The 57,671-nt window shown below is 61.9% G+C and carries 47 protein-coding genes and 1 tRNA gene (2 of these 48 running past the window's edge); 23 read left to right on the top strand and 25 right to left on the bottom strand.

Features of this window, described 5'->3' with window-relative positions:
- The 5 genes from tig to VJ464_21440 form a co-directional block, all read right to left on the bottom strand.
- A protein-coding gene (tig, locus tag VJ464_21460) for a trigger factor (GenBank protein ID HKQ07708.1) crosses the window boundary here: on the bottom strand, window positions 1-110 show its 5' portion. Its footprint begins 1,462 nt before the window's first position; only the first 110 of its 1,572 coding nucleotides appear in the window; it begins with the start codon at window positions 108-110; its stop codon lies beyond the left edge, outside the window.
- Between the two features lie 83 nt (window positions 111-193).
- Window positions 194-275 (bottom strand) — tRNA-Leu (locus VJ464_21455).
- 179 nt (window positions 276-454) lie between these two features.
- On the bottom strand, window positions 455-679 hold the full coding sequence (locus VJ464_21450; protein ID HKQ07707.1) for a hypothetical protein: 225 nt from the start codon (window positions 677-679) through the stop codon (window positions 455-457).
- A 96-nt stretch (window positions 680-775) separates the two neighbouring features.
- Window positions 776-1,855: a hypothetical protein gene (locus VJ464_21445; GenBank protein HKQ07706.1), complete on the bottom strand. Its 1,080-nt coding sequence runs from the start codon at window positions 1,853-1,855 to the stop codon at window positions 776-778.
- Between the two features lie 94 nt (window positions 1,856-1,949).
- Window positions 1,950-2,102 carry a hypothetical protein gene (locus VJ464_21440; GenBank protein HKQ07705.1) on the bottom strand — a complete coding sequence of 51 codons (153 nt, stop codon included), beginning with the start codon at window positions 2,100-2,102 and terminating at the stop codon, window positions 1,950-1,952.
- Between the two features lie 173 nt (window positions 2,103-2,275).
- Between VJ464_21440 and VJ464_21435 the strand changes: the two genes are divergently transcribed.
- From VJ464_21435 to VJ464_21420, 4 genes are all read left to right on the top strand, one after another.
- Entirely contained in the window at window positions 2,276-4,219 is a 1,944-nt protein-coding gene (locus VJ464_21435) for a tetratricopeptide repeat protein (protein HKQ07704.1), read from the top strand.
- Between the two features lie 196 nt (window positions 4,220-4,415).
- The gene (locus VJ464_21430) at window positions 4,416-4,742 is read left to right on the top strand and encodes an NADH-quinone oxidoreductase subunit A (GenBank protein HKQ07703.1); all 327 of its coding nucleotides are present in this window, start codon (window positions 4,416-4,418) and stop codon (window positions 4,740-4,742) included.
- Between the two features lie 102 nt (window positions 4,743-4,844).
- Entirely contained in the window at window positions 4,845-5,384 is a 540-nt protein-coding gene (gene nuoB, locus VJ464_21425; protein ID HKQ07702.1) for an NADH-quinone oxidoreductase subunit NuoB, read from the top strand.
- 84 nt (window positions 5,385-5,468) lie between these two features.
- Window positions 5,469-6,560 carry an SAM-dependent methyltransferase gene (locus VJ464_21420; GenBank protein ID HKQ07701.1) on the top strand — a complete coding sequence of 364 codons (1,092 nt, stop codon included), beginning with the start codon at window positions 5,469-5,471 and terminating at the stop codon, window positions 6,558-6,560.
- 3 nt (window positions 6,561-6,563) lie between these two features.
- Here VJ464_21420 and malQ read toward each other — a convergent pair whose 3' ends face one another.
- A complete protein-coding gene (gene malQ, locus VJ464_21415) occupies window positions 6,564-8,144 on the bottom strand; it encodes a 4-alpha-glucanotransferase (protein HKQ07700.1) in 1,581 nt (526 codons plus the stop codon).
- Between the two features lie 182 nt (window positions 8,145-8,326).
- Window positions 8,327-10,339 (bottom strand): hypothetical protein, encoded by a 2,013-nt coding sequence (locus tag VJ464_21410; protein ID HKQ07699.1) that lies wholly within the window; start codon window positions 10,337-10,339, stop codon window positions 8,327-8,329.
- A 620-nt stretch (window positions 10,340-10,959) separates the two neighbouring features.
- Here VJ464_21410 and modB point away from each other — a divergent pair.
- The gene (modB, locus tag VJ464_21405; GenBank protein ID HKQ07698.1) at window positions 10,960-11,616 is read left to right on the top strand and encodes a molybdate ABC transporter permease subunit; all 657 of its coding nucleotides are present in this window, start codon (window positions 10,960-10,962) and stop codon (window positions 11,614-11,616) included.
- Window positions 11,613-12,764, top strand: coding sequence for a molybdenum ABC transporter ATP-binding protein (gene modC, locus VJ464_21400; protein ID HKQ07697.1), 1,152 nt, complete (start codon window positions 11,613-11,615; stop codon window positions 12,762-12,764). The genes modB and modC overlap by 4 nt, the downstream gene beginning before the upstream one ends.
- On the opposite strand, the gene hpt is transcribed toward modC, so the two are convergent.
- Entirely contained in the window at window positions 12,761-13,300 is a 540-nt protein-coding gene (gene hpt / locus VJ464_21395) for a hypoxanthine phosphoribosyltransferase (GenBank protein HKQ07696.1), read from the bottom strand. The genes modC and hpt overlap by 4 nt on opposite strands.
- 407 nt (window positions 13,301-13,707) lie before the next feature.
- The gene (locus VJ464_21390) at window positions 13,708-14,286 is read right to left on the bottom strand and encodes a hypothetical protein (GenBank protein ID HKQ07695.1); all 579 of its coding nucleotides are present in this window, start codon (window positions 14,284-14,286) and stop codon (window positions 13,708-13,710) included.
- Between the two features lie 328 nt (window positions 14,287-14,614).
- Between VJ464_21390 and rnz the strand changes: the two genes are divergently transcribed.
- From rnz to VJ464_21375, 3 genes are all read left to right on the top strand, one after another.
- The gene (gene rnz / locus VJ464_21385; protein ID HKQ07694.1) at window positions 14,615-15,526 is read left to right on the top strand and encodes a ribonuclease Z; all 912 of its coding nucleotides are present in this window, start codon (window positions 14,615-14,617) and stop codon (window positions 15,524-15,526) included.
- 26 nt (window positions 15,527-15,552) lie between these two features.
- On the top strand, window positions 15,553-15,999 hold the full coding sequence (locus VJ464_21380) for a holo-ACP synthase (protein HKQ07693.1): 447 nt from the start codon (window positions 15,553-15,555) through the stop codon (window positions 15,997-15,999).
- 185 nt (window positions 16,000-16,184) lie between these two features.
- Window positions 16,185-17,063 carry a B12-binding domain-containing protein gene (locus tag VJ464_21375; protein HKQ07692.1) on the top strand — a complete coding sequence of 293 codons (879 nt, stop codon included), beginning with the start codon at window positions 16,185-16,187 and terminating at the stop codon, window positions 17,061-17,063.
- 56 nt (window positions 17,064-17,119) lie between these two features.
- Here the strand turns inward: VJ464_21375 and VJ464_21370 are convergent, their stop codons facing one another.
- The 3 genes from VJ464_21370 to VJ464_21360 form a co-directional block, all read right to left on the bottom strand.
- Window positions 17,120-17,710 (bottom strand): LamG domain-containing protein, encoded by a 591-nt coding sequence (locus tag VJ464_21370; GenBank protein ID HKQ07691.1) that lies wholly within the window; start codon window positions 17,708-17,710, stop codon window positions 17,120-17,122.
- Window positions 17,658-18,185 carry a hypothetical protein gene (locus tag VJ464_21365; protein HKQ07690.1) on the bottom strand — a complete coding sequence of 176 codons (528 nt, stop codon included), beginning with the start codon at window positions 18,183-18,185 and terminating at the stop codon, window positions 17,658-17,660. Before VJ464_21365 ends, VJ464_21370 begins: the two co-directional genes overlap by 53 nt.
- A gap of 181 nt (window positions 18,186-18,366) precedes the next feature.
- On the bottom strand, window positions 18,367-19,881 hold the full coding sequence (locus VJ464_21360; GenBank protein ID HKQ07689.1) for an RNA polymerase sigma factor RpoD/SigA: 1,515 nt from the start codon (window positions 19,879-19,881) through the stop codon (window positions 18,367-18,369).
- A gap of 232 nt (window positions 19,882-20,113) precedes the next feature.
- Between VJ464_21360 and VJ464_21355 the strand changes: the two genes are divergently transcribed.
- Window positions 20,114-21,520: an AarF/ABC1/UbiB kinase family protein gene (locus VJ464_21355; GenBank protein ID HKQ07688.1), complete on the top strand. Its 1,407-nt coding sequence runs from the start codon at window positions 20,114-20,116 to the stop codon at window positions 21,518-21,520.
- Window positions 21,521-21,530: 10 nt separating this feature from the next.
- Here VJ464_21355 and VJ464_21350 read toward each other — a convergent pair whose 3' ends face one another.
- The 5 genes from VJ464_21350 to VJ464_21330 all read right to left on the bottom strand — a co-directional run bounded on the left by VJ464_21350 (window position 21,531) and on the right by VJ464_21330 (window position 26,722).
- Window positions 21,531-22,832, bottom strand: a complete 1,302-nt coding sequence (locus VJ464_21350; GenBank protein HKQ07687.1) for an adenylosuccinate synthase — start codon at window positions 22,830-22,832, stop codon at window positions 21,531-21,533.
- A gap of 188 nt (window positions 22,833-23,020) precedes the next feature.
- Entirely contained in the window at window positions 23,021-23,338 is a 318-nt protein-coding gene (gene trxA, locus VJ464_21345) for a thioredoxin (GenBank protein ID HKQ07686.1), read from the bottom strand.
- A gap of 97 nt (window positions 23,339-23,435) precedes the next feature.
- Window positions 23,436-24,884 (bottom strand): glycogen synthase GlgA, encoded by a 1,449-nt coding sequence (gene glgA, locus VJ464_21340; protein HKQ07685.1) that lies wholly within the window; start codon window positions 24,882-24,884, stop codon window positions 23,436-23,438.
- Window positions 24,885-25,288: 404 nt separating this feature from the next.
- Entirely contained in the window at window positions 25,289-26,122 is an 834-nt protein-coding gene (locus VJ464_21335) for an isoprenyl transferase (GenBank protein ID HKQ07684.1), read from the bottom strand.
- Window positions 26,123-26,191: 69 nt separating this feature from the next.
- The gene (locus VJ464_21330; GenBank protein ID HKQ07683.1) at window positions 26,192-26,722 is read right to left on the bottom strand and encodes a DUF4352 domain-containing protein; all 531 of its coding nucleotides are present in this window, start codon (window positions 26,720-26,722) and stop codon (window positions 26,192-26,194) included.
- 206 nt (window positions 26,723-26,928) lie between these two features.
- Here VJ464_21330 and VJ464_21325 point away from each other — a divergent pair, with 206 nt between their 5' ends.
- Complete coding sequence (locus VJ464_21325) at window positions 26,929-29,760, top strand: winged helix-turn-helix domain-containing protein (protein HKQ07682.1); 2,832 nt, start codon at window positions 26,929-26,931, stop codon at window positions 29,758-29,760.
- Window positions 29,761-29,763: 3 nt separating this feature from the next.
- Here the strand turns inward: VJ464_21325 and VJ464_21320 are convergent, their stop codons facing one another.
- The gene (locus VJ464_21320) at window positions 29,764-31,110 is read right to left on the bottom strand and encodes a hypothetical protein (GenBank protein ID HKQ07681.1); all 1,347 of its coding nucleotides are present in this window, start codon (window positions 31,108-31,110) and stop codon (window positions 29,764-29,766) included.
- 346 nt (window positions 31,111-31,456) lie between these two features.
- On the opposite strand from VJ464_21320, the gene VJ464_21315 reads away from it, so the two are divergent.
- Together VJ464_21315 and VJ464_21310 are read left to right on the top strand one after the other, a co-directional pair.
- Window positions 31,457-35,092, top strand: coding sequence for a carboxypeptidase regulatory-like domain-containing protein (locus VJ464_21315; GenBank protein HKQ07680.1), 3,636 nt, complete (start codon window positions 31,457-31,459; stop codon window positions 35,090-35,092).
- A 162-nt stretch (window positions 35,093-35,254) separates the two neighbouring features.
- Window positions 35,255-36,277, top strand: a complete 1,023-nt coding sequence (locus VJ464_21310; protein ID HKQ07679.1) for a tetratricopeptide repeat protein — start codon at window positions 35,255-35,257, stop codon at window positions 36,275-36,277.
- A gap of 9 nt (window positions 36,278-36,286) precedes the next feature.
- Here VJ464_21310 and VJ464_21305 read toward each other — a convergent pair whose 3' ends face one another.
- Window positions 36,287-38,497, bottom strand: a complete 2,211-nt coding sequence (locus VJ464_21305; GenBank protein ID HKQ07678.1) for a VWA domain-containing protein — start codon at window positions 38,495-38,497, stop codon at window positions 36,287-36,289.
- A 370-nt stretch (window positions 38,498-38,867) separates the two neighbouring features.
- Here VJ464_21305 and VJ464_21300 point away from each other — a divergent pair, with 370 nt between their 5' ends.
- From VJ464_21300 to VJ464_21285, 4 genes are all read left to right on the top strand, one after another.
- Window positions 38,868-40,109, top strand: a complete 1,242-nt coding sequence (locus VJ464_21300) for a tetratricopeptide repeat protein (protein HKQ07677.1) — start codon at window positions 38,868-38,870, stop codon at window positions 40,107-40,109.
- Window positions 40,110-40,115: 6 nt separating this feature from the next.
- Window positions 40,116-41,345 carry a tetratricopeptide repeat protein gene (locus VJ464_21295; GenBank protein HKQ07676.1) on the top strand — a complete coding sequence of 410 codons (1,230 nt, stop codon included), beginning with the start codon at window positions 40,116-40,118 and terminating at the stop codon, window positions 41,343-41,345.
- 72 nt (window positions 41,346-41,417) lie between these two features.
- On the top strand, window positions 41,418-42,590 hold the full coding sequence (locus VJ464_21290; GenBank protein HKQ07675.1) for a multiheme c-type cytochrome: 1,173 nt from the start codon (window positions 41,418-41,420) through the stop codon (window positions 42,588-42,590).
- A 44-nt stretch (window positions 42,591-42,634) separates the two neighbouring features.
- Complete coding sequence (locus VJ464_21285; GenBank protein HKQ07674.1) at window positions 42,635-44,308, top strand: CRTAC1 family protein; 1,674 nt, start codon at window positions 42,635-42,637, stop codon at window positions 44,306-44,308.
- On the opposite strand, the gene VJ464_21280 is transcribed toward VJ464_21285, so the two are convergent.
- Together VJ464_21280 and VJ464_21275 are read right to left on the bottom strand one after the other, a co-directional pair.
- Complete coding sequence (locus VJ464_21280; GenBank protein HKQ07673.1) at window positions 44,305-45,078, bottom strand: response regulator transcription factor; 774 nt, start codon at window positions 45,076-45,078, stop codon at window positions 44,305-44,307. The genes VJ464_21285 and VJ464_21280 overlap by 4 nt on opposite strands.
- Before the next feature lie 9 nt (window positions 45,079-45,087).
- Complete coding sequence (locus tag VJ464_21275; GenBank protein ID HKQ07672.1) at window positions 45,088-47,121, bottom strand: HAMP domain-containing sensor histidine kinase; 2,034 nt, start codon at window positions 47,119-47,121, stop codon at window positions 45,088-45,090.
- Between the two features lie 229 nt (window positions 47,122-47,350).
- On the opposite strand from VJ464_21275, the gene VJ464_21270 reads away from it, so the two are divergent.
- Together VJ464_21270 and VJ464_21265 are read left to right on the top strand one after the other, a co-directional pair.
- On the top strand, window positions 47,351-48,082 hold the full coding sequence (locus tag VJ464_21270; GenBank protein HKQ07671.1) for a hypothetical protein: 732 nt from the start codon (window positions 47,351-47,353) through the stop codon (window positions 48,080-48,082).
- Between the two features lie 264 nt (window positions 48,083-48,346).
- The gene (locus VJ464_21265) at window positions 48,347-49,567 is read left to right on the top strand and encodes a di-heme oxidoredictase family protein (GenBank protein ID HKQ07670.1); all 1,221 of its coding nucleotides are present in this window, start codon (window positions 48,347-48,349) and stop codon (window positions 49,565-49,567) included.
- 86 nt (window positions 49,568-49,653) lie between these two features.
- On the opposite strand, the gene VJ464_21260 is transcribed toward VJ464_21265, so the two are convergent.
- From VJ464_21260 to VJ464_21250, 3 genes are all read right to left on the bottom strand, one after another.
- Complete coding sequence (locus VJ464_21260) at window positions 49,654-50,421, bottom strand: ThuA domain-containing protein (protein HKQ07669.1); 768 nt, start codon at window positions 50,419-50,421, stop codon at window positions 49,654-49,656.
- Window positions 50,422-50,564: 143 nt separating this feature from the next.
- On the bottom strand, window positions 50,565-51,170 hold the full coding sequence (locus tag VJ464_21255) for a gluconate 2-dehydrogenase subunit 3 family protein (GenBank protein ID HKQ07668.1): 606 nt from the start codon (window positions 51,168-51,170) through the stop codon (window positions 50,565-50,567).
- A 144-nt stretch (window positions 51,171-51,314) separates the two neighbouring features.
- The gene (locus tag VJ464_21250; protein HKQ07667.1) at window positions 51,315-51,896 is read right to left on the bottom strand and encodes a hypothetical protein; all 582 of its coding nucleotides are present in this window, start codon (window positions 51,894-51,896) and stop codon (window positions 51,315-51,317) included.
- Between the two features lie 149 nt (window positions 51,897-52,045).
- On the opposite strand from VJ464_21250, the gene VJ464_21245 reads away from it, so the two are divergent.
- Window positions 52,046-53,161 carry a Gfo/Idh/MocA family oxidoreductase gene (locus VJ464_21245; GenBank protein ID HKQ07666.1) on the top strand — a complete coding sequence of 372 codons (1,116 nt, stop codon included), beginning with the start codon at window positions 52,046-52,048 and terminating at the stop codon, window positions 53,159-53,161.
- Window positions 53,162-53,185: 24 nt separating this feature from the next.
- Entirely contained in the window at window positions 53,186-54,115 is a 930-nt protein-coding gene (locus VJ464_21240) for a sugar phosphate isomerase/epimerase family protein (protein HKQ07665.1), read from the top strand.
- A 139-nt stretch (window positions 54,116-54,254) separates the two neighbouring features.
- On the opposite strand, the gene VJ464_21235 is transcribed toward VJ464_21240, so the two are convergent.
- Window positions 54,255-55,496: a TIM barrel protein gene (locus VJ464_21235; GenBank protein HKQ07664.1), complete on the bottom strand. Its 1,242-nt coding sequence runs from the start codon at window positions 55,494-55,496 to the stop codon at window positions 54,255-54,257.
- Between the two features lie 173 nt (window positions 55,497-55,669).
- On the opposite strand from VJ464_21235, the gene VJ464_21230 reads away from it, so the two are divergent.
- Window positions 55,670-56,968, top strand: coding sequence for an aminotransferase class V-fold PLP-dependent enzyme (locus tag VJ464_21230; GenBank protein HKQ07663.1), 1,299 nt, complete (start codon window positions 55,670-55,672; stop codon window positions 56,966-56,968).
- A 306-nt stretch (window positions 56,969-57,274) separates the two neighbouring features.
- Window positions 57,275-57,671, top strand: partial view of an ABC transporter permease gene (locus VJ464_21225; GenBank protein ID HKQ07662.1) — the start only. 2,042 nt of this gene lie beyond the right edge of the window; the window shows 397 of its 2,439 coding nt (coding positions 1-397); the start codon lies at window positions 57,275-57,277; the stop codon falls past the right edge of the window.

Raw genomic sequence — 57,671 nt, 5'->3', positions numbered from 1 at the left:
CGGGCGAGGTTGCCGGCGACCTTATCGGTTTCGGCGCGCACGACCTCGCCGGGGATTTCGAGATGCAGTTGCTTTTTGCAATTCTCCTGATCGGTAACAGTGACGTTCATATTGATTATCGGTTGTCGGTAGCCCGCCGTCGGAAATTAGTCATCGATGAGTGGTCTGCGCTGATGACTGACGACCGGCCTGATGCGAAAGGGGGGACTCGAACCCCCACACCTTTCGGTACCAGATCCTAAGTCTGGCGCGTCTGCCAGTTCCGCCACTTTCGCATAATCTATAGCCGTGCATCTGGCTTCTAAGATAATGAGCTTAAAAGATTGGGGTGCGCTTGTCTAGCGGTGCCGGGAACATCGCTCATCGTCGCACGCGAGGCCGCGAGCGGCAATTCAGCGGCGGCGCTGAACGGCGCTTCACGGCCTCGCGTGCGACGATGAGCGACCGTCGACAGCTATTGTGGGCAGGTGTCCTGGTAGTATGTATCACCCGCCTTGATGACGGCCTGGATGCAGCGTTGCAGGGCGAGGTTCGTCACCTGGCCCTCAAGCGTCGTCAACGCCTGCTTGGCCTGCGGCCACACGGCGCAGAATGCTTGACTCGGTTGCGGCTCCTTCTTGAGGGCCGCCTTGATGTCGGCTTTGGTCTGAGGAAGATCATGGGCGTTCTTGATTGACATGACGATTCTCCTTTTCTTTCTGAGGTAATGAGGGGCGGACGAAATTGAGCGATTGCGTCCGCAGGACAACGAGGAGCCGAGGAAGGCGGCGCTGGATTACGGGCAGGCGGGCAGCGCCGTGGCTTTCAAGCTGCCGGCGTTATTGACCGTGATGCGAAAACAAGTCGCGCCGTCGGTCGCCCGCAGGATCACGCCGCTATTCTGGCTCTTGACGTAGACATCGCCGATTTCGACCTGGAGCTTCGCCTTCGGCGCGCTGGTGCCGATGCCAACATTGGCGTTATTGCCCAAGACCACGGAATTGCTCTGTGTGACTTTGGCACGGGCTCCGAGGGCCGTCGCGTTGGTGATCCCTGCGGCCCCGTCCGTGCGGTAGCCGAGCAAGGTGTTTTCGCTGTCGCTGGTATAGGTGTTGCCCGTCTCGAAGCCGATAAACACGTTGCCGCTGCCGGAGACATTGACGTTTCCAGCCCTTGTCCCCAGGAATACATTCTCCTTACCGCTGGTGTTGCCGTAACCGGCCATCCAGCCGAAGAACGCATTCTTATCTCCGCCCTGATTGTTGTTGCCGGCTAAGCTTCCGAAGAAAGAGTTATTGCCCGCCACGTTCGCATAGCCAGCCGCCCGTCCGAAGAAGGCGTTGTCTGAGCCCGCTTGATTGTTATTGCCGCCGGCCCCGTATCCGAAAAACGAATTACCGTAGCCCGTCGTGTTCACGCCGCCAGCGAACGACCCGAAGAAGGCGTTATGCGCGCCGGTCGTATTCTGTACGCCAGCCGCTGCCCCGAAGAAGGCGTTGTCGCCGCCGGTTGTGTTAGCCGTGCCGGCCCTGTAGCCGAAGAAGGCATTCCGTATACCGGTTGTCGTGGTTTGTCCGGCGCTGTCTCCGAAAAAGGCGTTGTAAATGCTGCTGGTTGTCAGCGAGGCACCGGCGTTGGCTCCATAGCAGGTGTTGGACGTAGGGTTGCTCGGGTCTGCGCACCCGCCGCCGGGTTGTGCCGCCGTGGCCGCCGCCAGGCTTGGCGAGCTGCCGGAGGCGACCGCCGCGCGCGCCCGCGGCTGTCTGACCTTGAGAGCCGCAGAGAAGGTTTGCGCTTGCGCCGCATACAGCAAACCTGCCACAAGGACGGCTGCCAAGGCGATTGTGATTGTGCGTGAGAACTGTTTGACTGTCATAAGAATCTCCTTTCTGAGAGTTAACCGCACGGGGACGTTTTCCGTGCGCGGTTGAAGGTTGGCGCCGGAGTCGAGGGCTAATTGACTGCCGGACTCATCTGGGCGGTCGCGGCGGCTTTTCAACAGGCGGGACCGCGATTTCCTGGCCGCAGGTTGCGCAGCGCCCTTTGACGACGGTGTCGCGGCGAGTGACCTTGATCACCTGATGCGTGTGGGTTTTGATCTCGATCCGTCTTTTGATCGCCACCTTGCCTCCGGGCCGCCGCGCGTTTCCTCGCGGAGTTTGCGAATTGCTTAAATCAAGCGCCGGTGCTAGACTCTGCACCCGCGCCCCTCAATGCGTAGCGCAGTATCAGTCAGCGGCGTGGTAAAAGTCCTAAAGCCGAGGATAAAAAATTCCAAAAAAATATAAAGGCGGCGATGATTCCTTCGGCCCGGCAGCTTTACGAATTCGGCCCTTTCCGCCTCGACGCGGCCAGAGGGGTCTTGCGGCGTGGCGAGCAGGTGGTGCCGCTGACGCCGCGGCTGCTGGAGCTGCTGCTGGCGTTTGTCGAAAGCGGCGAGCGGGTGGTCGAAAAAGACGAGTTGATGAGCCGGCTGTGGCCTGACAGCATCGTTGAAGAAGCCAACCTCACGGTGAACGTCTCGGCCTTGCGCCGGGCGCTCGGCCAGCGCGGCAACGAGAACCGCTATATCGTCACCGTTCCTGGGCGCGGCTATCGCTTTGTCGGCGAGGCGAAGCTCGTCACCCTGCAAGAAACAGGGATGCTGCTGGAGCATCACACGCACACGAAAATCGTCATCGAGGAAGAGGACGCCAGTGAGCCGGCGGTGGCGCCCGCCCGTCGCCAAGCGCGCCGCCTGCCGCGTCCGGGCCGTAAGCAACTGGCCGCCATCGCCCTCTTGCTGGCGCTCGGCAGCGTGGTCGGCTACCTCTGGCTTTCCGGGCGGCTGCAAAAATCTGCCGCCGGCGGGCGCTTCAAAAGCGTTGCCGTGCTGCCGTTCAAACTACTCGGCGAGGGCGAGGGCAATGAATACCTCGGCGTCGGCATGGCCGACGCTTTGATCACCCGGCTGAGCGCCATCCGGCAGATCAGCGTGCGCCCGACCAGCGCCATGCTCCGCTACGCCCGACTGGAGAAAGAGGCGGTCACGGTCGGACAAGAATTACAAGTCGATTCGGTGCTGGAAGGGAGCATCCGCAAGTCCGGCGAGCGCGTCCGGGTTACGGTGCAACTGGTCAGCGTCGCCGATGGCGGGCCCGTCTGGGCAGATAAGTTTGACGAGCCTGTCAGCGACGTGTTCACGGTCGAAGACCGGGTGTCTGAGAAGGTCGCCGGGGCGCTCGAGCTGCGGCTGACGGGCGCCGAGAGCCGGCGACTCAGCCGGCGATATACCGATAATACCGAAGCCTACCAGCAATACTTGAAGGGCCGATTCTTTTTAAGCAGCGGCCTCGTGGAGAATATTTATAACGCCATCGCGTGTTTCAACAATGCCATCGCCGCCGACCCCGCCTATGCCCTGGCCTATGCCGGCCTGGCCGACTCGTATACCTATCTCGGCCTGGTCAGGATTTCCGCCCTGTCACCGCATGAAGCGTTCCCGAAAGCGCGCGCCGCTGCCAGCCGGGCGCTGGCCATTGACGAAGAGCTTGCCGAAGCCCACCTGTCGCTGGCGCTGGTGAGATTCCGCTATGACTGGGACTGGGCGGCGGCTGAACAGGAATTCCAGCGAGCCCTCGAACTGAACCCCACTTACGCGGTGACGCATTTCTGGTATGCCGAGTTTTTGCGCTTGATGGTAAGACCGGATGAGGTCGCCAGGGAGATCGCACTGGCCTACGAATATGACCCGCTGTCGCCGGGCATTAATCTGGCAAAATCCATACCCGCCCACATGGCCGGGCAATACGAGCAGGAAGCCGAGATCATCAAGAAAGTGATCGAGAGGAATCCGAACTATCCGCATTCTTACTATGCATTGGGCACTTGTTACACCTTGCAAGGCAGGTACGAAGAGGCTATCGCCGTCTTTGAAAAAGGCGCCGGCCTGGTGGGCCGCAACCCGGATTTATTAGGCAGCCTCGGCTACATCTATGCGAAGATGGGGCGCCGGGACGAGGCGCAACGGGTGCTTGAAGAATTGCGCGCCCTGTCCGAGCGCCAATACGTTCCGCCGGGAATGCTGGCGATGGTGTATTTAGGATTCGGCCAGTATGAAAAGGCCCTGGACTGGCTGGAGAAATCCGTTGACGAGCATGCCACCGGCGTGGTCTACATCAGGAGCGACAGCCGCTTTGCGCCGCTGCGCGCCTATCCGAAATTTGCGGCACTGTTGCGGCGCGTCGGTCTTGCCGATTGAGCGCGGCGGGCCACTGCTTGACACTGCCACGCGGCAAATCTAAGATGAGCTTGCTGCTGCTCTAACTTCAAACTCCCGCAGGTGAGCAATGACCAACGTCGTGGCGATGTTGCTTCAGTCGCAAGGTGCAGCCGCCGGCTCGGCTCCCAGGACCGCCAGCGCGCCGCCCATCTACGGTTACATCCCGCTGATCATCATGTTCTTGATTGCCGTGCTGTTGCCCTTCGCGCTGCTCGGGGCTTCGCGGCTGGTGCAGCGGCGCGTCTATGGCCGCGACAAGCTGCTGCCGTACGAATGCGGCGTTGATCCCATCGGCGACGCCCGCGAGCGCTTCTCTGTGCGTTTCTACATCGTCGCGATGCTGTTTCTGGTCTTCGACGTCGAGACCATCTTTCTCTTTCCCTGGGCGATCATCTACGACAAGCTGGCGCTCTTCGGGCTGGCCGAGATGCTGATCTTCATCGGCATCCTGGTCGTCGGTTATTACTACGCATGGCGCAAGGGAGCGCTCGAATGGGCCTAGCGATTGCGGATTGCGGATTGCGGATTCCCGAATTCGATTCTGAAGATGATCCCCAGTTCCAGATTCCGCAATCCGCAATCCGCAATCCGCAATTGAGGCTTTATGGTTAAACAACGAGAAGAAGTCATTGAATCGTCGAGCGGCATCATCACGACGACCGTCGATTTCGTGTTCAACTGGGCGCGCAAGTCGGCGCTCTGGCCGATGACCTTCGGGCTGGCCTGCTGCGCCATCGAGATGATGGCGACCGGCGCGTCACGCTTTGACATGGATCGTTTCGGGGCCGGCGTCTTTCGCCCCAGTCCGCGGCAGTCGGATTTGATGATCGTCGCCGGCACCCCGACCTTGAAGATGGCGCCGGTCATCAAGCGCGTCTGGGATCAGATGCCCGAGCCGAAGTGGTGCATTGCCATGGGCGCGTGCGCCTCGACCGGCGGCCCGTTTCCGACCTATTCGACGTTGCAAGGGATTGACCGCATCGTGCCGGTTGATGTTTACATACCGGGCTGCCCGCCGCGCCCCGAAGCCTTGCTCTATGGCCTGATGCGCTTGCAAGACAAGATCATGCAGGAGCACCCGACGCGCTTCGTCTTCGGCCGTGGCAACGTCACACAGGCCGAGGTCGAAGGCGCGAACGCTTAGCACCGGCGAAGCGTCGAATAATCTAGAAGCGCAGCGGCGACCGCCGGCTGCGCTTTTGTTTTTGCCGGAGAAGATCGGACGTCTATGCCGACGCCGCTTGAGCGCAAGCTGATCGAACGCCTACGCCGCGATGGCCCATTATCCTTCCGCGACTTCATGCAGGCGGCGCTTTACGACGCGGAGCTTGGCTATTACAACACCACGCGCTTGAAGATCGGCGCGGCGGGCGATTACACCACCTCAAGCAATGTTCACCCGGCGTTCGGCGCTGTGCTCGCCCGCGCCTTTGCCGAGCTGTGGCGCAGCCGCTTTGCCGGTGAGCCGCTCTTAATTGTCGAGATCGGCGCCGGCACGGGACAGCTGGCAGCGGACTTGCTCGCGGCGCTCAGCGATGAATCTGCAACGCTGTTTGATGAGGCGCGCTATGTCGTTGTTGAACAGAGTCCGGTGATGCGAGCGCGACAGCGCGAGCGGCTGGCAGGCTTCGCCGGGCGCGTCGAGTGGCGCACGCTTGCGGAGATTGAGCGCGAACCCGTAACCGCGATCTTTTTTGCCAACGAGTTGATCGATGCGCTGCCAGTGCATCGCCTGCGCTGGAAATCAACAGGCGTTGAAGAACAGTTCGCTCGCGTCGAAGGCGAGCGGCTGGCGCTTGCGTGGTCGTCGCCTTCAAGGCCGGAGCTAACGCGCTACCTTGAGCGATTCGGCGTGACGCTTAAAGAAGATCAGATCGTTGAAGTCAATCTCGATGCGCTGGCGTGGCTCGCACAGGTATCGCGTGCCATGCGCCAGGGCTATCTCGTGACGATTGATTACGGCGACGTGGCGGCGCACCTCTACGCGCCTGACCGCGCCAGCGGCACGCTGCGGGCATTCTATCGCCATCAACTCATCGATTCGCCGCTCGCGCGCATCGGCGAGCAGGATTTGACGGCGAGCGTCAACTTCACGGCGCTCATCGAGCATGGACGCGATTGCGGGCTAGAGACCGTAAGCTACGAACGACAGGCGGCATTTCTGCTGCGGCATGGATTGATCGAGCGCCTCGCGGCCCTATGCCGCGCAGACGAAACGCTTGAGGACGTGAAGGCGCGGCTGGCGATCAAAAACCTCTTCGTGCCCGGCGGCGCGAGCGACAACTTTCGCGTGCTCATTCAAGAGAAAGTTGCCGGTTGATGCTTAATCGGTCGTCGTGTGTTTCGGCTGGTTGCGACCGCGCACATAGATTTCCGTCAGGCGGCGCAAGCGCTTGCCGATCTTGCCGGTCAGCGCCCCCGGTTTCATGCGCCAGCGCCAGTTGCCCGAAGTGCTGGCCGGCAGATTCATGCGCGCTTCCGAGCCAAGTCCCAATAAGTCCTGCACAGGGGTGATCGCCATCACCGCCACCGACGCCTGCGCCGCGCGCACAAAGTCCCAGTTGATCTCGCGCCCATCGGTGTCGAGGTATTCCATGCAGAACTTCTTTTCGCGGGCGATCTGCGCCGCCGTGCGCGTCGAGCCGCGGCCCGCCCGGCTGTTGAACCAGCCGACCGCCGTGTCGTTGTCATGCGTGCCGGTGTAGACCACCGTTCTCGGCACGTAGTTATGCGGCAGGTCGGTGTTGGTGATGTTGCGAAAGCCGAATTGCAGAATGCGCATCCCCGGAAAGCCGAAGTCATCGCGCAACGCCTGCACGTCGGGGGTGATGACGCCGAGGTCTTCGGCGATGATGGGCATCTCGCCGAACGCCTCGCGAAGTTGCGTGAACAGCTCGTGGCCTGGCACTTCGACCCAGTGGCCGCGCTCGGCGGTCTGGTCGCCTGCGGGCACTTCCCACGCCGCCGCGAAGCCGCGAAAGTGATCGATGCGCGCAATGTCGACCGTGCTCAGAGTGGCGCGCAGGCGGTCTTTCCACCAGCGGTAGCCGGTGGCGCGGTGGCGCTCCCAGTTATAGATCGGGTTGCCCCAGAGCTGGCCTGTCTTGCTGAAATAATCCGGCGGCACGCCCGCTACGACTTGCGGCGAGCCGTCCGGGTTGAGCTTGAACAGCTCACGATTCGCCCAGACGTCCGCCGAATCATAAGCGACAAAGATGGGGATGTCGCCGATGATCTGAATGCCGTGTTGATTACAGTAACCCTTGAGCGCCGACCACTGGCGGTGGAAAAGAAATTGATAAAACTTTTGCGCTTCGACCTGCTCGCCTAGCGCCTGGCGCGCGGCGGTCATTGCCGTCGGGTTGCGCCGCGCCAGCTGCGGCTCCCAGGTGTTCCAGGCCGCGCCGCCGTGCGCCTCTTTCAGGGCGCGGAACAGCGCATAGTCATCCAGCCAGTTGGCGGCTTCGGCGGCAAACGCCGCAAAGCCGGCGCGCAACGATTTTCGTTTGCCGCGGCGAAAGCTCTCGAAGGCGCGCCGGAGCAGCGCCGATTTGTAATCGATCACCCGCCCGAAGTCTACGGCTTCGACAGGGAAGCGCGGGCGTCGCTTGATGTCGTCTTCGGTCAGCAAGCCGTCTTCGACCAGCCGCTCGGGGCTGATGAGCAGCGGGTTGCTGGCGAACGACGAGAAACATTGATAGGGCGAATCGCCAAAGCCGGTCGGCCCGAGCGGCAGGACTTGCCAGAGACTTTGATCGCTGGCGATGAGAAAGTCCGCGAAGCCATAGGCTTCTTCGCCCAGGTCGCCGATGCCGAAACGCCCGGCGAGCGATGTCGGATGCAAGAGCACGCCACTCGATCTTGAAAAGCTCACCGTAACCTCCGCTGTGATGACAGGCGCGATTATACATAGGATGGGGCCGGGTGTCAGGGCCGCTAAAGGTCAGGGTGGCGGGTCAGAGAAGTAAGGCGTGATCAATAGCAAGGCCCGGCTGCGCGAACACAACCGGGCCTTACCTGGCTCAGCAGCGGCTCATTGCGGAAAGCCTGCCTGCTCGATCAACGGCTCGTACCGTGCCGCCGAAGCTATTGCTTACCGCCGGCGATTTTAAGCAAGCCGCCGCCCTTGCTCGCCTGGGCATTGGTGTTGCCAATGACGTAGAGATGGCCGTCATTTTGTGAATAGATCTTCCCGTCGGCGCCGAGCGAGGCCGGCGTGTAGGCCGCGCCAATCGCCAGTTGTTGAAAGATCTTCTTCTTCAGCGTGCCATCCGGGTTAAGGGTAAACATATTGCCGTCTTCGCTGTTGGCGTAGACGACTCCGTGAGAATCAATGGCCGGGGCATTCACACACCATTCAAAGCCGCGCGGGTGATCGCTGACGCAAGTGACCGAGCCGTTCGGCTGGCGCGTGCAACTCAGCGTGTTGGTGTTTTGGAATGCCCACTCCAGCGTCAGGTTCGGGCTCAGCGACGAGACAAAATACGCCTCGGGGTAGCCATCGGAGTTCTGCGCGTTGCGATCTTCCGGGCAGAATTGCTCGACACCGCAGTACGAGCCACCGCCATAGTGATTGTCTTTGGTAATCACTGAGTAGGTGCCATCGTGAGCGTAGATTCCCGGCGTGATATCCCAGCCGAAACGGAAGGCATTCAGGAAATTCCCGGCGGCGTCGAAATGCATCATATGCCCCTGCGCGTAATTGTAGAGTGTGTACGCGCCATAGTAGACGCTGCCATCAGGGGCGACGACCGGCGAGGAAGTCGAGTCGTCGAGTACGCGCCCCGGCCCCGATTCGTTGGTGCCGGGATCAACGCCGAGGTGCGCGCCGACTCGGCAACCGCCCGGCGCGCCGTTGGGCGGCAATTGACCACCCAGCGACACCGGCACGCCGCAGCCATCATTGAGATGGTCTCGCAACGACGCGGACCATTTCAGCGTGAGATCGGGGTTGACCGCCACCAGGTACCCATACCGCGTCGCGAAATGGGTGCGACTGATGGTGTAGATGGTGCCGTCCGAGGCCACCGCGGGGGCCACGTTGATACCCGGTCGCTGTGAGCCGCAGTTAATCGTCGTCGGCACCGCATCCGGGCTCGGTGGCCAGGGAAGCTGGCTGTTGGCGAACTGCACTTTGCATTGATCGGTCGCCGCCGGGGCACCTGGAGTCAGCGCGCTGAAGGCGACCTTCGAGATCGTGCCGTTGGCCGCAATCTTGACGAGCCAAGCTCCCACCACGTCCTTGCCCCAGGGGTTATTGTTGGCCAGCTTAATGGCGTTGTAGTACACGTTACCGGCGCTGTCGGCAGTCAGTGGCCCGGCAACGTAGGTGTTTGCATCGACATTATTGCCGAACGGATTGTAGCGGGCAACGACCGAGCCATTGGCGCGATTCAGCTTGTAAACCGTGCCGCCAAAGCCAGGGTCATAGAAGAAATTGCCGGCCAACACGCCGTGATAGACCGGCTCCCAGAACGGGCCGCCAAAAGGCACAGGCTTCCAATCACTCTGGAAATTCCACACCTGGACGAGGTGGCCGTTCTGCCAGTTGAGCCGCCTTTGATTCCAGGTCTGCGTCTCCCAGGTGGTCAGGTCTGTGTAGGTCCCCGACTTGAATTCCATGAACACGTCGTTGCCGTCAACCAGCGGCGTCTGGTAGTGAACGAAGAGGTCGGCTTCGCCGAAGACGTTCTCGCCCGACGCCTTCTCCTGTTCAACGAAGGGATCATAAACGATGTCGGCAAGCACCTGATTCGGGCTTTGCCCAACGACGTTGATGCTGCCGCTGTGGCTGGCGTCGTGGCCCCACTGCGGCCAGCTCACGCCGCCGCCGGGGGCGTCCATTATGTGGATCTGCTCCGGCTCTAAGGCGGTTGTCAACGTGCCGCCAGTGATGGCCTTCGCTCTGGCCTTCGCCGACTTGCCGGGGGCCACCGCGAAGAATAAGCGGTTTTGGGTGGGAAGCGATCTTGCCGGGCGTGGCACGAATTCTCGCTCATACTGCCCGCGGACGGATTTCGATTGACTCTGTGCCTGGACGGCGGCGCAGGCCAGCGCCATCAGCAACGGGATGGCAATGAATCTCCATGCTTTGAACATGAGTTGATCTCCTTTAGCTTTGGCGCTCTGGCGAGCGCCTGTCGAGGGTGGCTTTATTTCTACCCGCCACTCCATTACATCCTGAGGTCAGGACAGCGAATCGAATGCAGAGGCCACCGCACCCACCTTGCGATGAAAGACGGATGCGCGTCATAAGACCGCAGCTAACCCAAGAACGTGATTAAATCGCTGTGCGCTCAGGGGAGAAATCGTGAGGCACAGATCGGGCCGAATAGAAGAATCCCTTGGTATTTTTGCGAGCCTGGCGCAAGGGAGGATTGCCTGGCATAGCCCTATCCCCGTCAATCTTCCGGTGCGGCCATGCTTGCGAGGCGGATGCGGCGATCAAATTCAACGCAATCGATGTGAAACGGAGCCGGCGAGAATAGCGATCACCGCGGGCCGCATCATAGCACGCAGTGATCTAGCTTGCAAAGAAATTGTAATTTCAAATCAATTCAAAGCGCAATTACCTACAAGACGCATTCATCTGCCGCAACCCTTTTTGCGCCGCGTCGTCGCGTATCCCCTTCGCCGCGTCTCCTTTCTCCCTCGCCGCGTCGCCGCGTCGCCGTGTCGCCGCGTCGCTTCTGTGTTATCTTCATCACCCGATGGCTGCGATGGACTGGTTTCCGCTGACGCTTTCGCTGCGTGTCGCGCTGCTGGCGACGGCGATGGTCATTGTCGTCGGTGTGGCGCTCGGCTGGCTGCTGGCGCGGCGGCGCTTCTTCGGGCGCGAGTTGCTCGACGCCGTAGTGACGCTGCCGCTGGTGCTGCCGCCGACCGTGCTTGGCTACTACTTGCTGGTGCTGCTCGGACGCGCCAGTTTCATAGGCCGGACGATTGAATCATTAACCGGCGCGCCGCTGGTCTTCACCTGGCGCGGCGCGGTCGTCGCCGCCGCCGTCGGCGCATTGCCGCTCGTCGTCAAGACCACGCGCGCCGCAATCGCCGCCGTTGACCGCGAGCTCGAAGACGCCGCCCGCACGCTCGGACAGTCCGAGTGGCGCGTCTTCTGGCGCGTCACTTTGCCGCTGGCCTCGCGCGGTGTGCTGGCGGCGGCAATGCTGGCCTTTGCGCGCTCGCTCGGCGATTTCGGCGCGACGCTGATGGTTGCTGGCAACATTCCGGGCCGCACACAGACCGCCGCGATTGCCATCTACGACGCCACACAGGCAGGCCGCGACGATTACGCGCTGACGCTCGTGCTGATTCTTTCAGCCACCGCCCTGGTGATCGTTTACGCCACCAACAAGCTGGCGACCAGCGATAAATGATGCTGTCGGTCAACATCAAAAAAAGACTGAGTCACGGCGGCAACACGAAGGCCTTTGGGCGCGCGCCGGCGTCTGAGCCGGGCGCCGGCGCGGCGGGCGAGTTTCTGCTTGATGTCGCATTCACGGCCCATCCCGGCGTGACGATTCTGTTTGGCGCGTCGGGTTCGGGCAAGACGACGACGCTGAAATCAATCGCCGGCATCCTGCGCCCAGACGCCGGGCGCATACTGATCGGCGAGCAGGTGCTATTTGCTTCCGAGCGCGCCATTGATCTGCCGATCCGCCGACGGGGCGTCGGCTATGTCTTCCAGAATCTGGCGCTCTTTCCGCACCTGTCGGCGCGCGCCAATGTCGAATTCGGCATGACCCATATCGCAAAGGGCGAGCGCCGCGAGCGGGCGATGGCCCTGCTCCGCGCTTTTCATGTCGCGCATACTGCCGAGCGCCAGCCGCGCCAGATTTCCGGCGGCGAAGCGCAACGCATTGCCTTTGCCCGAGCGCTGGCCTCAGGCCCGCGCCTGCTGCTGCTCGACGAGCCGCTGTCGGCCATTGACGAAGCGACCAAGCTGGCCATCATCAGCGACCTCAAGGCGCTCAACCGCGAGCTGCGCCTGCCGATAATCTATGTCACACACAGCCGCGAAGAGGCGATGACGCTCGGCGAGCGGGTACTGGTCTTCGAGCGCGGGCGCATTGTCGCCGAAGGCGAGCCGCTCGAAGTCTTCAACGCGCCGGTCAGGGCGAGCGTCGCGCGGCTGACCGGCGTGGAGAATATCTTTCCGGGCCGCATCGTTGCTCACGACCAGGGCGGCGGCACCATGACTGTCGAGATCACTGATACAGACGGTGCCTGCCAGGTCGAAGTGCCGTTCGGGCGCGAACCGGTTGGCGCGGAAGTGAAGGTCGCTGTGCCCTCGGGCGACATCCTGCTGGCGCTCGACGAGCCACAGGGCACGTCGGCGCGCAACCGCTTGCGCGGGCACATCACGACGATTGAAGACAAAGGCGCGCGCACCGTCGCCAGCATTACGAGCGGCGTCGTGTGGCGTGCCAGCCTGACGCGCCAGGCGGTTAACGAGCTCGACCTGCGCCCCGGCAAGCAAGTCTGGCTCGCCTTCAAGACGCATTCTTGTTATCTGCTGGATTAATCATCAAAGCGCAGCGTCGCAATGTAGGGCAGGTTGCGGTAGCGCTGCTGATAATCGAGGCCGTACCCGACAACAAACAGGTCGGGAATCTCAAAGCCGCGGTGGGCAATCGGCAGGTCAATGATGCGGCGCGCCGAGCGATTCAGCAGGGCGCAGAGCGCCAGGCTTGCCGGGTTACGGCGCTTGAGGTTTTCGAGCAGGTAATTGGCTGTCAGCCCCGTATCAATGATGTCTTCGACCATCAGGACATGGCGACCGGCGATGCTCTCCTCAAGGTCTTTGGTGATGCGCACGACGCCTGACTGGCCGGCGTAAGACGAGATCGCCATGAAGTCAATTGTCGCTGGAATCGTGATGGCGCGCAGCAAATCGGCGGCAAAGACGAAAGCGCCTCTGAGAATGGCCACCAGCATCAGCTCGCCATCGGTATAAGCGAGGGAAATCTCCTGGCCAAGCTCTGAAACTCGCTCCTGGAGCCGATTCTGTGGGATCAGCGGTTTTTCCGAGAGGGTTTCACTGGTGGGAAAATTTTTCATGGAAAATTTCTTTCATGAGCGCATTTTTTAGTTGACACGAAAAAAATCTGTGCTACTATGAGCGAGCTTGGTTGGCAACAACCAGGTCCGATCCCGAGAGGTTTTGATTGAAGTCTTCAGGTTCGCTGGATCGTTGCAGTCCCGCAAGGGGCGGCAGCGGGAAAGTGAAACTTCGGTGTGATGGCTGAGACTCGCAAGAGTCTCGCTCGCCAAGAGTCTTCGGACTTTTGGCATTGGGAGTCCGCAAGGACATCCCGCATAACGCTGAGGGCTTGGAGACGGATTTCAGGATCACTCGGGATCGCTATTTTTTTGCCTGAAACCTGGCTCACCTGCACGTCCGATCCTCCTTCATCTTCCGGCTGGGTTTTCGGAAGCGAACCCGCCCGGGCACTGCCACGCGGCCGCTACTTCTGTTCGTCGCTCTCCTGCCAGGCGCTGCTGCCGGCGAATTTCTCGATCAGCTTGCGATAGTCCGCCGCATAAAGCACCTTGAGATGGACCTCCGGGTAGAGCTCGCGCAGGCGGCGGATTTTGCGATTCTTGCGGGTGACGAGCGGCTGGCGCAGGGTCGTTAATTCAATATAGACGTTGTGCTGCGGCAGGTAAAAATCGGGCGTGAAAAAGCTCGTCGCTGCGCCCGCCGCGTCCCACTCGATGGCGAAGCTGCGCGGCTCGTATTGCCACTCGATGTTATAGAAGCTCAGGATGCGCGCGAACTCGGCTTCCGATTCATTGGCGAAGCGCGCCGGCTTTGACGGTTGGGTGTCGGCCTGGCCGGCGGGCGTGGCGGGCGACCAGTCGTCGCTCGACGAGCCGATTAGCGCAACCACCTGCTGCGCGACCTCTTGATCGACGGATGAGGATTCTTTAACGACGAGGACGTGCTGGCCGTCACGCTCGGCGATTTGAATGGTGACCTCAGGGCTCGCCGTCTCGCTTTGGCGAGGCGTGCGCGAGCGCCGCTTCGAGTAGTTGGCCGTCATAAACTACCTATCAGGCTCAAACCGATTCCCGATCCTGCTCGTCGAAAGCGCAACCACTGGAGGGGGACAGCCGCGCTTCATTTTGCGAGACCCGGTTGTGCTGCCGGGAGGAGAATGATTCGCGAAGCCGCCGCCCGTTCGACCGGCTGCCGCCGGGCCGCGCTCCTCGCCTTACCGCTACTTCAAAGCACAAGACCCCTGCTTTGCGCGTCCATTGACTTCGCAAAAACAGGGGTTAACACGCCACAGTGTACCCTATCGAGCGCCGGATGACAACAATGAGCCACGCCTTCGCCGCGGCTCCGTCGGTATGCTATTGTAAAATCGCATGAAGGTCATCCCGCTGGGAACCAGTTCAGGCAAACCGACCTTGCGGCGCAACGTCAGCGCCACGGCCGTCGTGCGCGACGGCGAATGGCTGCTATTTGATTGCGGCGAGGGCACGCAGACGCAAATCAGTCGCGCCAAGCTCAACCCGAGCAAGCTCACCGCCATCTTTATCACGCATCTGCATGGCGACCACTTCAATGGGCTGTCGGGCCTGCTTTCGACAATGGGCCTCGACCGTCGCGTGCGCGAGCTGACGCTCGTAGGGCCGCCAGGCATTCGCGAATACCTGGAGACGCTGGCGCGCTTGAAGATTCTTTATGTCAATTACCCGCTCGACGTGCGCGAGTTTGCGGCGCTCAAGGCGGTGACGACGGTCTATGAAACGGACGATTATTTTGTCGCCGCCCGCCCGCTCGATCACCGCATCTTCACGCTCGGTTATCGCCTCGAAGAGCGGCCGCGGCCCGGGCGCTTCGACCTGGAGCGGGCGCGCGCCCTCGGCATCCCCGAAGGGCCAATGTATCGGCGATTACAACTGGGCGAAGATGTGCAGCTCGATGACGGGCGGCTGATCCGCTCGCACGAAGTGGTTGGCCCGCCGCGGCCGGGCAAGGCGGTGGCTTACTGCACCGACACGCGCCCATTCGCCGGCACGGTAGAGCTGGCGCGCGGCGTTGACCTGATTATTCACGAAGCCACCTACACCGACGATATGGCTTACGAGGCACGTGATTATGGCCATTCGACCGCCGCGCAGGCGGCGCAGATTGCCGGCGAAGCCAACGCTCAACGCTTGTTGATCACTCACTTCAGTACGCGCTACGCCGACGTCGGGCCATTGTACGACGAAGCCCGCGCCGCGTTTCCCGAAACGCTGCTGGCCCAAGACCTGATGGAAATCGAAGTGTAATCTATGCCACAAAGGATTTTGCGGGCTTGATTGCAAGACGTCGCGCCAACCTGCTCAAGATGATCATCGCCATCGGCATTGATATGGTAGAGATTGCGCGGCTCGCGGAAGTCTTCGCGCGACGCGGCGAGCGTTTCCGCGACCGCGTCTTTACGGCGTCCGAGATTGCTTACTGCGAGAGCCGCGCCGGTCGGATGGAGAGTTATGCGGCGCGCTTTGCCGCCAAGGAAGCGGCGATGAAGGCGCTCGGCACCGGCTGGGGCGAGGGGGTCGGCTGGCGCGACATCGAAGTGCTGCGTTTGCCAACGGGTCTCCCCTCGCTACAGTTTCATGGCCGGGCGCTCGAACGCCTGACCGCACTCGGCGCCGACCGCGCCCACCTCTCGCTCACCCATTCACGCGACCTCGCGCTGGCGCACGTCGTCTTAGAAGGCAAAAAGAAAAAGCGACGCGGCGACGCGGCGACACGGTGACGCGGCGAGAGAGCGACGCGGCGACACGGTGACACGGTGAAGGAACGACATCAAGCCTTGTTGCCAAGTTCCCCTTCTCCGCGTCGCCGCGTCGCCGCGTCGCTTGCCTTCCTCGCCGTGTACTCGCGTTGGCTTTTGCCTTTCCAGGCTCATCTCGTTATTCTTAAATTCTGCCAGAAGAAGACATGAAGCAGTCGTATTCAACCAAAGAACTAGCCGAGATGTGGGATGTCAGCGAGTCAACCGTCAAGCGGTGGGCGGACGCCGGTGCGCTGCCTTGTCGCAAAACGGTCGGCGGTCATCGCAAATTCGAGCTGGATGACATCGTCGAATTTCAAAGCCGCTGTGGGCTGGCAAAGCTGCCGGCGCACCTCGCGAATGGTCGCAGTGAATCGCCCTGCGAGTTCAAGCACCTGCTCGAAACCGCGGACTACGGGGCGCTCGCCGAGCGCTTCCGGCAGGCGGCGCTGGCCGGACAATTCGATTTCGTCACCCACCTGTTTAATAAGGCGCAAGAGTATGGCATGTCGCTGGCAACCATCGGCGAGAAGCTGATTCGCCCGGCCATGCGCGAAGTCGGCGAGTTGTGGCGCACAGGCAAGATCGGCGTGCTTGATGAGCATCTGGCAATGGTGGCGACGTGTGCGGCGCTCTCGGCGCTGCGCGAGAACGCCGAAAAGAAAGGCGAGACAGAGCGCCTGGCCATCGTCGGCTGTGCCGAAGGCGAGCTTCATCAATTGGCGGCGATGATGGTGCGTGACCTGTTAGAAAGCCAGGACTGGCAGGTCATCTATTTCGGCTCGCCGACGCCGCTCTTTTCCTTTGCCGAAGCGGTTGATCGCTTCAAGCCACAACTGGTCTGCATATCGATTACGATGGCCGATCATATCGAGCGAGCGCGGCGCGATTACGAAGACCTGCGGCGGGCCGCCGAGCGGCAGCAGACGACAATCGTTCTCGGCGGCGCGGCGCTCACCGACACGGCAGTGCGTGCGCGCTTCCCCGAATCGCATTACGTCAACTCCCTCGACGACCTGCTCGATCTCATCAAACAAGAAAGCTAGTGGTCGAAGACCGTCGCCCGCATCATCGCTCGACCCCATCGTCACGACCCGGCTTTTCATGGCTGCCGCGCCGTCCCGGGGCGGTGGGGCGGGGGCACAGGTATGATGTTGAAGCATTTCCCCGACGGCCCCGCGTCGAAGATGCGCTTGACATCGCCCGCCTCTAACACACCATTGAAGATTTCGATCTCGTCAAGCAGGTACTCGCCTAGAGTAGCAAACAGGCGGCTGCCGCCGAGCTGCAACGTCGACATGGAACTGATGTCGACGTTGCTCGGCAGGGGAGAGAAGGTTGCTACCGCTGCCCCGTCGACGTAGAAAGTTCCTACGCCGCCGGTTCGATTCACCGTGACGGCGACATGGTGCCAGCTCAAGCCCGTATTGACGATGTTGACCTGCGCCGTGGTCGCGTACGGGGTCCCGTTACCCATCACGAATGTCAGGTGGCCGTTCTGGATGTAGAAGGCGTAGCCAACCTTCGTGACCGTTGTGACCATGTCCAGCTTGTCAACAATGCCGATGACGGAATTCGGCTGGGCGCTCGCGACCCACGCGTCGATGGAGAAATTGCTGGTGCCGAATCTGAGCGCCGGATCATCGGCGACGCTCACGAAGAAATTCGCCGGGAAGAACAGCGCGCCGCCCACCTTGCCCGGCAGAGCGTTCGCCGGAAAGACGGAGCCGCCGGGTTGCGGCGTGCCGTGGCATGTCGACCACAATAGTAGTGAAGCCGGAGACCGTCGTAACGCTCACCGTCGGCGACGCGCACCCCAGTGGCGCAACGCTCACCGTCGGGCTGCCGGACAGGGTAACGCCGACCGGCAGCGCATCGGTCAGGTGAATATCGAACGCGTCGGTCGTGCCGGTATTCTTGAGCGTCACGGTGCAGTAATTATGCCCCGCGGTGTCAAATCCCGAGATGCTCTTGCTCACGACAAGCCGTGGCTCGACGACGACGGCACTGACCGAGAACTTGTTGTCTTGATCGAACGGCTTGCCACCGACGATGAACCAGAACCTATTGGTCAGTGCGGAAGGCTTGTCCAGCGCGTCCGTGCCGTAGCGAAAGCCGCCGCGCGCGGAAATCCTCAGCGGGACGTTGTCGTCGGCAAACGCGCTCACGCTCGCCGTGACTTCGATGACGACTTCAGGCTGCGCCGGGGCAAAGCTCCCGAAAGGCAGCGCGATGGTGACGAGCTGATTCGATTGTATCTAGCAATACGTTTTTCGGAAGGGGGGATGACGGGACACGGGGCCTCACAAATGCCTGGAGCCTTTTCGTGTCCCGTCACCGGGGTCGTCTTCAAGCGATAGCCAGGAACTCGCGCAGCATGTCGCCGGCCTCCATCTCGCGGAGCTTGGCGAACGCCCCGGCTTCGATCTGGCGAACGCGCTCGCGGGTGACCGCCAGGTCGTTGCCGATCTCTTCCAGGGTGCGCGGCTCGCTGTCGGAGTCCAACCCATAATGCATGCGCAGTATCTTCGCCTCGCGCGGCGTCAGTTGCGCCAGCGCCCGCTGAATCGCCGTGCGCCGCGACCAGCTCAACGCCGCTGTGAAGGGGTTGCCGGCGTCGCCCGTGTCAATGAAATTGACCGCCGTTTCGCCATTGTCGTTCGCCGGCGCGTCGAGCGTCACGGTCTGCTGCGCAAAGCCCATCGCCTCGCTGATGCGCTCGGCGTCTACGTCCAGGCGCTCGGCGATCAATTCGCTGGTCGCCGCACCGGCAATCTCGCCGCTGATCGAGCGCGACGCCCGCGCCACCTTGTTAATCAAGGTCAGCTCTGACGCCGGCAGCCGCACCACACGGCTCTGTGTGTCGAGCGCCCGCGCCATAGACTGGCGAATCCACCACATCGCGTAGGTCGAGAAGCGGAAGCCGCGCCGCCAGTCGAACTTCTCGACGGCGCGCATCAAGCCGACGTTGCCTTCCTGAATCAGATCGAGGAAGGGCAGGCCGCGCCGCGTGAACTGCCGCGCCACGGAAATCACCAGCCGCAGGTTGGCTTCTGTCATGCTCTGCTTGGCATAGCTCATGGCGTCGTAGGCGGAGTTGGCCTGGCGCGACTGTCGCAACATCTCTGTCGCCGTAACCGCGCCGCTACCGATGAGCTTCGCGGTCAGCCCAACGACATCGAAGTCAGCCGGCGCTGCCTCTGCGACAACCGGCGTTCGTCTGGCGTTTGTGTTTTTATTTGTGAGCGCGCGCGCCGCCTCAGCGCCTTCTTGGAGGATGGCGATCATGCGACGCTCGGTGGCCGGCGTAAAGACGAAAGCCCGCACCGCCCGCGATAACTGAATACGCCGGCGGGCCGCCGCGCTGCGCGCAAATCGCTTGGCGACGCGCGCGGGTTTCTTCGCGCCGCGTTTCTTCGACGGCTGCGGCATTGCCGCCGTCAGGTTTGAGTAAGCTGCCTCGATCTGCGCGAAGGCGCGGTCAGCGACCTGGCCGAGCGCCGCCGGCTTCGCGGGATCAAACCCGTCGAGCCGCTCGATGTGATCGCTGGCGGTCTGGTCGCCACGCTGCAACGCGTCGCGCAAATGTAAGCTGTATTCAACAATCAGCGGCGAGCGCGAGATCAGACGGGCCAATCGCCTGCGCGCCTGCTCGATGCGTTTGGCGGCTTTAATTTCGCCCGCTGCGTTGAGCATAGGCGCGCGACTGGCTTCGCGCAGATAGACCTTCAGCAAATCCGTATGATCCAGGTCGCCGGCACTTTCAAGCTCTGTTGATTCGGATTCAGATTCGGCGTCAAATTCTTCGTTCAAATCGGCATCCGCATATTGCGCTTCAAATTCATTATCCATTTCTTCTATCATCGTTTCGCCCTCCGTCTGCCGAGGTTCAACCACCTCCACTGATGCGTCGGTCTTTACCACGTCTCATTATACGAAAACGCTCAAAACGTGCGAAATTAAAAAAACTAATCCGAGCGCCCCGGTTGACTTATAACTTTTAGACTTTCTTAACGGTGTTAATCGCGCAAAACGCTCATTGATTGATTTATAGCTGAGTTTGAGCGAATTGGCAAGAAGCGTTAGAATGAAAGCAATGGAGCGACATCGAATCCGTCATTTCTGGCGCGCCGTCTATGTGCTGTGGACGTTGCTGACCTTTGCCGTCGATGTTGCGCTGGAAGCGAAGGGCTGGTTCGCGCGCAAAGGTGATCGCGCGGCGCGGCTGCGGCGGCAGGCGATTCGCCTGCGCGGGCGGTTCATCAAGCTCGGCCCGACCTTCATCAAGATGGGGCAGATGCTGGCGACGCGCGCCGACCTCTTGCCGCTCGACTACCTCAAAGAGCTGAGCGAGCTGCAAGATCGCGTGCCGCCATTCCCTGACCGCGAGGCGCGCGCCATTCTCGAAGCCGAGCTGGGCCGGCCCATCAACGACGTATTTGCTGAGCTTGACGAGCCGCCGGTGGCGTCCGCGAGTTTGGCGCAGGTCTATCGCGGGCGCTTGGTGAGCGGTGAAACGGTGGCGGTCAAAGTTCAACGCCCGCTGCTCGCCGAGCAGATTCATTTTGATCTCGATCTGCTGCGCGCCATCGGGCGCTTCCTGGATCGCCACCCGAATCTGCTGCCGGGCGCCGAATGGCTCGGCGCGATTGACGAGTTCGACCGCGTCATTCATGAAGAGATGGATTATCGCCGCGAGGTGGTGAATGCCGACGAGTTCCGCCAGCACTTTCGCGATTGGCCCGGCATCTACGTGCCGCGCGTCTTTCATCAGCTCTCGACCAGTCGCGTCATCGTCATGGAGTTCATCACAGGGATCAAGGTCACAGAGCTGGACGAGCTGCGCGCCAATGGTCACAGCCCGCGCCGCCTGAACGAGCTGATCTACCGCGCTTACTTCAAGCAATTGCTCGAAGACGGTTTCTTTCACGCCGACCCGCATCCCGGCAATCTGCGGGTGATGCAGGATGGTCGGCTGGCGATATTTGATTTCGGCATGGTTGGGCGCATCTCTGAAGAGTTGCAGCGGCAGATGATCGCCGCCTTCTTTCATCTCTACAACCGCGACATCAAGGCGATTGTCGCTGATTTGATGGGCCTGGGATTTCTCGCGCCCGAGGCCGACGTTGCGGCCATCGGCGCGGTGGTCGCGGAAGTCTTCGAGCGCAAGCTGAATCTGAAACTCGGCGAGGTGCGCTTCCGGGATTTAACCTATGATCTGGCGCCGGTCGTCTACGAGCATCCGATCACGACGCCGGCGCGCTTCACCTATCTGATCCGCGCCATCATGACGCTGGAAGGCATCAGCATGGTGATGAACCCTGAGTTCAACTTCTTCGACGTGGCGCGACCCTACGTGAAAGAGTTTATGTTCCGCCGCGAGTCGTCGCACCTGCGACAGATGGCGCTCGATTCGTTGCGCGATGCGCGCACGGGCCGCCTCGATTGGGGCCGCCTCTGGGCGATGGCAAAGATGGCCTACGCGCTCTACATCGGCAATTGATACGGCTCGCTCACTTCATCCACTCACTTACCGCTAAGCTATCGCGAATGATCGTTTCGCTGCGCTCCGGCCCGGTCGAGATCATCGCCATCGGCGCGCCGACCAGTTCTTCTAAGCGGCGGACGTAGGCTTTGGCGTTTTCGGGCAAGCCATCGTAATCGGTGATGGCGCTGGTCAGGGTCTTCCAGCCGGGCAGGGTTTCATAAATCGGCTCACATTCGGCAAGCGCGTGCGCGCCGTAAGGGATGTCTTCGATCACTTCGCCGCCATAGCGGTAGGCTGTGCAGACCTTGATCTCCTCGAACTCATCCAGCACGTCCAGCTTCGTCAGCGAGATAGCGTCCAGGCCATTGAGCATCACGCTGTAGCGCACGACCACCGCGTCGAACCATCCGGTGCGGCGCGGGCGGCCTGTGGACGCGCCATATTCGTTGCCGCGCTGGCGCAGGTAATCGCCGGCTTCGTCAAACAGCTCTGTGGGAAAAGGGCCGGCGCCGACGCGCGTCGTGTACGCTTTGGCGATGCCGAGCGCGCCGGTGATGGCGCGCGGCGGCAAGCCCAGCCCGGTCGCCGCGCCGCCCGCCGTCGCGTTCGATGAAGTCACGAACGGGTAGGTGCCGTGATCGACGTCGAGCATCGTCCCTTGCGCGCCTTCGAGCAGCACGGCGCGGCCCGCGCTGACGCTCTGGTTGATGAAGACGGCGGTGTCGCGGACGAACGGTTGCAGCTTCAAGGCTTCACTGAGAAAGCTGTCAATCGTTGCTTCGACATCGAGCGCCTCGGCGCCGAGCGCCGTCAGCTCGCGGTTGGCGTCGGCGACATTGGCTTTCATCTTCTCGCGCACCAGGTCGGGATGCGACAGGTCGCCGGCGCGTATGCCTGTGCGCGCCGCCTTGCTCTCGTAAGCCGGGCCGATGCCGCGCATCGTCGTGCCGACGCCCTGCTCGCCGAGCCGCTGTTCGCGGGCGCGGTCAAGGGCGCAGTGGTAAGGCAAGATCAACTGGGCGCGCGTCGAGATAAACAGACGCCCGGCGCATTCGACGCCCATCTGGCGCAGTTCTTCGACCTCCGCGTTAAAGGCTTCGGGGCTGACGACGACGCCGTTGCCGATGACGCAGACGCAGTCGTCATGCAGGATGCCCGACGGGATCAGGTGCAAGACGAATTTGCGCTCGCCGATGCGCACCGTATGGCCGGCGTTATGGCCGCCCTGGTAGCGCGCGACGATTTGAAAATGCGGCGCCAGAATGTCAACGACTTTCCCTTTGCCTTCGTCGCCCCACTGGGCGCCGACCACGACGATGTTTTTCATAATTCAAGCTCTCTGCCGCCCGCTCCCCAAGCCAACCCCGAAACCGGCCGCCAGAGCCGGTTTCGCGTTTTGTGCCGGGTCGGATTGCGGGAGCGGACAGAATGACAGGCGCACGGTTGCGCGTGACTGCCGTGCGCCTGTGGCTGGGTGTGAATACGCGGTTGCGGATAACGGCTCGCCGCCTGGCTTTAGCCGAGGACGCGATCAATCATTCGGGCAATGTTATCCTTGGTCGTCAGGCCGACGGTGCGGTCGGCTTCCGAGCCGTTGTGAAAGAGAATCAACGTCGGGATACCTTTGATGCCGTAACGCTGCGCCACCTCGTTGTTGTCGTCAATGTTCAGCTTCACGACTTTGGCCTTGCCTTCGTATTCGCCCGCGACCTTCTCGACCGTCGGCGCGAGCGCCTTGCAGGGCCCGCACCATTCGGCCCAGAAATCGACCAGCACCGGCACCCCGGCATTTAAAACATCTTGTTCAAAGCTCTGATCCGTTACCTCTTGCATTTGCTCCCTCCAATAATTAGGTGTCAGGTGTTAGGTGTCGGGTGTTGGGTTGAGGCCGCAACCGGCACCAACACCCGACACCTGACCCCCAGCACTATTATACTGTAACCGACGCGCCGCGTTGCGCCAGCCATTCATAAACCTGCACGTATTGCAGCGCCGCCCTGTGCCACGAGTGATCGGCGCTCATGCCGTTGCGCATCAGCGTTTGCCACAGCTCGCGGTCGGTGTAGAGCAGCAGCGCTTCGTAAACTTTTTCGAGCAGCCGCGCCGAATGGTAATCGTAAAACTTGAAGCCGTTGCCGCGCCGCGAGCCGCGGTCGAAATTCTCAATCGTATCGTCCAGACCGCCAACGGCGCGGACGACGGGCGGCGTGCCATAGCGCAGCGAATACATCTGATTCAATCCGCACGGCTCGAACTTCGACGGCATCAGGAAGATGTCGGCGCCGGCTTCGATCTTGTGCGCCAGCTCGTTGGAGTAGCCGAAGTAGACGCCGACCTGTTGCGGGCGCGCATCGCGCAAGGCTTGAAAGCGGCGCTCATAAACTTCGTCGCCCGATCCCAGCAGGATGAACGAGACGCCGCGCTCAAGCATCTGCCAGGCGGCGTCAATAATCAGGTCGAAGCCTTTCTGATCCGACAGCCGCGAAATGCAGCCGATGAGCGGGCGGTCTAAATCTTCGGGCAACTGGAATCGGCGCAGCACGTCGCGTTTGCACTCGCGCTTACCGCCGAAATCATTCAGTGAATAGTGCGCCGCCAGATAATGGTCGCGGTCGGGACTCCACTCGTCGTAATCGACGCCGTTAAGAATGCCGAACAGGTCATTGCGGCGGGCGCGCAACAGGCCGTCGAATTGATAACCGAACTCCGGCGTTTGAATCTCCTGGGCATAGCGCGGGCTCACGGTCGAGATGCCATCTGAGAAGACCAGGCCGGCTTTCAAGGCGCTGCCCATGCGGTTAAACTCCAGGCCGCCTTCCGAGCGATTCAGCCAGTCGGGCAGGCCGAACTTGCCCAGGTCATAGGTGTCGAAGTAGCCGTGAAAGGCGAGATTGTGAATCGTGAAGAGCGTCCGCGTGCGGGCGAATGCCGGGTCGCCGGCGTAGGTCGTCTTCAAGTGGGTCGCCACCAGGCCGGTCATCCAATCATTGAGATGAATGATGTCGAGCGACTCGCCGAGTGCCTTGGCAAATTCGACGACGGCGCGGCTGAAGAAAGCGTAGCGCTCGGCGTCGTCCTGCTCGCCGTAGAGCCTGCCGCGAGAGAAGTATTCCGGCGCATCAATGAAGTAGACCGGCACTTCGCCGCTGCGATCAATGTAGACGGCCGTCTCGCGTGTGGTGAAATTGAACGGAACGGCGAGCGCGCCGGGCAGGGCTTCGGTGTTCTGAGTGATGCGCTCGACGTTGTAGCGCGGCATAACGACGCGGACGCGATGGCCGAGCCGCGCGAGCGCTTTGGGGAGCGCGCCCGCCACGTCTGCCAGGCCGCCGGTCTTGGCGTACGGCACGACTTCCGATGCCGCCAGTAGGATGTTCAAGCCCGCACTCCCATGTCAGAAATCTGCGTCCCGTCGGAATGAAAGATAGTAGGGGAGCGGCTTCGGCGTTGTCAAGAAAACGGCCCGCCGCCGCAGGGTCTATTCATTCTCCGGACTTGAACCGCCAAGACGCCAAGGACGCCAAGAGAACGCCGAGCTTTTCTTGGCGGTCTTGGCGTCTTGGCGGTTTATATCCCGACGGTTATTCGAGAATGAATAGGCCCTGCCCGCCGCCGGAGGGACGCAGGGACCGAGGCGACGCGGCGACGCGGCGATGGGGCGAGGGAGAAAGCCGACGCGGCGATACGGAAACGCGGGGAAAGGAAGACAAGCGTTAGCCTCTGTCTTTTTCCCTCACCGCGTCTCCGTGTCGCCGCGTCTCCGCGTCGTTGAGCGGCGGGTAGCTAATCACCGGTCGGGGCGAGCGATTGATCGGCATCCCATTCAAGCGTCAGCCCCGGCTTCGCTTCGCGGACGCCGCCGAAGCGCCGGTCACGTTTCTGGTATTCGATCAGCGCCGAAAGAAAATCGCCCTCGCTGAAGTCTGGCCACAGGGTCTCGGTGATATAAATTTCGGAATAGGCAATCTGCCAGAGCAGGAAGTTGCTGATGCGCGCTTCGCCGCTCGTGCGCACCAGCAGGTCGGGGTCGGGCAGCATGTTCGTGTAGAGCTTTGCTTCGATGACCTGTTCATTAATCTCTTCGGGACGCAGGCGACCGGCGGCCACTTCCGCGGCGATGCGACGGCAAGCGTCAACCAGCTCGGTGCGCCCGCCGTAGTTGACGGCGATGTTCAGTCGCAACCCTGTATTCTGCATCGTTGCCAGCTCGGCGCGGCGAATCTGTTCCAGCACAGAGATGTGCAGCCCATCGCCGCGGCCAATCAGGCGAAAACGGATGTTGTTGTCGCGCAGCGATTTCAGCTCCTTGCGCAGGAACTCCATCAGCAGGTCCATCAAGGCGCGCACTTCGAGGCGCGGGCGCTTCCAGTTCTCGGTTGAAAAGGCATAAAGCGTTAAGCACTCAAGCCCCAGGCGGGCGGCGCTTTCGACGGTGCGGCGGACGGCATCGGCTCCGGCGCGGTGACCGGCAATGCGCGGCAGCTTGCGCCGCGCCGCCCAGCGCCCATTGCCATCCATGATGATGGCGACGTGCGTGGGCATACGCGCCGGGTCGAGTTGACTGAGCAGCGATTCGTCCAGCTTGCCGCCGGATTTCGCCAGGTCGATTCGTCGCATGGCCATAAGGATTCCTCTTGCTCTTTAAGATTAAGACCGTGCCCGGCCTCTGCCGGGTTCACAACTGTATCATTGCGGCGGCAGGGCGATGCGCTTCTTGCCATAAAAGATGGTGTCCAGCACATCGCCGACCGCGCCGCCCCCCGAAATGCGCACTTGCGTGATGCGCGCCGTCGCCGGCAGATCAAAGACGACTTCGGTGATGCACGTCGCGCCTGCCGCAATCGGCTCGGCGCAACGCGCGCTCGCCGGGCGCAACGCGTCATAGGCACGTTGTGTGCCGTCCGCCCAGTGATATTCGTTGCCCTGCTCGTCAATCAAAATGACGGTTGATTTATCAAAAGTGAAATCAACGCGCTGCGCGTGATTGGCGACCTTCATCGTGACAATGGCATAGATGCCTTGCGCGCGCGGCGCGTCGGGCGCGCCGCCAAGCGTCGCGGCCTGGCGCACGCCGAGCGCCGCAAACGCGAAATCATCATATTGAATTTCCTGATTTAAGCCGACGGTCTGCGAGCGGCGGTTGAGGAGCGCAATAATCCCCAGCAGCACGGTTCCCACGATGACAAGCGCGGCGAGACTTAAGAGAATTTTTTTCATTGCCTGTCCATTCACGGCACGCAGACGGGGACGGGCCTAAAGATAAACCACCGCCGCCGCGAAGAAATGAGCCGCCTGTGAGAAAGTTGTGAGAAGTGCGCCGCCGGCTCCAATTACCGCTGCCGCGCCAGCCTTTCGGCGATTTGCTGCATCTGAGACGAGCGCCGCTGTGGACGGACTCGGAGAGTTGCGAGACAATCTGAGCGATGACGAGCCTGGCGCAGATTCCCCTGATGGTCTATCGCTTCGACAATTTCTATCTCGACGCGGCGAATCGCCGCCTGCTGCGCGACGGTCAGACGGTCGCGCTCAATGCGAAGTATCTCGACGTGCTCTTGCTGCTGGTCAGCCGGCGCGGGCAGTTAGTCGAGAAGGCCAGCCTCTTTGAAGAAATCTGGTCGGGCGTCTTTGTCACCGACGCGGCGCTGACGCAGTGCATCAAGGACATTCGCAAACAGCTCGGCGATGATGCGGCCAACCCGCGCTACATCAAGACTGTGCCCAAGCACGGTTACGTCTTCATCGGCGAAGTCACACAGCTTGCGACCGACGACCGGCGGCCGGCGACCGACGACCGAGAAACGGCACAGACGCAGCCGAGCGCCCGGCCTTACAAGTTTCTCGACTACTTCACCGAGCGCGACGCGCAACTCTTCTTTGGCCGCGAGGCCGAAGTCGAAAGCGTCGCCTCGCAGATTGTCGCGCACCGCTCGTTCATCCTGCACGGGCGGTCGGGCGTCGGCAAAAGCTCGTTGCTGCGCGCCGGCCTGACGCCGCGACTGAAAGCCGCCGGCCATCACGTCTTCGTCATCCGCAGCTTCACCGACCCGCTCCATCAGATGACGGCGGCGCTGACGCAGCTGTTGAATCCGCTGTCGAGCGCCGCCGTTGATCTGGAGCCGACGCCGAGCGGCGCGTTGTCGCTTGCGGCGCTGGATGAAGGCGATGCCGCGTCGCTCGGCGAGTTGATTGGCCGGGCCGAGCGGCGGTGGCCGCAACAGACGGCCGTCTTTTTTCTCGATCAGTTTGAAGAGTTCTTCACACTGCTCGGCGAAGAAGCGCGCTCGCGCTTTCTTGAAGCCATGCGGCGGTTGTTCGCGCATGAAGACTTGCCGTTTTGCCTGCTCTTTGCCCTGCGCGAAGACTTGCTCGCCGAGATGAGCCAGCTTAAAACGGCCATCCCGGAAATCTTCCACCACGAATACCGCTTGAAGCGATTGAGCCGCGAGCAGGCCGCCGTGGCCATCACCGCGCCGGCGCGCGCCGTCGGTTGTCAATATGATGACGCGCTGGTGGGGCGCTTGCTTGATGATCTGAACGATCACGGCTCGGTTGACCCGCCGCAATTACAGATCGTTTGCGACCACCTGTACGACGCGCGCGGCCCGAGTTGTGAATTGACGCTGGGGCTGTACGCGCGGCTTGGCGGCGCGTCGCAGATTTTGGCGAGCTACCTTGAGCGCGTGTTGCGCCGCTTTAACGCCGCCGACCTCGTCACGGTCAAAGCGATTCTCACGGCGTTGATCTCCAAAGACGGCCAGCGCCTGGTGCTGCGCGCCACGGAACTGACGGCGCGCGCCCGCAGCGCCTCGCCTACGGTCGAGCTGCTGATTGCCGAGCTGGTGGCGGCGCGCGTCGTGCGTCGCCGCAGTCAGGACGGCGAGGCGTGGCTTGAGCTGGCTCATGATTTCTTAACCCCTGAAGTGTCGCGCTGGCTGACGGCAGACGAGATCGCCTTGAAGCAGGCGCGCGCCGTCATCGAGCGGGCGATGGAGAATTACACCGCCCACGGCTTATTGATCGATACGGACACGCTCGGCCTGCTGCTGCCGTTCGGCGAACAGCTCAACCTGACGGGGGCAGAGGCCGATCTTTTATTGACGAGCTTGCTTGGGCGCGCTCGCCCGATGCCCGCGTGGCTGGTCGCGGTGGCGCCCGCCGCGCCGCAGGTGACGCTTGAAGCCAGCCGCAGCGCCGACGCCGAGATTCGCAAGCGCGCCATCGAAGCCGCCGCCTTGCTGCGCGGCGACGCGATGCGCGAGCTGTTGCGCGAGCTGGCGCTCTGGGACAAAGACCTGATGGTGCGCAAGGCTGCGAGCATCGCACTTGCCGACTGGCTCGGGCTCGAAGCCGAAGCGCGGCTGGCGAAAGACGGCGCCGGCGAGAGCGCCGGCCCTGTGCGGCGGGCCATCAGCCTGGCGATGATCCGCGATTATGACAAGCGGCTGGTGAAGCTCAGTCACCTGCCGCTGGCCGTTGCCCTGCTGGTCGTCGGCGGCTTGATGTGGGTGCGCCTCAGGCGCGGCGGCGCGGCGATTGTGCAACAGACCATCGGCGGCACGCTCGGCGGCCTGCTATCGGGATTGATCGGCGGCCTGCTCTTAAGCCTGGGACTGACGGTGACGCGCCACGCGACGATGATCGAAGCGACCGAGTTGCTGGTGGCGCTGGCGGCGCTCGGCTCGTTTATTGGCGGCGGCGGCGGTCTGGGCGTGAGCGCTGGCATGATCTCGGCGGCGCGCGTCGCTTATCGGCACAGCCGCTGGTGGTCTGTGGTCGGCGGCGCGGCGGGCGGCGCAGGTGTCGGCGGCAGCGCTTACCTGCTCGGCGTGGATATGGTCAATGCGTTGTTTGGCAAGCGCCCCATCGGCATCACGGGGGCGATGGAAGGCGCGGTGATCGGCGTCGGTGTGTCGCTCGGTGTCGTGCTGGCGCATACGCTCTGGCGGCAGGCGCGCGCCCAGCAGCGCGTCATCGGCGCCGGCCTCGGCGCGATGTGCGCCGGCATCCTGCTGATTGTCATCGGCGGCAATCTCTTCAGTGGCAGCCTGGAGATCGTCGCCCGCTTGTTCGCCAATTCACAGATGCGGCTCGACACCCTGGCCCCTGTCTTCGGCGAAGTTCACTTCGGGCAGACGACGCAGTTAATCTTAGGTGCGCTGGAAGGTCTGCTATTCGGGATCGGCATGACGAGCGGCATCGAAGTCGCCGCTCGTCAGCAGCCGGACGAGACGGGATTGAGTCACGCCTCAGGATAACTGTTAGTCGGTGGCCGCTTGTAGGCTGTGGACGGCAACCAGCGACATCTTGGTGGGAATGCCGTTGTCAACCGCGACTTTCAACAGCGCCTGGTAATAGCGCGGCGCGCCGGAATCGGCCATCTGTCGCAGCCGCTGATCCAGCACCGTGATGTACTCTTTCGTCGTCGCGAACTCTGAGGCCGCCTGCGTGCCTTCGCTGTGAATCCCCGCCAGTACCATCACCGTGTTCTTCTCCGAGATGTTCGGCTTCACCGTGATCAGCGCATAATCTTCGACGAGCTTGCCCTGGGCATCAAAGGCGGGGCGGTACTCGCGCTCTTCGCCCGGCTGCGGCTTGCGATTAATGATCGTCGCGCTGCCGGTATGCACGAAGTCCTCGTTGATCGGAAGTTTTCCCGACCACTCATTCGTCCAGACGCTGCCGAGCGTGACGACGTTGTGGCTCTTGAGGTCTTCGGCGCTGACCGTGCGGCTCTGTTTCAGCAGCACCGTCTTGCCGACCGCGCCGAAAAGCGCCGTGACCTGATGCAGGCCGATGGCCTCGCCCATGCCTGTGTACTCGTCTACGCAAAGCGCCAGGCGCGGCGCCGGGTTGTTCTTGACGATGAACTTATCGCCGAGCGCATCGGCGAGCGCCGTCACATGCTCCGGCGGCAGCGTCAGCGCGCGGCGCGTCAGCGCTTCCGGGTCTGCCTGATTGGTGAAGCGATAAACCGGCGGATTGCTCAGCACCAGCAAGGTCGGCGTTTCATCGTTCAGGAAGGGCTTCCAGATGGTGCCCCACTCGGCAAGGTTTTTCGCCGCATTGCCGTCAGCGGCTTGCGAGCGCCGGCTGAGATTATCGAAAGCGAGCAGGCCCACCGCGATCAGCAGGAGAACGATCAACACAGGCATGCCGATGCGCCGGATGATCTCGCGGGCCGGCGGCTGTGGCAGCGGCGCAATCACGCTGCTCGCCGGCGCGATGCTGTCTTCTTTGCCGTCGGCGGTCTCGCTGGTCGCGCCATTATTCTGATGAATATAAGAGAAGCATGGCGTGTAATGGCCTTTCGGCAGCTCGATGAGAATCTGGTCGCTCTTGCCTTCGGTGAAGTAGTACTCCTGCAATTTGCTGCGCAGGCGGCTGGCCTGCACGCGCACGACGGAGTCTGTGCGCGGGCTGTATTGCTCGCCGCGTCCGAAGACCTCTGTGGCGATGGTGTACTCTTTGAGCTGGTCTTCCTGCTCATCGACCGCCTTCTGGACGACGAAGCGCAGGAAGGCGCGCAAGCTCTCAGAGCCGTGCAGAATCTGGCTCTGCAAGATGCGCTCAAGCTGCGCCAGTTTTTCATCCTTGCTTAGATCCATCACTTGCATTGAGTTAAACGGTGTATGTAACAGCCGGGTTGCGGCTCATCAAATCCGCTCTATTTTGGCAGCTAGACGGTATTATACCCCTATTAACTCCCAGCACAAGCGCCAACGCGCATATAATGATGCGGCATCTAGCACCATTGCAATCATTCTCAAGTCAAGTTTCACCGCAGGTTCACGTTGAAGTATTTTCTGTATGGCCGGCGACCATGCCATTCGGCTGCCGGTAATCTGTTGACAAAAAGGCGACTGGGGCATTACCCTAAACGCCGAACTTTGCAGGTTCTTCCACAAGAATCTAATCCGCTCAGTAATGAAGATAGGGAGGTTACCGAAACTTATGAAGCTAGAGCATAAGCGAAGGCTCGTCAGTTCAACGCTCCGCTTCTTCGCTGTGGTTTTCTGTCTGACATTCCTCGTCAGCGTACAATCCGCATTCGCTCAATCTTCCGGCAGCGCGACATTGCGCGGCACGGTCAAAGACCCGTCGGGCGCAGTCGTTTCCGGCGCGACGGTGATTGTGACCAGTGAGCGAACCAAGGACGAACGCAAGACAATTACCAACGATGAAGGGGGATATGTTTTCTCCGCATTATCCCCTGATACTTACACCGTCAAGGTGGAAGCTCAGGGCTTTAAGACCACTGAAAAGACCGGCATCGCCGTCGAGACCAGCACCACGCGCGGCCTCGACGTCGTCATGGAGATCGGGCAAGCGTCCGAGACCGTGACGGTCAACGCGGTGGCCGATCAGGTACAAACCGAAACCGGCGCCAAAGAGAACACGATTACCGCCAAGCAGATCGATAACCTGTCGATCATCAGCCGCAGCTCGCTTGAGCTGTTGCGCATCCTGCCTGGCGTCGTGGCTCCGGACAACACCTCGCTCGAAAGCATTTCGTTCGGCGGCGGCGCCAACGCCAACAGCCAGTATCACGTCAACGGCTTGCGTGGCGAGCAGAACACCGTGACGATTGACGGCTCGCGCATGATGGACATTGGCTCGAACAATGGCACCATCATCACCGCCAATCCCGACATGGTGCAGGAAGTCAAAGTTCAGACCAGCAACTACGCGGCTGAACACGGGACCAGCGCCGTGCAGATCAGCGCCACCACCAAAGGCGGCGGCCACGACTTCCACGGCTCGATCTACGACTACCTGCGCGATTATCACTTCCAGGCCAATGATCGCTCCAACAGCATCAACGGCATTAAGCGCCCGTTGAGCAAGTACAACTATCCGGGCGGCAACATCGGCGGGCCGGTAATTATTCCGGGCACCAAATTCAACAAGGGTCGCGACAAGCTGTTCTTCTTCGTCGGCTATGAGTACTACTACCAGCGGGTAGACGAAGGCTCGTCGCTGTCGGTCGTGCCGACCCTCAAACAGCGGCAGGGCGATTTCAGCGAGCTGCTGAGCGGGCCGGGGTCGAACCTCAACCAGGGCCGCACGGTCAACGTGCCGTTCGGCTGCACGGTCAATGGCGTCGGCGCTGGCAATCCGGCACCGAACAACAACATCGCGCCGTGCGCCGACCCGCTCGGCAAAGCGCTGTTGAACCTCTACCCGGCGCCGAATTTTACCGATCCCAACAATCGCTACAATTACGTCTACAGCGTGCTGAGGCCGAACGATAGAAATCAGTTCACCTCGCGCTTTGACTTCAACGTCAGTGACAGGACCAAGCTCTATGTGCGCCTGGCGCGCGAGTACGAAGAGCAGGGCTTCCCGCGCGGCCTGTGGTGGGATTCATCGAACTATGAAATCCCCGGCAAGCTCACGGGCAAGAACCTCGGGCGCTCGGTCGTCGTCAACCTGACCAACATCATCAGCCCGACGATGACCAACGAAGTCTTGTTCAGCGCCAGCAAGCTGAAGCTCAACTACGACTTCGCCGATCCGGACAAAGTCACCTATGCCGGCCTGGGGCTGCAACCGGTGGGCTTCTTTCCCGGCTCGAATCCTTACGTGCCCATCGGCGTCATTGACGCCTGGGGCGGCGGCATCGGCGGCAACCTGTTCAGTGCTTACGGCTATCCGATCCTTGCGTGGAACGATAGCTTCGCAGTCACCGATAACCTGACCAAGGTCTTAAGCACGCACACCATGAAGTTCGGCATGTTCATCGAACAGGCGAACAAGAAGCAGCAGTCGAACCACGACACAGACATCACCGTCGCCCAGTGGGGCCAGTCGAACGCCACCGGGAACAACTACGGCGACCTGTTTGTCGGACGCCCGATTGAGTTCACGCAGGGCACCGACCGCCCTGAAGACCACTTCCGTTACTACAACTACGAGTTCTACGGACAGGATAGCTTTAAGGTCCGCCCGAACTTCACCTTGGAGTACGGTCTGCGCCTGGCTTACCTGCCGCAGAACTTCGAGCGCAACGGCCTCGGCGTGCTGTTTGACCCGACCGCCTACGACCACAGCCAGGGCATCTTCATTAACGGCGACCGCTCCCGTCCGAACGGGTTTAAGCTGGCCGCGCGCGACGAGATTCCCAAGGGCGTCCTGCCCAATAACGGCATTCAATGGATGCCGCGCCTGAACTTCGCATGGGACATCGGCGGCAAGGGTGACTGGGTCATCCGCGCCGGCGCCGGTATTTTCTATAACCGCGTGCAGGGCAACTATGACTACTACTCCAGCGGTCAGATGCCCAACACCTACAGCGCCACGGTTGACACGCCGTGGGCCTCGTCGACCGGTCTCACCTTCAGCGACCTGAGGAATGTGGATCCGTTCGCCGCCATTGCCAACGTCAACGTGTCGTCTCGCGACATCAACTCGAACAACATCCCGCGCGTCGCCAACATGAGCTTGACCATCGAGAAGCGGTTGTGGGCAAACAACATCTTCACGGTGGCGTATGTCGGCACGCAGGGCCGCCACCTGCCGCAGCAGCGCAACATCAACATCGTCCCGCTGGGGGCGCTCTCAAGCGGCACGGTCAATGGTGTGGACTTGTCCAACCCGGTCAACCGCGCCGGCCTTGATGGTTCGGTGATCAAGCAGTTCCGGCCATTCCCAGCATACGGCACGGTCGGTGTTTTTCAGTTCACAGGGACCTCGACCTATCACTCGTTGCAGGCGACCTTGAGCCACCAATCGGGCAAGAACCTGCAATACTTTGCCACCTACACCTTCAGCAAAGCGCTGGGCACGGTGGCCGTTAACGAGAGCGACGGCGCTGCGTGGGCCGACCCCATCGACACGCGCGGCAGAAGCTGGGGCGTCTTGCCGTTTGACCGGACCCACATCTTCAACCTGTCGTACAACTACATCTTCCCGAAACTGGCGCGCGGCGCGCTCGATCATGCCATCGTCCGAGGCTTCCTCGACGGCTGGCAGATGTCGGGCATCACGACGTTCCAGAGCGGCACGCCAATCCGTCTGAGATTCACCGGCGACATCGCCTCGACCGGCAACGCCATCGCCTGGTATGGCTCCGACGCCTTCAACGGCTCGGGGGCGGGCGCGAGCGTTGGCGCCGTGGCGCCGATCTACACGGGCAATCCGCAGACGGGCGGTTCGGGTCTGGGCCAGAAGCTCTTCGACATCAACAAGCTTCAGATCCCGGCCTTCGCCAACAGCGGGCCGGCGCAGCCGCCGTTCTACATGAGGACGCCGAGCCGGAGCAACTTCGACGTTTCGTTCTTCAAGAATTTCGAGTTCAGCGAATCGAAGAAGCTTCAGTTCCGCGCCGGGTTCTTTAACCTCTTCAACCAGGCCTACCCGACGCAGATTGCGACGACAGGCGGTCTGGGCGCGAGCGACATTTACCTGACGCTCAACACCACCTGCAACGTGCGCGTCACTGTGCCGAACGGCGCTGGCGGAACGTCGAACCCCTGCGATCCGACAAAGGGGTTCACCTATACGCAAGAGACGCAGGATAACTTCGGCAAGATCGTTAACAAGCACGGTCGCCGGATCGTCGAATTTGCTTTGAAGTATTACTTCTAATTCGACGGCCAGGCGGTCACATCCACGGCGCGAGGGGCGAAGAACCGCTTCTCGCGCCGTGCCTTTTTGCCGCCTCGGCGTGAGGCTTTCACTTGACGTCGAGGCGGCGAGAAAACATGATTCGGGTATCGATGAAGCGCGAGTTTCCCGGGGAGGTATTTCATGAGAGTGAGACCGATTCACGCTTGCATGGGATTGACCTTGTGGTGGGCGCTGGCGGCGGCGGCGGCGAGCGCGCAGGACATCGAAACCAAGTACCGCTCGGCGGACACCAATAACGCCGTCATCGAAGGCCGCGTTACCCTGCCTTCCGGGTTTTCGGCTGATCGCAACGTCAAGATCACCTTCAAAAACTCGTTGAGCGTGTTGTCTGTCCTCTACACCAATAAGCATGGCGAGTTTCAGATCGGCAACCTCAGCGAAGGCATTTACTACGTGCAGGCCGAAGTGGATGACCGCAGCTTTGAGCCGGTCACCGAAAAGGTGGTGCTGGGGCGCGGCGTGGTCTGGGAGCTAAGGTTGGAGTTGCGCGAAAAGATGGCGACGACGACGATGAGCATCGGCACTCGCGTCGTCTCGGCCGCCGAGCTGCGCCAGCCGGTGCCGGCAGCCGCGAAAAAGGAGTACGAGGCGGGCTTGAAGCTGGTCAGCAAAGGCGACATCCAGCAGGCCGCCGCGCACTTCCAGGAAGCGGTCAAGCTCTATCCTGATTACCTCGCGGCGCGCAATGACCTCGGCGCACAGTACCTCAAGCTGAAGCGGGTGGATGAGGCAGAGCAGCTATTTCTGATGGTGTTTGAGCATGACCCGAAGAACTTCAACGCCAAATTTAACCTCGGGCTGGTGCGCGTCGAGCGCCGCGATTATCTGGGCGCCATCGCGCAGTTGAATCAGGCGATTGCCATCGATAGCGGGCGACCGGTGGCGCGGTTATGGCTGGGCATCGCGATGCTGGAGCGCGGCGATCCGGCGAGCGCCGAGCGCGAGCTGGTCAAGGCGCTGGTCATGGGCGGCGCTGAATGTGTGGCGGCGCACTACCACCTGGCGCGCATCTACTCCGACCGCGGCGACGGTGCCGAAGCAACGCGCGCCGTCCGCATTTATCTTAAAGAAGCGCCGAACGGCGAGTATGTGAAAGAAGCTCGGCTGCTTGAAAAGCGCCTCGGCGGCGAAGCGAAGCGCTAACCCGATTTTTCAGGGCGCAATCTTAAACGGGGCCGAACTGCTGACGCGGTTCTTGCCGTCGCTGACCGTCACCTTCAACTCATAATTGCCGGGCTGGAATTTATCGAGCGGCAAAGCGCTCGCGTACTTGATCTGTCCATGCTCATCGGCTGCCGGCAGTTGCGCCGAGGTCTGTCCCAACGACCGATTGTTCTGCAATATCTCCATCGTGAGCTGTAGCGGGGCGGTCGAGCCTTTGGCCGGCCAGGCGGTAAAGAAGAAGGCCATCTGCTTGGTCGCAGACTTGGGCAGCGGCTCGCCGAGATTGGGATAGACCACCAGCTCGCCGAAGTGCAACGGCTGATCTTTCTTCTGCTCGTCGGCGGTCAGCCGCTCGGCGCGCTTCAGCACCGCGACGCTGCTCAGCCGCGGCTTGCTTTCATCAAGCGCGGCAATCTCCAGGCGGCTCGCGCGCACGCTTGCCTTGCTGGTCATCGCGTCATAAGCGATCAATTCCACCGTGTAACTGCCGGGCGCAAGCTGCGCTTCGCGATAGAAGAGCAGGTCGCCTTTTCGGGCCGCGTCGAGCTGATCGAGCGGGCCGTTGAGCGGATAATGCTGGCTCATTTTCTGAACCACCTGGCCGGCTGAGTCTTTGACCAGGGCGACGACTGAAAAATCGCTGTTGTAAGTCTTCTTGTCGGCGCTCGGCGCGAAGGTGAAGGCAGAGATCGGCGCCTCGGCGAGCACCAGCGCCAGGCCCGGACGATTGCCGGCCGGGAAGCTCAAGGCCGCCGCGTGGAACGAAGACGGGTCAGCCGCGCCGCGCGCATTGCGCGCCGCCGCCAGCGCCGGCGCTTCGTAATCGAGCACCGGCAGGTTGCCGACCGATTCGACCGCGTAATAGCCCTTGCGCGTCTGCACGTCGAGGTTCGAGCGGCTCAGCTTCACATTGATGTGCCGGAAGCGACCATTGTAGTCGTCGTTCTTCGGAATATAGGTGACCAGGTAATAGCCGCGCATATCATCATCAATGCGGCGCAGCCCCGCGGCCAGATCGTTGGTGTCATGAATCAGGAAGCCGCCGGTCTGGTCGGCCAACTGGCCGAGGCCGCTGCGCGGGTCGAGCCGCAGCAAATCTTCGTTGCGCTCCAGCGCTTTCATGTAAGGCCCCGAGGCGGTGTCTACACCGCGGCCCTGCTGCCGCATACGCCCATTGACAATCGAGTTGATTTCGCGTGCGGCTTCGCCGGCGCTGCTCTCTGTGCGCAGCCCGGCCGCATCGATGGCGTAGATGGTGACGTTGGCGCGGTTGGCGGCGCTGATGACGGCGGGGAATTTCGTCAGCACGGACGGCGGCAGCGACAGGCCCTCCGAGAAGAGGATCAGCGTCTTGCGCCCCGGCAGGTTCTGCATCGGGTTGATGACCGCAAGCAAGCTGTTGATGGTCGCAAACCCCTGCTGGTCGCGTTCGAGAGTTTCGTACTGTTGGAGGATGTCGTTCTCCATCTCAAGGAGCTTCGCCTGGGCGGCGGCCTGTCCGGCAGCCGCGCCCGCCGCGCTTGCGGCTGCCCCATCATGGGCTGCGCCCGCCTCGGCTGCTGCGGCGATTGACGAGGTTTGCGTCTGATCGAGGCCAGTGACCCGGTCGGAATTTTCCCGAACTTTGGCGCTGCCCGAGACATAAGTGGACGTGGCCGCGCCGGTGGCGCGCTCGACCGCCTGTTTGATCAGTTCCGGATTGTCGGTGAACGATTGCAGGGTGCGTAGCGATTGATCGATGCCGAAGACGCCTGTGTAATCGCCGGCGGCCATCGCCTCCTGCACGTAAGCCATCCCGGCCTTGCGCGCCAGCGAGCGCGCTTCGGGCGAGAGGCGGTCAAAGACCAGGGCGATCACGCCGGGCGTCGAAGCGCCGCCGAGGACTGGCTGCGGCACCGGCTTGTCTGCTTTGCGCTCCGGGGTGTTGCCCTTCGTGACGGGCGCTTCGCGCACCACGAAGCGGAACGATTCGACGCGCTGGCGAACGCCGTCTTCATAAACTTCAAAGTCGCCAGCCGTCAGGTCTTTGACCGGGCGGCCCTTCTTATCTTTAACGACGACGTCGAGCGCGACTTCGGTAGTTCGGACGCGGACGACCTGATCGTCTTGTGACGGCTGCTGCGGCGTCTGCGCAATGACCGAAAGAGAATTAGAAAGGCTGACGATAATCAGCAGAAGGAGGCTAACATAAATCTTCATTGTACTGTCTCTCAGCGCAAAAAATGGGTGTCATCAGTATAGTCGGCTTGACCGCCATTTGCCAGCCAGTCCTTGACTTATGGTGATGCGCTGCGGCGGCAGGGGCAATCAGTTCTCGACATTCATAAAGATGAATTAAACAGAGAGACACAGAGACACGGAGGCACACAGAGAAGACTCTGTGTCTCTGTGTCTCCCTGTCTCTGTGTTTGTTTCTCATCCCTGTTTCGCAGAACTGAATGGCCCTGCCGCGGCGTAAGCCGGGCGCTGAAGCGGCGGGTGGCGTAGCCTGGAAATGGCAAAAGGTCTGGTGTATAATTTTGCCCAGATTCTTTCATAGAATTCTTGCACATCAAACTGGAAGTCATAAATGGCAACCACGAAAAGATCAAGGCAGTTCGTGAAAGCGATGATCTCGCTTGTCGCTTGCGTCTGGCTGGCGCAGGCCGCGCCGGCACTGGCTCAGGCCGGCCCGGCGGATGTTGATCGCGCCTTTGCGCGGGCGACCGAACTGCATCAGGCGGGCGACATCGAAGGAGCGATCCGCGGCTATCAAGCGATCCTGGCGGCGCACCCCGACCGGGCGGATGTGCGCTCGAACCTCGGCGCGGCGTATTCGCGGCTGGGGCGCTACGAAGACGCCATCGCGCAGTATAAGCAAGCCCTGGCGCGCGACACACGCAACCAGACGATTCGTTTCAACCTCGCCCTGGCTTACTATAAGGCCGCGTGGTTTACGGAAGCCGCCGCCGAGCTGACGAGCTTTCTTGCCGCCGCGCCAAGGCAAGCGCCTGAACGGCGCAACGCGACCTTGTTGCTGGCCGATTGCGATGTGCGCCTCGGCCAGTACAAGCCGGTCATCGAGCTGTTGACGCCGCTGGCGGAGGCCGACGCCAACGACCGCACGGTGGCTTACCTGTTGGGCAGCGCCCTGGTCGGCGACGGCCAGATGAAGCGCGGCCAGGAGTTGATTGATCGAGTCTTTCACGGCGAAGATTCGGCGGAAGCGCGAATGTTGCTGGGCTCGATTCTGCTGCTCGCCGATGATGGGGCGGGCGCCATGAAAGAGCTTGAGCGCGCCATCGAATTGAACCCCAAGCTGCCCGGCCTGCACACCTGGTACGGGCGGGCGCTGATGCGCCTGGGCGATCCCGAAAAGGCCAAAGCGATTTTCAAAGTCGAGCTGGCGAATAACCCGAATGACTTTGAAGCGAACCTCTACATCGGCATTCTGCTGCGCCGCGACAAGGCGTTTGATGAGGCGCTCGGTTACCTGACGCGCGCCGCCCGCTTGCGCCCGCGCGATTCCTACGCCCGCTATCACCTGGGCGCAGTCTACGCGGCGACCGGCAAGCCCGCCGATGCCCGGCTGCTGCTCGAAGCGGTCGCCAAAGAGTATCCCGATTTTGTCGAAGCGCACGTGTTGCTGGCCTCGGTTTACTATCGGCTCAACCGACCCGAAGACGGCCAGCGCGAGCGCGCCATCATTCAGAAGCTGACCGCCGAGCAGCAGGCCAGGCAGCCGGGCGTGCAGGAGAATGACCGGCTCGACCCGGTCAAGCCGCCGGCCAACGCACCGACCAAGCCCATCGAGCAGAAAGAGAGACAATAGATTTTCATGACCCTCTCACGCTCTAACACCTACGCCGGCGCTTTATTGATGGCGGCGATTCTGCTCGCCGCCGCCGGCGGCGTTCAAGCTCGGACGCAGGGCCGCTCAAAGACACGGCGCGCGCCTGCCCAGACGCAAGCCGCAAAAAACAATCCGGCCTTTGATCAGGCGGTCAAGGCGGGCGACGAGGCGCGCCAGGCCGGTCGCTTGACCGAAGCCTTTGATGATTATGTGAAGGCCCTGAAGCTGCGCCCGACCTGGGCCGAAGGCTGGTGGAATATCGGCGCCATCCTCTACGACGGCGACCGCTATGCCGAGGCGCGCGACGCGTTCCGCAACTTCGTGTCGCTCGACCCCAAGCGCGGCGCGGCATGGGGCATGCTCGGCTTGTGCGAATTTCAAACCCGCGAATACGACCACGCCGTGGTCTCGCTGCAACGCGGTCGCGCCTTAGGATTTGCCGGCAATCAGGAGATCGAGTCAGTCGTCCGCTATCACACGGCGCTGCTCTACATTCGCTTCGAGCAGTTCGAGATCGCTTACGACATTCTCAGCGAATTCATTACCGTCGGCAACGACAGCCCCAAGGTGGTCGAGGCGTTCGGGCTGACGCTGTTGCGCATGCCCTTTCTGCCTTTGGAGATTCCGCCCGACAAGCGCGAGCAGGTGCTGGCTGCCGGGCGCGCAGGATTTTTCATGGCGGCGCGGCGCATTGACGAAGCGCGTGCCGCGTTCGACGTGCTGCTCAAACGTTACGCGGACGCGCCCAACGTCCATTACGCCTATGGCGTCTTTCTGATGAATCAGGATGCCGACGCGGCGCTCAAAGAGTTCCGCCGCGAGCTGGAGATTTCGCCGGCGCACTATCCGGCGATGGTGCAGATGGCCTTCGAGTTCCTCAAGCGTGGCGAATACGACACCAGCCTGCCGCTCGCGGAGAAGGGCGTGCAGTTAGCGCCAAAGATGTACGCGGCGCGCAACGTCCTGGGTCGCGTCCTGCTTGAGCTGGGGCAGACCGAGCGCGCCGTCAAAGAGCTGGAAGAAGGCGTGCGGCTGGCGCCCAGTAGCCCGGAGATGCACTTTGCGCTGGCGCGCGCCTACACGCGCGCCGGTCGGCAGGCCGATGCGGCGCGTGAACGTGAATTGTTTAAGCAGCTTCAGGAACAATATAATGCGCGCCGCGGCCCGCGCGCCGGCGGCGATACGGACGACAGCCAGCCCAAAGCAAAGCCTTGAAAGTTTAAGCGACTTGCGCGTTCCTCGTCGTAGCAAGCGGTTCGGTGCGTGAGTCGTGTGCCGAGAAGTGATATGACAAATCTGCGTGTAACCAGGCATACCTTGAGCCTGACGGTACTGGCCCTCTATCTGGCGCTTTTCGCCGCCGGCACGTGGGCTTCATCTAACGCCGCATCTGACGCCGCGCCGCAAAACGCCGCGCCGCGCTGGCATCCGCGCCGTGTGCCGGTCGGCACTGAATTTCTTGGCGATCAGGTCTGCGCCGAGTGTCACAAGAACAAAGTTACCACGCATGGGCAAAGCGCCATGGGCATGGCGATGGAAGCGGTCAGCAACTCGCTGGTGCTGACGCAGAACCCGGCGATGACCTTTCGCACAGGCCCTTACACCTACGAGATCAAGCGGCAAGATAAGCAGAGCCTTTACACGGTGACTGACGGCAAAGAGACGATCAAGGTGCCGATCCTTTACGCCCTCGGGCAGGGCAAAGCCGGGCAGACCTATGTGCTCGAATACCAGGGCGGTCTATATGAAAGCCTGGTGAGTTATTACAAGGAAGCCGGCGGATTGGATTTCACCATCGGCGCGCCGCGCACGGTGCCGGTGTCGCTGGAAAAGGCGCTCGGTCGCCGCCTTGGGGATCACGAGGCGGCGAGCTGTTTCAGTTGCCATTCTACGGGGTCGGTCACTGGCGGGCAGTTGCATCTGGACCAAGCGGCGGCGGGCATTCGCTGTGAAGGGTGTCACGGGCCGGGCGGCAAGCACGTGACCGCGAGCCGCGCCGGCGAGCCGAGCGCCAAGCTCATCTTCAACCCCGGTCGCCTGGGCGGCGACGAGCTGTCTCAGGACTTTTGCGGCGCGTGTCATCGCGGCACGGAAGAGTTCAATATGCTGAAGAGTCTTGAGATCAACAACGTGCGCTTTCAGCCGTACCGCATCTTTCACAGCAAGTGTTATTCGGACGACCGGCGAATCAGTTGCACGGCCTGCCACGACCCGCACGAGCCGCTCAAGCGCGAGGTCGCTTCTTATGATGCCAAGTGTACGGCCTGTCATGCGGTGAAAGCCAAGCCTGGCGCGCTGGCGGCAAAGCCCGCCGTGCCGGGCTCGACCGTAAGCTGCCCGGTCAGCACCAAGGATTGTGTCTCATGTCACATGCCGAAGTTCGGGCCGCCCGCCGCGCATTTTAAATTCACCGACCATTACATTCGCATTGTGAAGTCCGGCGACGACTACCCGAATTGAGTCGCGCAATGTGGGTCGAGACGCGAGTGAGGAGTTACGAGACTATGCGGTATTTCGCCCTGATTCTGATGGCGATGGTGGCCATCGCGCCGCTGCCGGCGCGAGCGCAAGCGCCGCTGAAGCCGGCCCCGGTCACCTTCGTCGAGGTTCCGCCGAGCGTAAGTAAAATCACCTGGACGCACGACAACGGGCGCTCAGAGCTGCGCCACTTGCCGGAGACCTGCGGCGGCGGCGGGCTGTTCTTCGACTTTGACAACGACGGCTGGCTCGACATCTATCTGGTCAACAGCGGCCCGTCAGATTTCTTCACGCCGAAGACGCCGCTGCACAATGCGCTCTATCGCAACAACCACGACGGCACGTTTACGGACGTGGCCGAGAAGGCCGGCGTCGCCTGCGGACAGATGGGCGATTTCGGCATGGGCGCCGCCGCCGCCGATTATGATGGCGATGGCTGGACCGATCTCTACGTCACCAACTATGGCCGCAACCGGCTCTTTCACAACAACGGCAACGGGACGTTTACGGACGTCACAGACAAAGCCGGCGTCGCCGCGCCGAACTGGTCAACCTGCGCGACGTGGTTCGATTACGACAACGATGGCAAGCTCGACCTTTTTGTGTCGAGCTTCGTGCAGTACAGCGGCACCGGCACGGTCTTCTGCGGCGACAACCGCATAGGCCGGCGCTACTACTGCGTGCCGCGCATCTTCAAGCCGCGCCCGAGCTACCTGTTCCACAACGACGGCAATGGCAAATTCACCGACGTCAGCAAGTCATCCGGCATCGCCAACTCGCTCGGCAAATCCTTCGGCGCCGTCGCCACAGACATCAACAACGATGGCTTGATGGATCTGTTTGTCGCCAACGACACGGTCGCCAACTTCCTCTTTCTCAACAAAGGCAGCGGCAAGTTTGAAGAGATCGGGCTGGCTTCGGGAGTCGCCTACAGCGACGCCGGCAGCCCGCGCTCAGGGATGGGCGTAGACGCCGGCGACTTTGACGGCGACGGCTGGCAAGACCTCTTCGTCGCCAACATCGATCAAGAGCTGTTCAGCCTCTATCGCAATCAGAAAGACCTATCCTTCATTGACCGACCGGGCGAGATTGGCCCGGCCACACGGCTGTTGAGCGGCTGGGGCTCGAAGTTCTTCGATTATGACAACGACGGCGACCCCGACTTGATCCTGGCCAACGGCCACCCCGACGATATGGTCGAGACACAGTCGCTGAAGGTGACTTATCGCGAGCCCTTGCTGCTCTTCGAGAACGTCAATGGCAAGTACATCAACGTCAGCGCGCAATCGGGCGACGTCTTTAAAAAAGATTTCTCGGCGCGTGGCATGTCGGTCGGCGATTACGACAATGACGGCGACCTCGACGTGCTGATCATCAACAACGGCGAGCCGCCGCTGCTGCTGCGCAACGAAGGCGGCAATCGCGGCAACTGGCTGGGGCTGCAACTGACGGCGACGCGCAGCAATCCGGGCGCGGTCGGCGCCATCATCACCTGGGAAGCCGGCGGCGTCCGTCGCAGCCGATTGAAGACGAGCGGCGGCAGCTTTCTTTCATCACACGACCCACGTGAAATTCTCGGCGTGGGCCGAGCGGCGAAGATTGACAGCGTCGAGATCAAATGGCCGAGCGGGCGCGTGGATAAGCTCACCAATCTGCCGCTAAATAAATACATCAAGGTGGTCGAAGGCGGCGGCAGCTAACGGTCAACGAATTTGTAGCCGAAGCCACGCACGGTCAGGAAGTGGCGCGGATGGCGAGCGTCGTCTTCGAGCTTCTGCCTGAGCCAGCCGACATGAACGTCAACCGTGCGCGTCAGAATCTCTGCGCCGTAGCCCCAGACTTCGCGTTGCAACTGCTCACGCGAAATGGTCGCGCCGCGATGCGCGATGAAAAAGCGCAGTAGCTCGAACTCGCGGGCAGACATCTCGACCGCTCGGCCGTCGCGCCGGACTTCGGTGCTGCGAAAGTCTACTTCGATAGCGCCGAAGCGAAAGGTCTCGGCGGCTTTCGTTGCTGCAAGCGACGACTGCCGACGCAGCATGGCTTCAACACGGGCCAGTAGTTCCATCGGCTCGAACGGCTTGGTCAGATAATCATCAGCGCCGAGCTTCAAGCCCAGCACTTTATCGATCACCTGACCGCGCGCCGTCAGCATCATCACCGGCGTCGTGACCTCGCGGGCGCGCAGGTCGCGGCAGATGTCAAAGCCATTCTTGCCCGGCAGCATCACGTCGAGCAGGATTAGCTCGAATGCCGCCTCGGCCGCCATGCGCAAGCCGCTGATGCCGTCCGTCGCGCTCTCGACCTCGTAGCCTTCGCTCGCCAGCAAATCCGTCAGCGTCAGCACCAGCCCCGGCTCGTCTTCGATAATCAGAATGCGATGCGCCATGATGTGCCTGTTGTCGTGAATGTGGCGCAAGGCGGTTAGCTTGCGCATGGCTTCGCGCAAGCTAACCGCCTTGCGCCACATCAGAGTGATTCATACGTCCAGCCCCGGCAGGTGAATCGTGAACGTGGCGCCGTTGTCTGAAGCCGCCGTGACGCGCCCGCGATGCGCTTCGACATGCTTGCGCACGATGCTCAGCCCGAGGCCGGCGCCCGAGGCCGGCGAAGCCATCACCGCCGCGCCGCGATAAAACGGCTCGAACAGGTGCGGCAGGTCTTGCGCCGCGATACCCGGCCCGCGATCCGTAATGGTAATCCGCGCCTCATTGCGCCGGCCATGGCGATGCGCGCGGACATTGACGCGCAACTGCTTGCCGGCGTCAGCGTATTTGAGCGCATTTTGCAAAAGGTTCTTGACCGCACTCTCCAGCGCCGGCGCGTCGGCAAGCACGCGGGGCGGCGGCTCGTCTTTTTCATACTCGACCTGCCAGCCGGCTTCGGCAAACGCCGGCGCGCAATCGCTCATGGCGCGCTCGACGATCTCGTCCAGGCGAACGGGCTGAAAGTCGTACTGCCGGCGGTTGGCCTGGATGCCTGCGAAGCTCAAAGCCTGCTCGACCTGCGCCGACAAACGGCGGGTCTCGTTCTGAATCATCGCCCCGTAATCCTGCACGCGCCGTGGCTGGCTGACGACGCCGCTCGCAAGGTTATAGCTTGCCGAGTGAATGACGCTCAGTGGCGTGCGCAGTTCGTGTGTAATGCTGGCTACGAACTCCATCTGCTGCCGAGCGAGCCGGCGGGCGCGCTGCGCGGCCAGCACCATCACGGCGATGCTGCCGCCGAGCAGCAGGAAGATGCCGAAGTTGAGCGCCAGATTGCGCCTGCGAGTTTGCCCGACCTCATTATCGAGCGAGCCGGCGCGATGGCGAGCGACCAGCCGCCAGGAATTGCCCGGCGAGGCATCGGCGCGGAACTCGTCTTCAGGCCGGCGCAACGGGCGCAGCGGGCGCTCGGGCGGGCGCGGCGGCGGGTTGTTGATGGCTCGGGGCGGTGGACCATCGCGGCGTGACGGGTCATCGCGGCGCGGCGGGCCTTCGCCGGGTGGCGGGCGCGGCTCATTGCCCGGCGGCCCGTTGGGAGGTGGCCCATTGGGGGGCGGCGCAATCCGCGGCATGGTTTCCTGCCCGAGTATCACTGTGCCTGCGTCAACCTGTCGGAGCGCATCAAGTGTAAGGCTGGCATCCGACTGATAAATCATCTCCGGCCCGTCGCCGCCAACGACTGCCAGTTGATAGTTGCTCAGACCCGCCGCGCCGAAGAGCCGCTCGACCAACCCCGGCAGGAACTGTGATTTGAGATACTCGCTGCTCAATTCGAGGAAGCACCAGCCGCGCAACACCGGCGCGCCGGGCGGCTGGTCGGCGGGGCCCGGAATCATCAGGTCGCGCAAAGGGCGTGGCTCATCTCCCGGCGGCGGCGGGGGCGGCTGCGCATCGTTGCGCGGCGGCGGTTGCCCCTCGTTGCGTGGCGGTTGTCCCTCGTTGCGAAGTGGCGGCGGTGACAGCGGTTCGGGTGGCCAATCGCCGGGCCTGCCGCCGGTTTCAACCAGTGGGAAGATCAGCACAGGGCGCGATCCTATTAGCTCGAAAGCCATGCCGCGCGGAAAGTAAGCCAGCCCGCCGCCCGGCATGCGTAATCGTTTGTCGAGGATTTCTTGATAAAAGCTGAGGGCGGCGGGCCACGGTTGCGGCGTGAATTTGCGCTCGCGCCCATTCAGTTGGCTGAACCTTGATTGGCCATTCACCTGCTCGCCGAGGTAGAGCGCGCCGAGCAGTTGCGGGCGGTTGGCGGCGCTCTGCCATTGTGAGTAGAGTCGCAAGAGGTGTGATTCCAGGTTGGCGCCGGGCGGCACTTCGGGCGAGGGGCGAAACATGGGAATCAATTCCTGGACGGCACCGTTGAACTCGCCTTTAATGCCGGCCAGCGCGCCATTGAGCGACTGGCGGCGCTCCAGCAGGTCGGCTTCGCTGGCGCGTTTGATCCAGCGATATTGCAGCAACGCGGCAGCCGCCAGCAGCAGGGCTAGCATCAGCAGGCCGACCAACAACCATCTTTCTTTGATCCGCACGGGCGACACAGCGGCGATTATAGCGCAGCCGCGCCGCGCTTGCCGCCGGCCTGCGCCAGACTTTACCTGATCTTTACAAAGCGCCGCTGTCTTTACCAGAGCTTTACACCACCTGCCGGGCTTTTGTGCTTATAATCGCCTGGTCATAAAACGGCGGGCCGAACCTGATGCGGTCGCGCCGCCTGACACGGCAAAGGTCGGACGAAGATTGGTAGAAAGGAAGGATGAGATGAGACCAGGAGTTTTATGGACCGGCATGGCTTTGATTCTTATGGCCCCGCTGCTCGCCATTTCGGCGCAGGAGCGCCCGGCATTCGAGCCGCTGCGGGCGAAGATTGTGATTGAGCATACAGACCCGAATCATGGGGCGGGCACAGAGGTCGGCCAGTTCTATCGCGACGCTGAAGGTCGCACACGCGTCGAGGTCGGCAATCACATTACGATTACCGACCCGGTGGCGCGCACCCGCTACGAGCTGGACACCGAGCAGCACGTCGCGCACAAGATGCCGTTGCCGCCGGGCGGCCCGCGCGGTCGTGGCCCGGGCGATGCCTTTATGCCCCCGCCGCCCCCGCCGCCACCGCCCGCGGGCGCGAATGGCCCGCCGCCGAATCGCATGATGCCGCCGCCCCCGCCGCCGCGCCCCGATGGTCCCCGGCCTGAAAGAAAAGACCTCGGTACGCGCCAGATCGAAGGCTTGACGGCGCAGGGCTGGGAAGTCACGCGCACGCTACCGCCGCCGCCCGACGCGTCAGAGGGCAACGTGACCGAAACCACACAGACCTGGGTGTCCGAAGAGTTACGGCTGCCATTGCTGATGGAGTCGGTGCTCTCGGATGGTCACAAGCACGCGCGGCGATTTACAGAGATTCAGCGCAACGCCACTTTGGACGCTTCGCTGTTCGCGGTGCCCGCGGGCTACGAGGTTGTCAACGCGCCGCCCCCGCCGCGCCGGCCTTAGCTCACTGCGACGCGGCGACGCGGAGACACGGCGACGCGGCGAAGGGAAGGCGGCGAAGAGATTCGAGGTTGTTGCGTCGCCCCGTCGCCCCATCGCCTTGTCGCCCTCTAGCCCTCTCGCCGCGTCGCCTCGGTCGCCGCGTCTCTCCTGCGTCGCCCCGTAGAAGTCGGCGCACCACAACCACTGAAAGAAACGCCATCATTCAGCCGGAGCGCCCTGGCTCCCAGCCCGCCGTGTGCCCGGCCTCTGTGGAGGATACTTGCCATGAGATCACTGAAACGCTGTCTACTGGTGTTGTTCGTCGCGATGTTGTTGTGGCCGGTGGTGCGGACGCAGGCCGTCCAGGAGACGGTCGCTATCGAAGCGCTCGCCGGGTTCGCAAATGAGAGCAATGGCATGGTCGATCAAGCGACATTCGACGCCGACCGCGAAGCGTTCGAGGAGCGCGACACGATTGCCGACGGCCTGGGGCCGGTCTACAACGCGCAGTCGTGCGCCGAGTGTCATCAGAATCCAGTCACCGGCAGCAGCAGCCAGGTAACCGTCATGCGCGCAGGGCACCGCGACGGGGCGGGCAATTTCTTTGAAGCGCCGGGCGGCTCGCTGATCAACGACCGGGCGATTCATTACTCGTTGCAGGAGCGCGTCACGATTGATGAAGATGTGCGCGCTTTTCGCTCGTCGCTCAGCACGCTCGGCGATGGTTACGTCGAAGCGATTGACGACGCCACGCTGATGGCGATTGCCGCCAGCCAGCCACGCGATTCGGGCGGCATGATCGCCGGGCAGGTGATCCGCGTGCCCTTGCTCGAAGCGCCGGGCCAGATGCGCGTGGGCCGCTTTGGCTGGAAGAATCAGCACGCCAGCCTGCTGTCGTTTTCTGCCGACGCCTACCTGAATGAGATCGGCATTACCAACCGGCTGCTGCCGCGCGAGAACACTTCAATGGGCCATTCGGTCGCGGCTTATGATGGCGTGGCCGACCCGGAAGACAACGACAATGACATTGACGCTTTCGCGCGCTTCATGCGGGCGACCAGAGTGCCGCCGCGCGACGAAGCGCTCGCTGCGACCGATGATGCGCGCGAAGGCGCGGAGATTTTTAACCAGATCGGCTGCGCCATCTGTCACGTGCCGACGATCAACACCGCGGCCGCCGGCACTGTCATCAATGGCGGCACATTCACGGTGCCGCCGGCGCTCGGCGGCAAAGCCATTCATCCGTTCAGCGATTTCCTGCTGCACGACGTTGGCACAGGCGACGGCATTGTGCAGAATGGCGGGCCGGCGACGGCCAACAAGCTGCGGACGCCGCCGCTCTGGGGCTTGCACGTGCGAGCGCGACTGATGCACGACGCGGCGACGTTGACGCTGGACGAAGCCATACGCCGTCATGCCGGCGAAGCGCGGGATGTAGTTGCGCGCTACAACGGTTTGCGGCGGGCAAGGCGCACCCACCTGATCGCGTTCCTGCAATCGCTGTGATGCGGGGTGTGCCTGAATAGAAGAGAGGCGGTCGAAAGCCGCCTCTCTTCCGTGTTGAGATGCTTGGTGAGCAGCAGGAATGATGATTATCGCGCCGACTTGTCTTTCATGGCCCAGGAGAGCGCCCCGAGGATGAGCTGTTGGAAACGGGCATCGCGCCAGACCTCTTCGCGGTGGCCGAGCGCCGTGTAAAAGACGCGCCCCTTGCCATAATCACGCCACCACGCCAGCGCAAAATCTTTATCCTTGCGATGCACCGCCGGCAGCGTCAGATCAACCGAATCCGGGTCGAGGCTCAACAGCACGTGAACGCGCTGGCGCGAGAAATCTTTGAATTGATAAATCTCGTCCTTGATCTGAAACGATTTGTCGAGGTGCCGCGTCGCCGGGTGTTTGTTATCTTCGACGCGCACGGTGACGTCCTTGTGCCAGGGGTGCTGATCGAAGTAGCCGCCAATCAACTCGCCGTACTCGGGCCACTTGTAAAACGTGTCGGTGGCGCTGTGAATGCCGACGAAGCCTTTGCCCGATTTAATGAAGTCTAAGAACGCCGCTTTCTGCTCGTCCGTGATAGGCAGCTCGCCCGTGGTGTAAAAGACAACGGCGTCGTATGGCTTCAGCCCTTCGCGGCTGAGCAGCGCGCAGTCTTTCGTCGCCGTCACCTCGAACATGCCGCTGCGCTCGCCGATCTCTTTCATGATCGTTTCCGACACCGGCAGCACCTCATGTTTGAAGCCGGCGGAATGTGTAAGGTAAAGCACGCGATGTTTGGCGCGCGCCGCCTCGCCCGTGCCGGTCTGCGCGAAGGCGGCGGCCAGGGCGACGACGAGGATAGTAAAGAGTTTCTTGATCATAAGCAGGTAGGAAAACGCGGCGCACAGGCTGCGGCCTACGCGATACGAAGGAGCCGCAGCGTTTGCTGTGTAGCGCAATCTGATAGATTGTGCAGCGACTCGCGCAATCTATCAGATTGCGCTACTTCCAATTGAAACCCGCACTAGCCCTGATGCTCGGGGTGCGTGCAGCCGACGAATTCTTTGAGGTACGAGTTGCCTTTGTACTTCAGCTCTTTGTGAATGCCGATCTCCGACGTGTAGTAGCCATCAATCGTCGCATTCTTGATGGTGCGGAAGAATTTTTCGGCGACCGTCTGCGGGTTGCGCTCGTTGTTGCTGATGGCCTTCAACAGCTCGACCTGCTGCTCGGCGCTCAGATCAGCGTAGGCTTTCTTGAACTTGTCGTTGCTCACCTGGTTGACCGCACTCAGACCCTCGCGCCAGGTCTGCTTGACGGCTTCGGGCGATTCGCTGACCACCAGATCGATGTACTCGTTGACGCGCGCGGCTTTGGCGCCGGGCGACGAATCGTCTGCCGGGATGATGCGCTCGGACATCTCGACGACCGTGCGGTTCTCTTCCGGCGTGAAGAACTTGAGCGGCTGCGGCTTGGCCTCGGCTGCCGTCTGCGTCGCCGTGTGCATGTGCTGGTGTTCCTGAGCCGCGGCCGTCGCGTTCAGCACCGGCAGCGTGGCAATGACGCCGGCGCCGACCGACAGACCTTTGAGCGCTTCTCTGCGAGTCAACTTGTCTTTTGATTCAGCCATGATGAAATCTCTCCCGAAGTTCGATGCGCAGGCGCCGGGAGCGCCCGCCACGGATTTGCTCAAGCAACTTGTCTGGGATTGCACGCGCCTACGTCGGTGCAGAAGTAACTTTTAACCGCCGGGGCTCAAAAGTCAAGCGCGCCATCAGCGGTTGGTCTGCGGCGTCTGCCACGAGAGCGCGAACTCGCAGCACGAGTTACCTTTGAGAATGCAGTTCGGGTGCGTGAAGCGCGTGTTGGACGCGCCGGCCAGGTCGAGCGCCTTGCTCCAGAAGCCGCCGAGGCTCTCGCAGACGGCGCGCGTCGGCTGGACGCCGGCCTCGTAGCGGTAGCGCACAATGCAGCGCGCCTCGCCGGTGTGCTCGATCTCCAGTTGATGCGTGTCGTGGAAAAAGAACTCTCGGATGGAGGGGAATTTTTCTAACTGCTTGACCGGGTCCTTGGCGAGCAGTGTGCGGTAGACGCCTGTGAAGACATACTCGGCCATGTGACGCCCGACTTCGACCGATAGCAGCGGCGCGCCTGGCGTCGCCAGCGCCTGCGTCATGCGGCGCAGGCCATCCAGGGCGCTGTAAGGATACCAGTTCGTCGGCAGAAAGAACGCCGAGCGCAGCGAAGGGTCTTTGCGGCTGACGGTGTCACTGGCCGCGGCGACCGCTTGATCGCCATAGCGCTTCTTCAATAGATCCACCCATGCGTTGAGTAACACCCCTTTGATTTCCGCCATGTTTATCTCCTCAAGTCGTCGAGTTGTCGGGGGTGCGGGGTCATCCTGCTGATGTTGACGAATATACGCAGTCGCCGGGCGTTTTTCAATAATTTTCTCCGGCGCGGTGCTTGACATGAGCGGCGCGAGAAAGTTAAGTTGCGGGCGCTATGACAAAAAAACTCAACATCGCAATGATCGGCTACAAATTCATGGGCAAAGCGCACAGCAATGCCTGGCGGCAGGTGGCGCGGTTTTTCGACACGCCTTACGAGCCGGTGCTGAAGGTCGTCTGCGGGCGCGACCAGACCGCCGTCCGGCAAGCCGCCGATAAACTGGGATGGGAAGAGGCCGCGACCCGCTGGGAAGAGGTCGTCGCGCGGCCCGACATCGATGTCATTGACATCTGCACGCCCGGCGATTCGCATAAGCCGATTGCCATCGCCGCCGCCGAAGCCCAAAAAGTAGTCTTCTGCGAGAAGCCGCTCGCCAACACGCTCGCCGAAGCCGAGCAGATGCTCGACGCCGTCAAGCGCGCGGGGGTGATTCACATGCTCTGTCACAATTACCGCCGCGCCCCCGCCGTGCAGCTCGCCAAACAGTTGATTGACGAAGGCCGCATCGGCGAGCTTCGTCACTTCCGCGGCACCTACCTGCAAGACTGGATCGTTGACCCAGAGTTCCCGCGCGTCTGGCGCTTGCAAAAATCCGAAGCCGGTTCGGGGGCGCTCGGCGACATCGCCTCGCACGTTCTCGACCTCTCGCGCTTCCTGGTCGGTGAAGTCACCGAGACGGCGAGCCTGCTCAAGACCTTCATCCATGAGCGGCCCTTGCCCGGTTCAACCGAGCGCGCGCCGGTTGACGTAGACGACGCCTCGCTCAACCTGGTGCGCTTTGCCACGGGCGCCATCGGCACGATTGAAGCGACGCGCTTTGCCACGGGCCGCAAGAATTATCTGCGCTTCGAGATTAATGGCAGTAAGGGGTCGCTGGCCTTCAACCTCGAACGGCTGAACGAGCTAGAGCTGTACATCGAAGAAGGCCCAAACAGCGGCTTCCGCACAGTGCTGGCGACCGACGGTTCACATCCTTTTATGAGCGGCTGGTGGCCGCCCGGCCACATCATCGGCTACGAGCACACCTTCACGCACACCGTGCTTGATCTGCTGAAAGGCATCGCCGACGACAAGGTGCCGACGCCGAACTTTGAAGACGGCGTGCGCAACCAACGCGCGCTCGACGCGATGGAGCGCGCCGCCGGCTCAGGCAAGTGGGAAACAGTCTAACGCAAAGCGGAAGGTGCAATCACCATGACATCAACTTCGCGGCGAACCTTCATTCAATCGCTAGCGGCGGCGGCCGCGCCTGTCGTCATCAACGCCGGCAGGTGGGCCGCCCGCAAGGTCGCCCGCCTGCCGATGGCCTTTTCAACGCTCGGCTGCCCGAACTGGGAGTGGAAGAAGATTCTCGATCAAGCGACCCGGCTCGGCTATGCCGCCATCGAGTTGCGCGGGCTGATGGGCGAGATGGATTTGCCGAAAAGCCCACAGTTCATCGGCAGTAAATTGACAGAGAGTGTAAAAGACCTCGACGCTGTAGGGGTGAAGATTTCCGACCTCGGCGCCTCGGCTCGCCTGGGTGAAGCTGACGCTGGAAGGCGCGCCGCACAACTGGATGAGGCGCGCCGCTTCATCGATCTGGCGCACCAGCTCGGCTCGCCTTACGTGCGGGTCTTTGGTGGGAAGGGCGTCGGGCAGACGATGCAATCCGCCACCGAGTTAATCATCGCCGGGTTTAAGACGCTGCACGAGCACGCGCTGGGAAGCGGCGTGACCTTGCTGATCGAATCGCACGACGAGTTCACTACCTCGGCGGCGCTGCTGCCCATCTTGCAGGGTGCGAACCTGCCGACGGCGGCGCTGCTGTGGGACGCGCACCATACGGTGGTGACCGGTCACGAAACGCCCGCCGAAACCTTCAAACGTCTCGGTCGGTTCGTCCGCCACACGCACCTGAAAGATTCAAAGCCTGCCGACAAGGATCGCCGCTATGTGCTGACCGGCACCGGCGATGTGCCTGTGAAAGAGACGGTCAAGGTGCTGGCCGCGGGTGGCTATCGCGGTTACTACTGCTTTGAGTGGGAGAAGAAGTGGCACCCCGAGATCGAAGAGCCGGAAGTCGCCATCCCGCATTACGCCACGGTGATGCGCGGCTATCTGTCCGAAGCGGGCGTGAGGTAGGAGGCAGGAGGCAGGAAGCAGGAAGCAGTGATAAAACATTGAAGGCAGCAGGTCAGTGATCCTCGCATCATCGCCTGCTGCCTTCTGTGTTTACCTGCTGTCTTGACTGCCTCCTGCCTCCTGCCTCCTGCCTCCTCTTTTAGGAGCGGTACGCCTGGCGCCCGATGCCTTGCACAGGGATGCCCTGCGCGGGCAGGACTTCGTTTTGCAAAGCGAACATGCAGGCGGCGGCTTCATCGATCTTGCGCGTGAAGGCAATGGAGCCTTGCAGGATCGGCTTCAGCTTTTCCTTGTCCTGCACGCGCGCCGGCGGATATTCGTGCTCGACGATCAGGTGCGTGTTGGCGACATCCAGCGCCAACAGCTCGCGCGCTGCCAGTTGATGATCGAGCCAATCCACTGTGCGGTTTTGCAAGTAAGCCAGCGGGTCGTGCCGCGCCGTGCCGGGCAGCTCGTGTTCGCACAATACGGTCTGCTTGAGCCAGGCGTTGGCCTGGTCTGCCGGGTTCTCTGATGGCTTGCCGTCTTTCCAGTCGCCGCGCTCCATCGTCTGGCCGCCGTAACCCCACGCCGCGACGCCTTTGGCGTGAATGACCTGCCCTTTGACGTGAAAGCCGCCGATCAGGAAGTTGTAGCCTTCGTCTTTCAGGTATTGAAAGATCGAGCGCGTGTCCTGGCCCATCAGGATGGCGTGCGACGGGTCGTAGTGAATGCGTAACTGGTCGCCGACGCCGTGGCGCTCGCAGATGCGGTGCAGCGCGATCCACGGGCCGGGCGCATAGGCGATGTTGTTGTGAAAGTTGTCGCCGGTTGTCCAGCCGGGCATCGGGCATTGTTCGATGCGATAAGTCAGGTTGCGCGCCTTGGCTTCCTTGAGCAGCGGGACGAAGTGCTCTTCAAAGTCAATCAGGTTTTGATCCATGCTCAAGGTCTGATTGCGGCCCACGAAGCCGCACACCGCGTCTACGCCGAGAAGCGCGGCGGCGTCAAAGACGCGCCGCATGAAATCATGTTTCTTCTGCCTGAGCGCCGCGTCGTGGTGCAGCATGTTGTCGAAGTAACCGACGTCCGAGATGCCGATGCGGTATTCGCTCAAGGCTGCAAGCACGCGGCGGGCGCGCTGCTCGTTGAACGGCTGGCGCAGGTCGAGGGTGTTGGCGACGGGATCGAGCAGGGCTTCGGCGGGAACGTCGGATTCGCTCGGGTGTAGCGCGGCAGAGAGTTGAATGTTGTCAGCGCCGACTTCACTGGCAAACTGTACCCATTCTTCGATGGCGAGATCGGGATCGGGGTCACGTTTCTCGCGCGGCGTCAGCTCTTGCAACGCGGCGGTCAAGACTCCGACTTTCATGAATTTTGGCTCGAATGATTTGATGGACATGGCTTGCTCCTCTGCTTGAAAGATGCGATGGATTGCAGGCAGAAAGCTACACGAGGCGCGCGAGGCTTGTCAAACTTTGCCGCTTTCCAGGCGCTAATCAGGGCGGTTGGGGAGTGCGAGGCGCTGTGATAGAATCGCTGCACAGCAAGCGCAAAGCAGACAGCCGGGAGGGGATGATGCTAACACGACGACGATTCATGCGAGCCGCGGGCGCGGCGACGGCAATGACCGCGATGGCTTCGTTCAGCGAAGGCGGCATCAGCCGCATTCTGGCGGCAACCCGCGGCGTCACGGATTCGCCCGAAGCCATCGCCAAGGACGAAACCTTCTGGCGCGAGATTCAGCAAGCCTTCACCGTTGACCGCTCGCTCATCAACCTGAACAACGGCGGCGTCTCGCCGTCGCCGCGCGTCGTACAGGAAGCGCTCGTCCGCCACCTGGCGTACTCGAACGAAGCGCCGGTGCATACGATGTGGCGCGTACTTGAGCCGCAGATCGAAACCGTGCGCCAGCGTCTGGCGCGGCAATTCGGCTGCGACCCGGAAGAGCTGGCCATCACGCGCAACGCCAGCGAGTCGCTGGAAATCTGCATCTTCGGCCTCGACTTGAAGGCGGGCGACGAAGTGCTGACGACGAATCAGGATTATCCCCGCATGCTCAACGCCTGGCGGCAGCGCGAGCGGCGCGAAGGCATCAAGGTCAACACCATCTCGTTTCCGGTGCCGCCGCCTTCGATGGACGACCTCTACAACCGTTTCGAGCGCGCCATCACGCCGCGCACGCGGGTCATTCACTGCTGCCACATCACCAACCTGACGGGGCAGATTTTTCCGGTCAAGCGCATCTGCCAGCTGGGACGTGAGCGCGGCATCGAAGTTATCGTCGACGGCGCGCACGCCTTTGCGCATTTCCCCTTCAAGCACGCCGACCTCGACTGCGATTACTACGGCACCAGCCTGCACAAGTGGCTGCTGGCGCCCATCGGCACAGGCATGCTGTACGTCCGAAAATCGAAGCTCAAGAAGCTCTGGCCGCTGATGGCCGCCGAGCCGAAGCAGGACGACGACATCCGCAAGTTTGAAGAGATCGGCACCCACCCGGCGGCCAATCATAATGCCATCGCCGAGGCGCTGACCTTTTACGAAGGCATCGGCGCCGAGCGCAAGGCGGCGCGCTTGCGCTACCTGAAAGAGCGCTGGGCGCGGCGGCTGGAGCAGAACAAAGGCGTGCATGTGCTGACGCCTTACGACCCGCAGCAGTCGTGCGGCCTGGCGCTGTTCAATGTCGAGGGCATGGACATGGTGAAGCTCGGCGCGCACCTCTGGGAGAAGCACCACATCATCGTCACGCCGATTGTCCACGACGAGTTCCGCGGCATCCGAGTGACGCCGAACGTCTACACGACGCTCGACGAGGTTGATCTATTCTGCGACGCCGTCGAACACGCCATCCGCACGGGGCTGTCGGCCTGAAGCTCGTGCGCGACTTTGGGAAACCGCCTTCCCACAGGCGAACAGAGATCAGGAGGCAGGAGGCAGGAAGCAGGAGGCAGTAGAAGTTGCCTGCTCTCCGCCTGGGCGTTGCTGCATTCATCAGAAAAACCTTCTCGAATTGCCACTTGCGACGCCGCACCGGTTTGACGTCAGCGCGCAAGTCAACTGCCTCCTGCTTCCTGCTTCCTGCTTCCTGTTGCCTGGCACGCCATTTCCATTACAGCGGTCAGCTCAGCGGGCGTTAGCCTGTTTAATCCCACGTTGCTTGGATCAGGAGGTAAGGTCATGGAGATACTCTGGCACGATCTGCGGTTCGCCATTCGGACGATGCTCAAGAAGCCCGGATTCACATTCGTGCTGGTGCTGGCGCTGGCCTTAGGCATCGGCGCCAACACCGCCATCTTCTCGGTCGTCAACGCCGTGCTGCTTCGTCCGCTGCCCTATAAGCAAGCCGACCGCCTGGTCTGGATCTGGGGCACGAACCCGCTCAACGACATTGAGCATGAAACCGCCTCGGCTCCCGACTACAACGATTGGAAGACGCAGGGCCAGAGCTTCGAGGAGATGGGCGGGTTCGCCAACACGCGATTGACGCTGACCGGCAGTGGCGAGCCCGAACGCTATGACGGGGCCTATGTCACCGACGGCTTTTTTGAAGTGCTCGGCGTGCTGCCGGCCATCG

It is taken from the genome of Blastocatellia bacterium (assembly GCA_035275065.1).
In the GTDB taxonomy this organism is placed as follows: domain Bacteria; phylum Acidobacteriota; class Blastocatellia; order UBA7656; family UBA7656; genus DATENM01.
This window is presented reverse-complemented; position numbering and strand designations above follow the sequence as displayed.

Coding starts and splice junctions, on each gene's coding strand:
- VJ464_21420 (HKQ07701.1), top strand. CDS start 5,469: ATGCCGACGCCGCTTGAGCGCAAGCTGATCGAACGCCTACGCCGCGAT.
- VJ464_21330 (HKQ07683.1), bottom strand. CDS start 26,722: ATGAAAAAAATTCTCTTAAGTCTCGCCGCGCTTGTCATCGTGGGAACC.
- VJ464_21315 (HKQ07680.1), top strand. CDS start 31,457: ATGAAGCTAGAGCATAAGCGAAGGCTCGTCAGTTCAACGCTCCGCTTC.
- VJ464_21300 (HKQ07677.1), top strand. CDS start 38,868: ATGGCAACCACGAAAAGATCAAGGCAGTTCGTGAAAGCGATGATCTCG.
- VJ464_21325 (HKQ07682.1), top strand. CDS start 26,929: ATGACGAGCCTGGCGCAGATTCCCCTGATGGTCTATCGCTTCGACAAT.
- VJ464_21290 (HKQ07675.1), top strand. CDS start 41,418: ATGACAAATCTGCGTGTAACCAGGCATACCTTGAGCCTGACGGTACTG.
- nuoB (HKQ07702.1), top strand. CDS start 4,845: ATGGTTAAACAACGAGAAGAAGTCATTGAATCGTCGAGCGGCATCATC.
- VJ464_21390 (HKQ07695.1), bottom strand. CDS start 14,286: ATGACGGCCAACTACTCGAAGCGGCGCTCGCGCACGCCTCGCCAAAGC.
- VJ464_21265 (HKQ07670.1), top strand. CDS start 48,347: ATGAGATCACTGAAACGCTGTCTACTGGTGTTGTTCGTCGCGATGTTG.
- VJ464_21450 (HKQ07707.1), bottom strand. CDS start 679: ATGTCAATCAAGAACGCCCATGATCTTCCTCAGACCAAAGCCGACATC.
- VJ464_21270 (HKQ07671.1), top strand. CDS start 47,351: ATGAGACCAGGAGTTTTATGGACCGGCATGGCTTTGATTCTTATGGCC.
- trxA (HKQ07686.1), bottom strand. CDS start 23,338: ATGCAAGAGGTAACGGATCAGAGCTTTGAACAAGATGTTTTAAATGCC.
- VJ464_21230 (HKQ07663.1), top strand. CDS start 55,670: ATGATGCTAACACGACGACGATTCATGCGAGCCGCGGGCGCGGCGACG.
- VJ464_21430 (HKQ07703.1), top strand. CDS start 4,416: ATGTTCTTGATTGCCGTGCTGTTGCCCTTCGCGCTGCTCGGGGCTTCG.
- hpt (HKQ07696.1), bottom strand. CDS start 13,300: ATGAAAAATTTTCCCACCAGTGAAACCCTCTCGGAAAAACCGCTGATC.
- VJ464_21240 (HKQ07665.1), top strand. CDS start 53,186: ATGACATCAACTTCGCGGCGAACCTTCATTCAATCGCTAGCGGCGGCG.
- VJ464_21410 (HKQ07699.1), bottom strand. CDS start 10,339: ATGTTCAAAGCATGGAGATTCATTGCCATCCCGTTGCTGATGGCGCTG.
- rnz (HKQ07694.1), top strand. CDS start 14,615: ATGAAGGTCATCCCGCTGGGAACCAGTTCAGGCAAACCGACCTTGCGG.
- VJ464_21335 (HKQ07684.1), bottom strand. CDS start 26,122: ATGCGACGAATCGACCTGGCGAAATCCGGCGGCAAGCTGGACGAATCG.
- VJ464_21285 (HKQ07674.1), top strand. CDS start 42,635: ATGCGGTATTTCGCCCTGATTCTGATGGCGATGGTGGCCATCGCGCCG.
- VJ464_21445 (HKQ07706.1), bottom strand. CDS start 1,855: ATGACAGTCAAACAGTTCTCACGCACAATCACAATCGCCTTGGCAGCC.
- VJ464_21375 (HKQ07692.1), top strand. CDS start 16,185: ATGAAGCAGTCGTATTCAACCAAAGAACTAGCCGAGATGTGGGATGTC.
- VJ464_21435 (HKQ07704.1), top strand. CDS start 2,276: ATGATTCCTTCGGCCCGGCAGCTTTACGAATTCGGCCCTTTCCGCCTC.
- modC (HKQ07697.1), top strand. CDS start 11,613: ATGATGCTGTCGGTCAACATCAAAAAAAGACTGAGTCACGGCGGCAAC.
- VJ464_21320 (HKQ07681.1), bottom strand. CDS start 31,110: ATGGATCTAAGCAAGGATGAAAAACTGGCGCAGCTTGAGCGCATCTTG.
- VJ464_21235 (HKQ07664.1), bottom strand. CDS start 55,496: ATGTCCATCAAATCATTCGAGCCAAAATTCATGAAAGTCGGAGTCTTG.
- VJ464_21295 (HKQ07676.1), top strand. CDS start 40,116: ATGACCCTCTCACGCTCTAACACCTACGCCGGCGCTTTATTGATGGCG.
- VJ464_21280 (HKQ07673.1), bottom strand. CDS start 45,078: ATGTGGCGCAAGGCGGTTAGCTTGCGCGAAGCCATGCGCAAGCTAACC.
- VJ464_21360 (HKQ07689.1), bottom strand. CDS start 19,881: ATGATAGAAGAAATGGATAATGAATTTGAAGCGCAATATGCGGATGCC.
- VJ464_21250 (HKQ07667.1), bottom strand. CDS start 51,896: ATGGCGGAAATCAAAGGGGTGTTACTCAACGCATGGGTGGATCTATTG.
- modB (HKQ07698.1), top strand. CDS start 10,960: ATGGACTGGTTTCCGCTGACGCTTTCGCTGCGTGTCGCGCTGCTGGCG.
- VJ464_21310 (HKQ07679.1), top strand. CDS start 35,255: ATGAGAGTGAGACCGATTCACGCTTGCATGGGATTGACCTTGTGGTGG.
- VJ464_21260 (HKQ07669.1), bottom strand. CDS start 50,421: ATGATCAAGAAACTCTTTACTATCCTCGTCGTCGCCCTGGCCGCCGCC.
- VJ464_21350 (HKQ07687.1), bottom strand. CDS start 22,832: ATGAAAAACATCGTCGTGGTCGGCGCCCAGTGGGGCGACGAAGGCAAA.
- VJ464_21245 (HKQ07666.1), top strand. CDS start 52,046: ATGACAAAAAAACTCAACATCGCAATGATCGGCTACAAATTCATGGGC.
- VJ464_21305 (HKQ07678.1), bottom strand. CDS start 38,497: ATGAAGATTTATGTTAGCCTCCTTCTGCTGATTATCGTCAGCCTTTCT.
- VJ464_21355 (HKQ07688.1), top strand. CDS start 20,114: ATGGAGCGACATCGAATCCGTCATTTCTGGCGCGCCGTCTATGTGCTG.
- VJ464_21255 (HKQ07668.1), bottom strand. CDS start 51,170: ATGGCTGAATCAAAAGACAAGTTGACTCGCAGAGAAGCGCTCAAAGGT.